The organism is Brevundimonas sp. Root1279, assembly GCF_001425945.1.
In the GTDB taxonomy this organism is placed as follows: Bacteria; Pseudomonadota; Alphaproteobacteria; order Caulobacterales; family Caulobacteraceae; genus Brevundimonas.
Window position 1 is genome coordinate 501,738 of the sequence record NZ_LMEB01000001.1, and the last position, 41,547, is coordinate 543,284.

Here is a 41,547-nt window from a genome sequence, read left to right on the forward strand (position 1 = left end):
GATGACGCCGAGGAACAGCCAGCTGCCCCGCGTCCGCGACAGCAGATTGGTATGCTTGCCCTGCCAGCCCACCCCGGCGCGCTGGGCCAGGGGCTTCTCCATCAGCGGGGCGGTGTCGACGAAGACCTTCACCTGCTCGCCGGTCTTGGCGGCGATCTGGCCCGCCAGGGTCTTCAGCCGGCCCTTGATCAGCTCGTGGTAGTCGTCGCCGCGGGCGTAGACCGAGATGTAGCCGGCCGAGCGGTCGTCCATCTCGGGCAGGGGGTCGTGGCCGGGACCGTAGTTCATGCCCAGCACCACGGCTGTGCGTGCGCCGTCCCACATGGCGGTCGGATGGGCGCGCCGTTCCAGCGTCGTCTCCATCCAGCCCATCTCGCCGTGCCGCCCAGCCTCGACGAAATGCGCCAGCCGCTCGCCGGCGCTCCACGGCGCCGCGGCCGAGGCGAAGCGGCAGACGTCGAAGCCGAGGGCGGCGGCGCTGTCGCGGATCAGGGCTTTGAGGTCAGCGGCCATGCAGGGCGCATATCACGGCGCGCGGATCGGGTCAGAAATCCAGATCGGCGTAGTGCGGCGCGGCGGCGACGCCGGGGAAGCGGTCGGTCAACAGCGGGCGGAAGCACGGACGCGACTTGAGCTTGGAGTACCAGGTCTTCAGGCCCGGATAGTTGGCCCAGGCGATCTCGCCGAAATAGTCCAGCACAGACAGATTGGCGGCGGCGACCATGTCGGCGCGGCTCAGGCGGCGCCCGGCCAGCCAGTCGCGTGACGCCAGCAGATACTCCAGCATGACCAGCTGCGCCTTCAGCGCCTCGCGGCCGGCGCGCAGGGCGCGGGCTTCGGGCGGGCCGAGGCGGAGCAGCGGCTTCTCCATCCGCTCGTGCAGCAGGACGGCGTTGACGTCGTCATTGAAGCGCCGCTCGAACCAGACGATCAGACGCCGCGTCTCGGCGCGCTCGGCGGGGTCGGCGGGCATCAGGAAGGACTCCTTGGAGCGGTCTTCCAGCCAGCCGAGGATCGAGGCCGGCTCGCACAGGGTCAGGGCGCGGCCGTTTTCGGTGACCTGCAGCACCGGCGGCATGCCCGACGGGTTCAGGGTCACCAGCGGGCAGTCGTCTTCCCACGGGCGGACCGGCGTTTCGGTGAACTCGATGCGCGCTTCGCCCAGCGCAAGCCGCGCCGCCCGGGAACCGGGGTCGAAGGGGAAATGATAGAGCACGCAAGCCGACATCGGACGTCCATGCGCCTCAGGGCGTTAAGCTCGCGTTATCCATCGCCGGAATCTCGGGCTCCGACGAGGCAAGGGCGGCCGGATGGTGGGTTCCGCCCCGCGGGTCGGGATGGATCAGGATGTCGGCGCGGGGGAAGGCGGCCAGCAGCCGGTTTTCCGCCTCGACGATGATGTCGTGGGCCTGCTGCAGGCTGAGCTTGGCGTCCAGGTCGATGTGCATCTGGATCATGGTCACCGCGCCGGACATGCGGCTGCGCAGCTGGTGCACGCCGGTGATGCGCGGGTCGGCCAGGACGGCGGTGGTGATGGCGATGCGGTCGGCGTCGGAGACGGCCCGGTCCAGCAGGTGGTCGGCGGCTCCGCGCAGCAGCCCCAGGGCACCCCAGAACAGCCAGACGCAGACGATCAGGCCGGCGGCGGCGTCGAGCCCCGGAGCGGCGAGGAAGGCGCCCGAGATCACCCCGATCAGCACCACGGCGTTGGAGGCCATGTCGGCGACGTAGTGGGCGCGGTCGGCCTGGACGGCCATCGAGCCGCTGCGCTTGATGGCCCGGTCCTGCATCCACACCAGCCAGCCGGTGAGGGCGATCGAGATCAGGACGACCAGCACGGTCCAGTAGCCCGAGCTCACCGGCCGCGGGTCGAACATTCGCTGCATGGCCTCCCAGCCGATGAACAGGGAGGAGGCGAAGATCAGCCCGGCCTGGACCAGGGCGGCCATGGCCTCGCCCTTGCCGTGGCCGTAGCGGTGCTCGGCGTCCGGCGGGGCGGCGGCCCAGCGCACGGCGAAGAAGGTGGCCAGCGAAGCGGCCAGATCGAGCGCCGAGTCCGCCAGCGAGGCGAGGATCGACACCGACCCCGAGGCGCCCAGGGCGAAGGCCTTCAGGACGATCAGCACCACGGCGACGCCGACGGACAGTCGGGTCACGTTGCGGGTCGCCAGCTGGGCGTCTTCATCCACGATCAGGGTCATCGCCAGCCTTGTCGCGGAAAGGCGGCGCGGCGCCAAGACTTGCCGCGTTAGGGACTTGGTGACCATAACGGCAGAGGTTGAGCGACCGGCGGTACCGCGCCGGTCTCGGAGGGGCTTCGTAGGCGACATGCAGGCGGTCCGCGCAATGACGGAGCCCGGACGCTGGATCGGTCGCGGCGAAGCTTTGCTGCGCCTGGGGGTCAAGGCCCAGACCCTCTACGCCTATGTCAGCCGGGGCCGCATCGCCGCCCGCCCCGATCCCGAAGATCCGCGCCGCAGCCTGTACGCCGTCACCGACATCCTGCGCCTGACCGGCGACGACGAGAGGGACGCCGACGACATCGGCCGCCTGCTGCCGCCTCCGCCCGAGCCCGACGGCGACGAGCTGGTGATCCGCGGCTCGGTCTCCGTCGCCGCCGACGGCCACCTGTTCTACCGCGGCATGGATGCGGTCCAGCTGGCGGAGATCGCCACCCTCGAGGACGTGGCTCGCCGTCTGTGGGAGGCCAAGGCCAGCAATCCGTTCGCCCAGGTTCGGCCGCGGGTCGGCTCGACCCCGGGGACCTCGGCCCGCGGCCGACTGTTTTCGGCCCTGGCCCGCCGCGCCGATGAGGACGCCGAACTCAAGGTCCGCACCCCCGACGCTCTGCGCCTGGAATGCGCCCGGGTGCTCGACGAGGCGGTCGACGCCGCCGCCGGTCCCGGCCCGCGGCTGTTCCTGCACCAGCGTCTGGCGCGCGCCTGGAAGGTGCAGGAGCGCGACGCCCATCTGATCCGCCGCGCCCTGGTGCTCAGCGCCGACAGCGGCGTCGACGCCGCCGTGGTCTCGGTTCGGGCCGCCGCCGACGGCGGGGCCTGCCCGGCCGGTTCCGCAATGGCGGGACTGACGACCCTCGCCGGTTCGCCGATCCTGCTCGACATGGCCCGCGCCTCGGCCTGGGTGGTGGCGGTGCGTCGCCAGGCCGCGGACGCCGCTCGGCGGGCGCACGAGGCGGGCGTGCTGTCCGGCTTCGGCGACGCCGCCTGGCCCGGCGGCGATCCGCGCGCCGCCGCCCTGCTGGCCGCCGCCGACCTGCCGCCGGACCTGGCCCGCGCCCTGCGCGAGGGGCATGAGCTGACCGGCCGCTTGCCGAGCCTCGGCCTGGCCCTGACCGCGATCGCCCGCCGCCTCGAACTGCCGCGGGACGCGGCCGTCGATCTACTGCTGATCGGCCGGCTCGCCGGATTGCTGGCCCACGCCATCGATCAGATGACGAACGGCTCGCCTATCCGGTCGCGCCTGCGCTATGTGGGACCCGAACCGGGCGCGAACTGACGGCCCGGCCTTTATTCGGGGGCGCGTATGGCGGACTGGCTGGCGGCGATCATTCTCGGCCTGGTCGAGGGACTGACCGAGTTCATCCCGGTGTCCTCCACCGGCCACCTGCTGCTGGCCAAACAGCTCCTGGGACTCGCCGACGAGCCCTGGAACACCTTCATCGTGATGATCCAGCTCGGCGCCATCCTGGCGGTCGTGGTGGTCTATTTCCAGCGCCTGTGGAAGGTCCTGCTGGGCCTTCCGGGCAAGGACCCGGCGGCGCGGCGCTTCGCCCTGTCAGTGCTTCTCGCCTTCTTCCCCTCGGCCGTGCTGGGCCTGCTGTTCCACGACTTCATCAAGGACGTGCTGTTCGATCCGATGATCGTCTGCGTGACCCTGATCGTCGGCGGCTTCGCCCTGATCGCGCTGGAGCGCTGGGCCCCGCCGGCCCGCATCGACGACTCCATGGGCTTCAGCTGGAAGACCGCCCTCGGTGTCGGCATTGCTCAGTGTCTGTCGATCATCCCCGGCGTGTCGCGCTCGGGCGCGACCATCGTCGGCGGCCTGCTGCTGGGCGTCGACAAGCGCGCCGCGGCCGAATTCTCGTTCTTCCTGGCCATCCCGACCATGGTCGGCGCCTTCGCCCTCGACTTCTGGGAGAGCCGCGAGCTTCTGACCGGCGACGTGGTCAGCCTCATCGCCATCGGCTTCGTGGTGTCGTTCTTCAGCGGCCTGTTCGTCGTGAAGACCCTGGTCGACTTCGTCGGCCGCTACGGCTTCGCGCCGTTCGCGGCCTGGCGGATCCTGGTCGGGACGATCGGCCTGCTGGTGATGTGGGCCTACGCCTGATCCCCGGGCCGACCGGCTGAGGCGTCAGGCCGTCGCCGGCGCGTCAGCGAACTGGCCGCCGCGGCGGTAGCGCCACAGGTAGGACGGGGCGATGGCCGCGATGCCGGTGGGCTCGACGCCCAGCGTCGCCAGCCCTTCGGCGTCGGCGGAGACGACGTTGTCGCTCTGCAGCAGCACAACCTGGTCGCGGGTCAGGACCGGCGGGATGCCGAACACGGCCGTCAGCTGGGCGAGGCCGCCGATCAGCTTGGCGGCGAAGAAGGGCAGGGGGATCAGGCCGCGGCCGCGATTGGTCTCGCGCGTCACCAGCTTGAGGATGTCCTCCATCGTCATCACCGCAGGCCCGCCCAGTTCGAAGGTGCGGCCGGCCGCTTCCGGCTGGCTGACGGTGCGGGCCACGGCCTCGGCGACATCGCCGACATAGACCGGCTGGAAGCGGGTCTTGCCGCCGCCGATCAGCGGCAGGACGGGGGCCATCACGGCCATCGAGGCGAAGCGGTTCAGCAGGCCGTCGCCCGCGCCGAACACAACCGACGGGCGGATCACCACCGCATCCGGCTTGACCTCGCGCACGGCCATCTCGGCCGCCGCCTTGGTGCGGGCGTAGTCCGACTCGCTCTCGGGATTGGCGCCCAGGGCGGAAACCTGCACCAGGCGGTCGACGCCGGCGGCGGCGCAGGCCTCGGCGATGGTCCGCGACGCGCCGGTGTGCAGCGCCTCGAACGTCTGCGACGGCGTTTCATAGAGGATGCCGATCAGGTTCACGGCCGCAGTCGCGCCGCTCAGGGCGTTGGCGACCTCGTCCGGCTTGGTCGCGTCGCAGCGCACCGCCTGGATCTGGCCGACGTGACCCGAGGTCTGGAGCTTCCAGGCCTTGCCCGGATTGCGCACCGCCACGCGGATGCGCCAGCCTCGCCGCGCCAATGCCTGGACGACCTGGCTGCCGACAAAACCGGAGCCGCCGAAAACGGTGACCAGGCCGGGCGAGAACTCGCTCATGACAGAACTCCGGAGGGGCGTTGCGGCCGGCGCGCAACCGGTCTCGGCGCGGGGATTAGACGATGGTCACAGCGGCTGCAACGCAAAGCGACGAAACTTCCGAAAAGGCTGTTGACCCGCCCGAGACGCTGCCTTAAGGGTCCGCGCCTTCCAGACGGAAACGCCCCTGACGCAAGACGGGGCGCGATGTTTGGGCCCAGATGGCGGAATTGGTAGACGCGCTGGCTTCAGGTGCCAGTGGCTTAACGGCCGTGGAGGTTCGAGTCCTCTTCTGGGCACCATATTTTCGGCGGCGCCGTGTCCTCGACACGGCGCCGTTCGTTTTTTCCCGCCCTATCGCCTCGCGCGCGCCGCCCGGCTACTAAAGGGCGATAAGCTTCGCCGATGAGTGTCCGCCGATGACCGTTTTCCTGCATGAAGGCGACCTGCCCGCCGGGCTCGACCTCGGCCCGGAGGTCGCGATCGACTCCGAAACCATGGGTCTGCGCTTCCGTCGCGATCCCCTCTGCGTCGTCCAGCTGTCGGCCGGCGACGGCGACGCGCACGTGGTGCGCCTGAACCGCCCGGCCTACGACTGCCCGAACCTGAAGCGTCTGCTGGCTGATCCGGCGGTGCTGAAGCTGTTCCACTTCGGCCGCTTCGACATCGGCATGTTCCAGCTGCACCTCGGCCTCGAGACGCGGCCGGTCTACTGCACCAAGATCGCCTCCAAGCTGGCGCGCACCTACACCGACCGCCACGGTCTCAAGGACGTGGTCCGCGAACTGGCGGGCGTCGACCTGTCCAAGGCCCAGCAGAGCTCGGACTGGGGCGCCGCCGAACTGACCCAGGCCCAGCTCGACTACGCCGCCTCGGACGTCCTGTATCTGCACGCCGTGAAGGCCCGTCTCGACGAGATGCTCGAGCGCGAGGGGCGAACCGAACTGGCTCGCAAATGTTTCGACTTCCTGCCGACCCGGTCCGCCCTGGACCTCGCCGGCTGGGACGAGATGGATATCTTCGCGCACGCCTGATGACAGAACCCGCCGACATTCGCGATCAGGCGGACGAGGCCCGCGTCCACGCGACGGCCCGGGCCTTCCGCGACCGCTCGCGACGGGTTCATCTGCTGCGTCGGGTCCTGCCGATCGCGATCGTCGTCCTGGCCGGCGGCACCATCAGCTGGGTGGTGCTGCGCAGCGTCATGTCGGACGTCGAGCGCAAGGCGGGCGCCAGCAACGAGATCCGCCTCGACAATCCCATGTTCCATGGTCAGGACGCCGAGGGCCGCAGCTTCGTCATCGGCGCCAAGGGCGCGGTGCGCGACCCGGCCACGGGCAAGTTCAAACTCGTCGGTCCGGCGCTGCGGCTGAACCTCGGCGGCCGCAAGGTCACGACCCTGACGGCGGACGGCGGCCTCTACGACCAGACGGCGCGGACGGTGACCATCGGACCGAACGTGCGCATCTCCGACGGCGGCTCCGGCTTCACCCTCGTGACGCCCCAGGCGGTGGTCGACACCAAGACGGGCGTGGTGACCGGGAACAAGGGTGTGGAGGGCACGGGTCCCCTTGGCACCATTTCCGCTTCGTCCTATGCGATTTATGAACAGGGCGAACGGGTTGTGTTCAGCGGCTCGGGCGATAACAAGGTCCGCGGGACGATCAACGCGGCAGGATCGAACGGATGAGCAAGACCAAACTTCTCGCGGCGACGCTCGGTCTGGCGCTGGTCGCCCTGCCGACGATGGGCGGGGCGCAGAGCTTCCAGGCGGGGCAGCCGATCATGTGGGGCGCCGATGAGGTGTCGCGCACGCCGACGGCTCTGTCCCTGCGCGGCCGCGCCGAACTGACCCAGGGCGACAGCCGCATCCGCGCCGACCGTGTCGAGGGGGCCATCACCAACGGCGACCTCAGCCGGGTCGAGGCCGTGGGCAACGTCTATTTCGTGACCCCGGAGCAGACCATCCGCGGCGACCGCGCGGTCTACACCCCGGCCAACGACACCATCGTCCTGACCGGCGACGTGATCCTGACCCAGGGCCAGAACGTCATGACCGGCGCCCGCCTGACCTTCAACACCCGGACCGAGGCCGCGCAGATGGACGGCGCCCAGGGCGGTCGCGTGCAGGGCGTCTTCTTCCCCGAACGCAGCGGGAACTGAGCCCCGGCTCGGAGACAGCGTGGCGCGCAAGGAACTCTCAGCCCTGAACGTCCATGACGCCGTCGACGAGACGGTGGTCGAGACGCCGCGCGCCACGGGACTTCACGTCGAGAACATCGCCCGCTCGTTCGGCCAGCGGCAGGTGGTCCGCGATGTCTCCCTGCAGGTCCAGCGCGGCCAGGTCGCCGGGCTGCTGGGCCCGAACGGCGCCGGCAAGACGACCTGCTTCTACATGATCACCGGCCTGATCGCCCCGGACGCCGGCCGCATCCTGCTGGATGGCGAGGACATCACCGCCCAGCCGATGTACCAGCGCGCCCGCATGGGCCTGGGCTATCTGGCGCAGGAGGCCTCGATCTTCCGCGGCATGACCGTCGAGCAGAACATCCGCGCCGTGGTCGAACTGCACCACCCGGGTCGCCAGGCCATCGCCGACGAGACCACCCGTCTGCTGGAAGAGCTCCGCATCGACCATCTGCGGCAGGCCCCGGCGTCGGGTCTGTCGGGCGGCGAGCGGCGGCGCTGCGAGATCGCCCGCGCCCTGGCCGGCAAACCCAGCTTCATGCTGCTCGACGAACCCTTCGCCGGCATCGACCCCCTGGCCATCGCCGACATCCGCCAGGTCATCCGCTACCTCGCCGGCGAGGGCATCGGCGTCCTGATCACCGACCACAACGTCCGCGAGACCCTCGAAATCATCGACCACGCCTCGATCATCTCGGGCGGCGAGGTCCTGTTCGAGGGCAAGGCGGAGGACGTCATCCGCGACCCGGAAGTCCGCCGGGTCTACCTGGGCGACATGTACGGCTGAGGCCGTCCCACCTCAGGCCGTGAAGTCGACGTAGAACGGGTGACCGCCGGTCGCTATGTGCCCAGGCGCGCCCCAGCCGCCGTCCGCCGACTTGGTCCGGAAGCTGGACCCGCCGGAGCAGGCGTTGGAGAAGATGCCGGTCGGGCATTCGAAGCGGAAAGTCTGCTGGCCGCGCGACGCGGACTGATAGGTCGCCGTCGCGTCCGTTCCGAACGGGCCTGGAAAGTCCTGCACCCACAGCATGGCGCTGCCGCCGGCCGGGATGGTCTGAGCCGGCGGCACGACCCAGTAGCCGCGGCTCGGGGTGGGGGCGGCGGTCAGGGTCATGTCATCCGGACCGCTGTTCTGGATGATCACATAGCTCGAGAAGTCGGCCCCGAACTCGACGATGGGCGTCGTCGGCGCATTATAGGTCTGAATGCTGGCCCCGCCGTCTGCCGCCACCATGACCTGGGTCGTGAAGGTGCTGGTGTCGATGACCACGAAATTGATCGCCTGCGGCGGCATGTCGGGCAGAGACGCGCATTCGAAGCCGCTGTTGGCGTACTGGATCAAAGTGGTGTCCAGCCCCGAGATCGGCATGTGCGTGTGGCCGAACACGATTACCTGCGCGCCGGATTCAAAGGCTTGGCGCTGGGCGAACCAGCCCATGTAGTAGGCCCGGGCGTCGGCCAGCGCCGATTTGGCGGCGACCAGATAGCCGATCGGCCCGCCCCCGCTCGCCGCGACCCAGTTTGAGAACAGATTATCGTAGGCTGGATGGACGTCGGCATCGAGCGCCACCACCCGCCCGCCGGGCAGGACGAAGGTCTGGTTCGACGGCGTATTGGTCTGGGCGGCCACGGAGTCGAGCAGCAGCTGGGTAATGCCGAAGCTGCCTGACTTGAGCGCCCCGGAGATGATGGCCCCGACATCCATGCCGTTGGGATTGCCCTGTCCCGCCAGGTCGGCGACGGTCTTGCCGGGCGGCAGGTTGGCGGCCCAGTAGCTGGCGATCATGCGGGTGATGAAATGCCCGACCGGCAGCGGCCCCCATGGGGTGCTCGGGTCCTCGGCGTTGAACATCGTATAGGCGTTGCCGTGGGCCAGGGCGACGCGTTGGTCGGGCCCCATCGGATAGTAGACGCTGTCGGCGAACCGCATCGCGTGGCCGCCCGCGCTGACGATCGTCGCGACCTCGGCGGCGGTGACGCCCATGTCGTGGTTGCCGGGCATATAGGTCACCGCTCCGTCCAGGGCGTCCATCACCTTGGCGAAGAAGCCCTGCGGCCCGAAGATCTCCGGCTGGGCCGCGACGATCTGGGCGAAGGTCGGCGGCTCGCTGTCGGCCGGGTGGGTCCAGAAGTCGACCACGTCGCCCAGCAGGACCATCTCCTTGATGGTTGCGGCGTTGGCGATGACCCAGTCGCAGATCCCCTCCAGGTAGGGGTTATGGACCTGCGACTGGTACCAATTGGTCTTCTCGTCGTCGGCGATGTGGATGTCGCTGAGGACCACGATCTGCGTCTTGGGCATGGGCCGTTCCTGAGTTTGGCGGCCGGCGCGGTCGGCGCGGCCTGGCTTACGCGAAGGAGGCTGAGGCGAGGGGAGACGTCAGGCGGGGGCGGGGCCGCCCGCCCAGACGTAGGCGACGTAGAGGGGGTGGCCGCCGCCGGGGATGGCGCCGTTCCCGCCCCAGCCTGTGCCCTCGCCGGACTTGCCGTAGACCGAGAAGACCGGCGGCGCGGCCGAGGCGTAGTTGTCGTTGAACCCGGTCGGGCAGCCGAAGGTGAAGGTCACCGTCTGTGTCACCGACTGGCCGTCGACATAGGTGTAGGTGGCCCAGCCCTCGCCTCCGAGCGGGCCGAGGTTGTCCTTCACATAGAAGCGTCCGACGGTGCCGGCGGGGATCATGGCCGGCGGATTGACCAGGAAATGCCCGGCGTCGACGCCGAAATGGGTCGTGATGCCCGAGGACTGGAAATAGAGGTTGCTCGGCGCCACGCCGCCGTAGGCGAGATTGTGCACCTCGACCGCGCTGGAGAAGTTCATGGTGAAGATCTGGGCGATGGCGGCGTAGACGGACTCGACCCAGCTGACGATGTCGTAGCCGGCTTCGGTCACCCAGGCCGCCACGCTGGCGAGGTCCGCGCCGAGCTGAGCGCCGAGGATGCCGGCGATGTCGCTGGCCGAGTGGCCGGCGTCGCGGAACAGGCTGGTGACCAGGTTGCCGATGAAGTCCGGCCCCATCTTGAGCAGCCAGTCCTCGATGTCCTGGGCGAGGTCGGCGGGGATCTGGTTGGGGTCGTTGTTGGGCAGGTTGAAGCCGCTATAGAGGGCGACGATGTCCTGCTGGGACTGGCGCACGGTGTCGAGAAGCGGATTTCCCTGCCAGGGCTGGGGCGCGACCGGCGTGGCGAACTCGAAGCTGACGTTGACGCCGTCGTCGCTGAATTTGTAGCCCATCGCCGTCAGGGCGGCGGTGAAGCCGGCGTGCATATCGGCCAGGGGGAGGGCGATGGCGATCTCCATCGTCAGCTGTTCGGGGGTCGAATAGACTCCCCATTTGAACCCCGTCAGCCACCAGTGCAGTTCGGGCCCGCGGGTGAAGAGCGGCACGCCGTCCCGCTTCAGGGTGAAGGTCATCAGAAGCCGGTCGGCGTCGTCCGCCGACTGATAGAAATACGAGTGCGCCGGGTCGTAGGGCCGCCCGCCCACCACGGCGTCGAGCAGGGGATAGTAGAAGGGCGGATCGACCGGGCGGTTGTAGACCCCGATCTCGCAACCGGTTTCGAGCCCGTACTGGCCCTTCCACAGCTCGATCATCCAGAGTTTGTTCTGCGCCTCGAAGAAGATCGGCTCGCAGTCGATGATCGCGTCCATGAGGATCGCGGCGTTGTCGTAGGCGTAGGCGTAGCCCAGCGGTCGCTGCAGGGCGTCCATGCGCGAATAGATGATGTCCTGGGCCGGGTCGTAGAGAAAGCCGGCCAGCTCGACGAGCTTGGCCAGCGGGCTCGTGGGGGTCCATTCGGCGACTAGGGCGTGCGTCACTGGCAACTCCTTCGCAGGGGAGCCGACGGGACGTCCGCTCCAATCGCCCAAGCGCCCTCGGACGAGTCCGAGAGTCGCCTCCTTCGTCGCCGGCGGCGTGGCTCGCCGGCGCGATCAGGTTCAGGTGGTCGGTGAGCGTCCTCGCCGAGCGGGAGGGTTTCGCTTCAGTGGGGAGTCAGATAACAGCGATATCTCTGTCGTGCAATCCATTCTCCGGCGCCCCGTTGCAGTAGTGCGAAGACGGCGAGGCGGCCGCGTGCCGTTCGGGCTCCCGTCCCCGGCGACCCCAGCCCAGCTTCGCGCGCATGCCCGAACCGCGATCGACCGTTCAACGGCCATCATCGACGCGGAGGTGGTCCGCCCGCGCAAAGGCGATCGGATGGCTTGCGGATACGAGGTCGGCGCGATGGTCCCGATCGCCCTGCCTCCGGCCAATAGGCGGCGGCCGCCCCCCTTACCCCTCGTTAACCAGTCCGGCGACATGGTCGCCCCAGCAAGTTTCGGGCCAGACGGCCCGGCGGGGGAAATATACCGGTGCTCGGACAAAGGCTGGAGATACGGCAGGGGCAGGGGCTCGTCATCACGCCCCAGCTGCAGCAGGCGATCAAGCTGCTGCAACTGTCGAATCTCGAGCTCGACGCCTTCGTCGAGGCCGAGCTGGAGCGCAATCCGCTTCTGCAGCGCGAGGACGGCGAGCCCGGCGGCGGCGAGGCCGAGGCGCCCGCGACGGCGGCCGAGAGCCATGACGCCGCCGAGATGACCTTTGACGAGGGCCGCGTCCACGATGCGGACCGCACCCTCGACGCCCGTTCGGACGACGTCTACGGCGACGCGAGCCCCGGCGAGCGCACCTCCGACCGGATGGAGGACGTCGGCGCCGGCGAGGCCCAGCCCGGGCTCAACGACTGGTCCCGCGCCGGCTCCGGCGGCGGCCTGCCCGACGGCGAGGGCCGCGAGCAGCCGGACACCCGCGACGCCACCCTGTGGGAGCATCTGCAGGCCCAGGCCTCGCAGGCCGGCTTCTCCGCCGCCGACCACGCCATCGCCCTGACCCTGATCGACATGGTCGACGAGGGCGGCTACCTGCGCGGCGAACTGGCCGAGGTCGCCGATCGGCTCGGCGTCTCGATGGAGCGCGTCGAGGCGGTCCTGGCGACCTGCCACGGCTTTGAGCCGACCGGGATCATGGCGCGCTCGGTGCCCGAGTGCCTGAAACTGCAACTGGTCGAGCGCAATCGCTTCGATCCGGCCATGGCATGCCTGCTCGACAACCTCGACCTGCTGGCCAAGCGCGACCTTTCGGCCCTGAAGAAGGCCTGCGGCGTCGACGGCGAGGACATGGCCGAGATGATCGCCGAGCTGAAGGCCCTGACGCCGCGCCCCGGCGCCGGCTTCGGCGGCGAGCCGGCCCAGACGGTGGTACCCGACGTCCATGTCCGCGCCGATCCGGCCGGCGGCTGGAAGGTCGAGCTCAACGCCGACACCCTGCCGCGCCTGATCATGGACAAGCGCTATCACGGGGTGGTGGCGTCCGGGGCCCGCACCGACGTCGAGAAGACCTTCGTCGCCGACTGCGCCGCCCAGGCCAGCTGGCTGGTCAAGTCGCTGGACCAGCGCGCCAAGACCATCCTCAAGGTGTCGTCCGAGATCGTGCGTCAGCAGGACGCCTTCCTCGCCTTCGGCGTCGAGTTCCTGCGCCCTCTGAACCTGAAGACCGTCGCCGACGCCATCGGCATGCACGAGTCGACCGTCAGCCGGGTGACCTCGAACAAATACGTCTCCACCCCGCGCGGCGTGTTCGAGCTGAAATTCTTCTTCACCGCGGCGATCCAGTCATCCGACGGCGGCGCGACCCATTCGGCCGAGGCCGTCCGACACCGGATCAAGTCGATGATCGAGGCCGAGGGCCGCGATGGCGACGTTTTGTCCGACGACCGTATTGTCGAGATCCTGAACGAGACCGGCATCGACATCGCGCGCCGCACCGTGGCCAAATATCGGGAGGCCCTGCGCATTCCCTCATCGGTCGAGCGAAAGCGCATGTTACGGGCCGGCTGACAGCGCCCGCCACAAAACCGTGATCGGCGTTGACACCAAACGCCAGCGGTCGCGTTCTATCGACATGCAAATCCAGGTCAGTGGCAAGCACGTGGATGTTGGCGAAGCGTTAGGCTCGCGCATCTCCCAGGAACTCCAAGACGGGATCGGCAAATACTTCGAACGCGGCGCACAGGACGCCGAGGTCGTGGTGTCGAAAGACGGCTACGGCTTCAAGGTGGACTGCTGGGTGCGTCTCGCTTCGGGGCAGAGCCTCGTGACAACCGGGCATGGCGGCGACGCCCATGCCGCCTTCACCGACAGCCTCGACAAGATCGAGAAGCGGGTTCGACGCTACAAGCGCCGGCTCAAGGACCACCACATCGGCCCCAAGGGCCTGTCCCCGGAGAAGACCGAGGACGCTGCGCGTGAAGTCGCCCGCAGTCTGGTCCTGCGCAGCCCGGACGAGGTCGAGGACACGGACTTCGGCGAGGCCGGAAAGCCCGACGAGCCGCCGCCTACGGGCATGGTCATCGCCGAGACCGAGCACGAAATCCGCACCCTGACCGTCGGTCGGGCGGTGATGGAGCTGGACATGACCGGCTATCCGGTCGTGCTGTTCCGCAACGCGGGCCATGGCGGCCTCTCGGTGGTCTATCGCCGCCCGGATGGCAACGTCGGTTGGATCGATCCCGAGCGCACCTCAAAAGCGCTCAACGGACACGGTTCGCTAAACGGTGTGTCGTCATAACGCTTCCCACAACCGGGCGGGTCGTCTACAGGGCGCCCGCCCAGCCGGATGAGCGGGTAGAGTCGGGGTAGCCTCATGGATATCGGTGATTTGCTTGCGGAGGGCGGCGTCGTCCTGCGCAGCGGGGCATCGTCGAAACGTCAGGCGCTGCACGTGGTCGCCGAGGCGGCCGCGCAGGCGCTGGGCCTGCCGGAAAATCGTGTCATGGAGGCCTTGCTCGAGCGCGAGGCCCTGGGCTCGACCGGCCTCGGCTCCGGCGTGGCCGTGCCGCATGCCCGTCTCGAGGGCGTGGAGCGGGTCATGGCTGTCTTCGTGCGTCTGGACACCCCTGTGGCCTACGGGGCCATGGACGACCGTCCCGTGGACCTGATGCTGGCTCTGTTCGCCCCGCCGCGCGACGGCGCCGAGCACCTGCGCGCCCTGGCCGCGGTCTCCCGCGCCCTGCGTTCGGCGGAAATGCGCGAGCAGCTGCGCCAGGCGCGCACCGTCGACGCCATCCGCGCGCTCTTCGTCAAGGATCAGGCGCCCGCCACCGCCGCCTGAGGGCGGGCCGGGCAAGCCGATTAGTGGACCGAGACCGGCTCCAGCTCGTGCGCCACCGCGGCGGCGAAGGCCGTCTCGCGATCCATCATGACCGCCAGCCGCTCGCCGTCCGCGCCATGCACGGCGTAGAGGGTGGTCTCGGGGTCGATGGACAGGCCCTTGGCCTCGGGGATCGGGGTGTCCGCCAGCACGTCCGCAGCGCGGATTTCGCGCACATAGACAAGGTCCGGGGCGCCCAGGCCCTGAAACGCTTCCTTGGTCATCGTCATCGGCGTCATGGCGACCGCCTCCTTGCTCTCAACTAACGCCTGGAAGGGCGCGGGGTTCGGTCCCGGAATCGGCGACCGAGGTCGGGGATGGGCTCGTCGAAGGGCTCTCAGCCCGTCGTGATAGGGATGCGCCGCAGGGTCGGCAGGTCTTCGGGGCGGCTCAGGGCCACGTGCAGCAGCCCATGCTCCAGCCGCGCCCCGTCCACCTCCAGCCCGTCGGCGAGGACGAAGCTGCGCACGAAGCCCCGGCCGGCGATGCCGCGATGCAGGAAGGCCTGCTCGGCCTTCTCGGAGGCCTCGCGCTTGCCGGCGATGGTCAGCTGACGACCTTCGATGGTCACCGCCAGGTCGTCGGGGCCGAAGCCCGCCACGGCCAGGGTGATGCGCACCGAACTCTCGGAGAGCTGCTCGACATTGTAGGGCGGATAGCTGTCCGCCGCCGCGCGCTGCGCCCGGTCGATCAGGGCCCGGGTATGGTCGAAGCCGAGCAGGAACGGACTGTCGAACAGGATGGTGCGCGTATTCATTCGTCTCGGCCCCCGAAGCAGGCGTTAGGCCGTCTCCGCCCCCCGCGATCGGCAGGGCGTCGGCCTGGCCTCCTAGATGGGGGCGAAGCCGGCGGGGATCAACGCCTGCGGCCAAGCCAGGCGTCGGCCGACCAGGTCCCCGCGCCGTGGGTCGCCAGAACCAGGCCGGCCAGGACGCACATCATCGGTCCGAACAGGTCGCGGGCGGCCGCTCCGGCCCCTCCGAGCAGGATGACCGCCACCAGGAAGTTGGCCGTCAGCAGCAGCCCCGCCCAGCGCGTCAGCAGCCCGGGGATCAGCAGCAGGCCGACGGCGAACTGGGCCCACACCGACAGCGGCGCGGCGATTTCCGGCAGCGGGCAGTCAAGGCCGGCCAGAAAGCCCGCGAACTCGGCCATGCGCGCCGCGGAGGTGATGTTGTCCCAGACGCCCCAGACCAGGAATCCGCCGAGATAGAGCCGCAGCAGGGCGAAGGCCGCATCCTCGAGCCGGGTCAATCCGCGCAATCCGATCCGGTCGTGCATGGCGTCCCTCCGCTCGAGGCGACGCTAGCGCGAGGGGAGGGCGGAGGCCAGATATGGAGAAGGCCCCGCAGTCTCCTGCGGGGCCTTCATGGTGGAGCTTAGCGGAGTCGAACCGCTGACCTCTTGCATGCCATGCAAGCGCTCTACCAACTGAGCTAAAGCCCCGAACCTTTCGGTCGGATCGCCGTGGACCTTGGTGATGGCCCCCGGCGAGGCGGCGGAACCTATGTCAGGGTCTGATCTCGATCAACCCCGGTTCCAACCTTTTTTTTCGCCATTTTCGAACGCTGTTCGAAGGGCGGCGTTCGGGCGGTCCGGCAAGGCCGAAACCGCCCGAATTTCGTCAGTCCTCGTCCTTGCCCGGGGTCAGGATTTCGTCCTCGAAGCCGTCGTCGTCCTCGTCCTCGATGAAGGGGACGGAGTCGTCGTCATCGTCGTCGGCCAGGACGTCGTCGTCATCGCCGGCCTCGCCCATGCCGGGCTCGTCCGTCGGGTCGACCGGGGTGTCGTCATCGTCGTCGGGCGTGAGGATGGGCTCGTGGCCTTCCTCGTCGATCTCCGGCGTGGCGACCGCTTCTTCTTCGTCCTCGTCGTCACCGGCGGTCTTCTTGTCGACCTGATCCTCGGTGTCCTCGTCGGTCGTGTCGTCAGCGGCGTAGCCGGCCGGGCGACCACGACGGTTGCGCAGCTTCAGCGCCTCCTCGGGATCGAAATCGGTCGCGCATTTGGGGCAGTGAGCCGGGCGACGGCCCAGATCGTAGAATTTGGCCTGGCAGTTCGGGCAGACCTGCTTCTGGCCCAGTTCGGGATTGGCCACGGGGGCGCCTCTCTCGGTGTGGGGAATTCGGGCGGCTCCCTTGCCACCCCTGAGGCCCGCTGTCAAAAGCCAACTCCGCGCGCCCGCGCCCGTCCAGACCATTCGGAGACCGCTGGGTGCCGACTTCCCCGACCCTGACCGCCCGCCAGAGCCCCTCGCTGAAGGGCGCCGTGCGCGCGCCGGGCGACAAGAGCATGTCGCATCGCTCGATGATCCTGGGGGCCATGGCGACGGGCGTCACCGAGGTCGACGGCCTCCTCGAGGGCGACGACGTCCTGGCCACCGCCCGCGCCGCCGAGGCCTTCGGCGCGACCGTCGAGCGGCTCGGCGAGGGCCGCTGGCGCATCACCGGCCGCGGCGGCTTCGCCGCGCCGAGCGAAGTCATCGACTGCGGCAACGCGGGCACCGGGGTGCGCCTGCTGATGGGCGCCGCCGCCGGCTATCCGATCTCCGTGACCTTCGACGGCGACGACTCGCTGCGGAAGCGGCCGATGAAGCGCGTCACCGGCCCGCTCGCCGACATGGGCGCCCGACTGGCCTGGCAGGGCGCCGAGGACCGGCTGCCGGTCACTATCCACGGCGGGACGCTGACGGCGATCGACTACGTCCAGACCGTCGCCTCGGCCCAGATCAAGTCGGCCATCCTGCTCGCCGGGCTCAACGCCGAGGGCGTCACCTCGGTCACCGAACCGGAGAAGAGCCGCGACCACACCGAGCGCATGCTGCGCGCCTTCGGGGCCGAGGTCGGAGTGGAAGAGCAGGGCGAGGGCTGGCGCGTGACGCTGCAGGGCGGCCAGCCGCTGACCGGGACCGTCGTTTCCGTCCCCGGCGATCCGTCGTCCGCCGCCTTCCCCCTGGCCGCCGGCCTGGTCGTGCCGGGCTCGGAGGTGACCGTCGAGGGCGTCATGCTCAACCCGCTGCGCACCGGCCTGTTCGAGACCTGGCGCGAGATGGGCGCTGACCTGACCATCACTAACCGCCGTATCGCCGGCGGCGAAGAGGTCGGCGACGTCACCGCCCGCCACTCGGCCCTCAAGGGCGTCGTGGTGCCCGAGAGCCGGGCCGCCTCGATGATCGACGAATATCCGATCCTCGCCGCCACGGCCGCCTTCGCCGAGGGCGTCACGGTCATGCGCGGCGTCGGCGAGATGCGGGTCAAGGAGAGCGACCGGATCGCCCTGATGGTCGCCGGCCTGCGCGCCTGCGGCGTGGCCGTCGAGGAGGAGCCGGAGGGCTTCCTCGTCACCGGGGGATCCGTGAAGGGCGGCGGGACCGTCCACACGGCCCACGATCACCGCATCGCCATGAGCCACCTGGTGCTCGGCCTCGCCGCCGACGAGCCGGTCACCGTCGACGAGCCCGGCATGATCGCCACCAGCTTCCCGGGCTTCGAACAGTTGATGCGCGGCCTCGGCGCCGATATCGCAGCGGCCGAATGACGAAATCCCTGATCATCGCCGTCGACGGTCCCGCCGCCTCGGGCAAGGGCACGGTCGCCAGTCAGCTCGCCGAGGCCTATGGCCTGCCGTACCTCGACACCGGCCTGCTGTACCGCGCGGTGGGCGTCGGCGTGCTCGACGCCGGCGGTTCGCTGGACGACGAGGCGGCCGCCGAGGTCGTCGCCCGGGCGCTGGACGCCAGCCACCTGCACGACACCGTCCGCCTGACCAGCCGCGACGCCGGCGAGGCCGCCAGCCGCATCGCCGGCTATCCGGGCGTCCGCGCCGCCCTGCTGGACTTCCAGAAGGCCTTCGCCGCCCAGCCCGGCGGCGCCGTCCTGGACGGCCGCGACATCGGCACGGTCATCGCCCCCGAGGCCCCGGCCAAGCTGTTCGTCACCGCCACCGCCGAGGTCCGCGCTGCCCGTCGCTGGAAGCAGCTGACCGGCCGCGGCGAGGTCATAGCCTTCGAGGACATGCTGGCCGACATCATCAAGCGCGACGAGCGCGACGCCGGCCGCGGCGCGGCCCCGATGGTCCAGGCCGACGACGCCGTCTTGCTGGACACGACCGATATGACTATAGAGACCGCCTTCGATGCGGCCCGCCGTATCGTCGAGGCGGCGCGCGCGCGGCACGGTCTTTAAGGCCGCCGGGCAAATCCAACGCTCCCATCCTCGGCTTCCGCGGGCGCTCTGGCTGTCCATCGCCTCGCGTCCCGACGACCTGACTCCTCTTTCGACCACCTTTGCGCGGGACCGTCCGGTCGCGCGCCAAAGCCCCTTTTCTCCAACCCCAGAGTTACATGACCGATACCCTCTCCCCCTCGCGTGACGATTTCGCCGCCCTGCTCGACGAGACCCTTCAGGGTCGTGACCTCGGCGAAGGCCAGGTCGTCCACGGCCGCGTCGTCGGCATGGAAAAAGACATCCTGATCATCGACGTCGGTCTGAAGACCGAAGGTCGTATCCCGGCCCGTGAATTCGGCATCGGCGAAGGCGCCGTGATCCCGAAGGTCGGCGACAACGTCGAAGTCTACCTCGAGCGCGTCGAAAACGCCCTGGGTGAAGCGGTCATCAGCCGCGACAAGGCTCGCCGCGAAGAAGCCTGGACCCGCCTGGAAGTCGTCTTCGCCGACGGCCAGCCGGTCAACGGCGTCATCGTCGGCCGCGTCAAGGGCGGCTTCACCGTCGACCTCGGCGGCGCCTCGGCCTTCCTGCCGGGCTCGCAGGTCGACATCCGTCCGGTGCGCGACGTCGCTCCGCTGATGGGCAAGGAACAGCCCTTCGCCATCCTCAAGATGGACCGTCCGCGCGGCAACATCGTCGTCTCGCGTCGCGCCATCCTGGAAGAAGCCCGCGCCGAACAGCGCACCGAGCTGGTCGGCCAGCTGCAAGAGGGTGAAGTCCGCGAAGGCGTCGTCAAGAACATCACCGACTACGGTGCGTTCGTCGACCTCGGCGGCATCGACGGCCTGCTGCACGTCACCGACATGTCGTGGAAGCGCGTCTCGCACCCGTCGCAGGTCCTCGCCGTTGGCGACACCGTCAAGGTCCAGATCGTCAAGATCAACCCGGACACCCAGCGTATCTCGCTGGGCATGAAGCAACTGCAGGCCGACCCCTGGGACGGCGTGGAAGCCAAGTACCCGGTCGGCGCCAAGATGTCGGGCCGCATCACCAACATCACCGACTACGGCGCGTTTGTTGAGCTGGAAGCCGGCGTTGAAGGCCTGGTCCACGTCTCGGAAATGTCCTGGACCAAGAAGAACGTCCACCCCGGCAAGATCGTCTCGACCTCGCAGGAAGTCGACGTGGTCGTGCTGGATGTCGACGCCTCCAAGCGCCGCATCTCGCTGGGCCTGAAGCAGGCCCAGGACAACCCGTGGGATGCCTTCGTGGCCGCTCACCCGATCGGCTCGACCGTCGAAGGCGAAGTCAAGAACGCCACCGAGTTCGGCCTGTTCATCGGCCTGGACAACGACATCGACGGCATGGTGCACCTGTCGGACCTGGACTGGAACGTCTCGGGCGAGGAAGCCATCCAGCGCTACCGCAAGGGCGAAACCGTCAAGGCCAAGGTCCTGGACGTCGACGTCGAGAAGGAACGCGTCTCGCTGGGCATCAAGCAGCTCGGCGGCGACCCGATGGAAGGCGACGTCTTCAAGAAGGGTCAGCAGATCACCGTCACCGTGACGGCGATCGAGACCGGCGGCATCGAGGTCAAGTTCGGTGAAGAGGACGCTCCGGCGACCGCCTTCGTCCGCAAGTCCGACCTGTCGCGCGACCGCAACGAGCAGCGCACCGAGCGCTTCTCGGTCGGCGACCGCGTCGACGCCATGATCACCGGCATCGACAAGGCCTCGCGCCGCGTCTCGGTGTCGATCAAGGCGCTGGAAATGAAGGACGAGGCCGAGGCCATCGAACAGTTCGGTTCGTCCGATTCGGGCGCGTCGCTGGGCGATATCCTGGGCGCCGCCCTGCGCGAGAAGGCCGGCTCCAAGGAGTAAGCCTTTCCGCACTGACGGAATGAAGGAGGCGGCCGGAGCGATCCGGCCGCCTTTTTTCTTGCGGCTTACGGTTACGCTTAACGTCCAGTAACCGACATTTCGCGTTTCAGGGCCTTTTGCGACGGGTTCGCGGAGTCTAGGGTGTCGGTTGCATTCGATCTTCGATGCACCCGTAACGGCCCATCGATGGGCTCAGGAGGGCGGGGGCCTGCCATGATCAAATCCGAGCTGATTGAGAAGCTCGCGGCCGAGAATACCCATCTGACGCACGCCGAGGTCGAGCGTGTGGTCAATATCGTGCTCGGTCGAATGGTTGAATCGCTGGGAGACGGCGGTCGCGTCGAATTGCGCGGCTTCGGCGCCTTCTCCGTGCGCAGCCGTCCGGCGCGCGCGGGCCGCAATCCCCGCACCGGCGAGACGGTCGACGTTCCCGCCAAGGCCGTGCCCTTCTTCAAGAGCGGCAAGGAACTGCGCGAGCGGCTCAACGCCGACGACTGAACCGGGGCTGTCGCCCCTCGGACCAGCAAGGGAGAGTCGGGCGGTGGGATTGTTCAGCGAGTTCAAGGAATTCATCGCCAAGGGCAACGTCATTGACCTGGCGGTCGGCGTCATCATCGGCGCCTCTTTCGGCCGGATCGTCACCAGCCTGGTCGACCAGGTCGTCATGCCGCCGATCGGCCTGCTGCTGGGCAGCGTCGACTTCTCCAACCTGAAGTGGGTGCTGAAGCCCGACGATCCCGCCACCCCGGTGGTGGAGACGGTCGCCATCCAGTACGGCGCCTTCATCAACACCATCATCCAGTTCCTGATCGTCGCCTTCGTGGTCTTCCTGCTGGTCAAGGCGGTGAACCGGATGCGGCGCGAACAGGCGGCGGCCGAGCCGACCGCGACCGAGGCCCTGCTGGCCGAGATCCGCGACGAGCTGAAGGCGCGGCCCAAGGTCTGAGATCCTTCCGAACCGGACGCTCCCTGCCTTTCGCGACCCGAGCGTCGTAACGTCTTTTTCCTGGCGCCCATCCGGGCCGTGGTAGACTGGCGGTTGGTGACGCTCGAACTGTCGCGCCCGCCGGACAGGTCTTTGACAATCGCATCGCATTTCGCCGGTCTGGAGCCGGAGGCCGAACCCGACCCGCGGTCCGATTCAGACGATTCAGACTATTCAGACTCTGTTTGTCGAAGCGGGCGGGCGGCCTCGCCCCCGATCCGGATTCCGGTCCCTATCCGCCGCAGTCCCGATTCAGACGATTCAGACTATTCAGACTCTGTTTTTCCAAACCGTCGGCGCGGCTCGGCGGTCGGGAAAATCCGCCCCGGATTCGTCATTTGACTCTCCCGGCTCTCAGGAACAAAAAGGGAACAGGTCTTTTTCAAAGCATCATGTTTCCCTCGCCCCTCGCCTCGTCCGACGCCTTCCCGGAGGTCGCCGCGCCTCTGGAAGAGACGTGCGCGCCGACGCCCCGGGACCTGGCCGCCACCCTGCTGTTCGCCCTCTCCCGGCGCGGGGCGCAGGACGCGCGGCCGGTCCTGCTCACCGCTTCGCGAGCCTGGTTCGGCGAAGTCGGACGCCCCTACGGCCCTGGGCTGGCCGGCCTGCCGCTCTTGCTGGTCCCGACGGCCACGGCGGCCGAGACCCTGTGGGTGCTGGAGCAGGCGCTGCGTTCCGGCGCGGTGTCGCTGGCGCTGGGCGCGGTCGACGGCGCCACCCTGGCCCAGACCCGGCGGCTGGAGTTCGCGGCCCGTCACGGCGAGGCCGTGGGCGTCCTCCTGCCGCGCACCCTCGACGCCCTCAGCGCCGCGCGTCGCCGCTGGCGCATCTCGACCGCCCCCTCGGCCCCGGACGCCGACGACCTCCGCGCTCCGGGCCGCGGCCGCCTTGTCGCCGAGCTGACGCGCGGCCGGGGCGGCGAGCGGCCGGGGGCCTGGCTACTGGAGCAGGATGATGAGACGCATCGTCTCCGTCTGGCTGATCGACTGGCCGATCTCGGTCCGCCGTCGATCGCTGGAACGGGCGCGCCGTCCGGCCTCGCCGCCTGAGCCCGCCCTCGACCCGGCGACCCCCTTCGCCCTGATCCTCAAGAACAGTCGGGGCGCGGCGGTGCTGCACGCCCTGAACCCGGCCGCCCGCGCCCTGGGGCTGAAGCGCGACCAGACCCAGGCCGACGCCCTGGCCATGGCCCCGCATCTGCTCTGCCAGCCCGCCGATCCGGCCGCCGACGCGCGGGCGCTCGAGGTCCTGGCGGCCTGGGCCGAGCGCTGGTCGCCCTCGGTCAGCGTCGACCCTTCGGGCGGGGGGCTGGAGGGCCTGTTCCTCGACGTCACCGGCGCGACCCACCTGTTCGGCGGCGAGGCGGCCTTGCTGGACCAGATCCGTCAGCGGTTGGCGACGGCCGGCTCTCGCTGCCGGGTCGCCCTGGCCCCGACCCCCGGCGCCGCCTGGGCCCTGGCCCGTTGGGGCGAGGGGGCGGCCCCGATCGCCACGGAGAACACCCTCTCCGCCGACCTCGCCGACCTGCCGGTCGAGGCCCTGCGCATCGACGACAAGACCCTGGCGGCGGCCCGCCGCTTCGGCCTGCGGACCATCGGCAGCCTGTACGCCATGCCTCGCGCGGGTCTGGCCCGCCGTTTCCGCGACGGCGACGCCGTCGGCCTGGTCAAGCGACTGGATCAGGCCCGCGGCTATGTCGCCGAGGCTCTGGTCCCCGTTCGTCCGCCCGCCCATTACCGCGCCTGGCAGGCCTACGCCGAACCGCTCGGCGACCTCGGGGGCGTCGAGGCCCGCCTGCCCGAACTGGCCGAGGATCTGGCCCGGGCGCTGGAGCGCGACGGCCAGGGGGCGCGGGCCCTGACCCTGACCGGCTTCCGCACCGACGGCCGCACCACCCGCCTGCCGGTGCGCATGGGCGCGCCTGGACGCGAGGCGAAGATCTGGCTGCGCCTGTTCCGCGAGGCCGGTCTGGGACGGCTGGAGCTCGGCTTCGGGCTCGACGCCCTGATGCTGACCGCCGACCTCGCCGAGCCGATGACTGCGCGGCAGGCCGCGCTCGGCGACGAGGCCGAGGCGAAACAGGCCGAGAGCCTGGCGGCCCTGGTCGACCGCCTCTCGGCCCGGCTGGGCGAGGATCGGGTGCTGGTCGGCGAGGCCGTCGACAGCTGGACCCCCGAACGGGCCGAGCGCCTGCGCCCGGCCCAGGATGCGCTTTCGGGCCGCCGACCCGCCGCGGCCGGCGATCCCGACGGGCGCCCGCGCCCGGTCCTGCTGCTCGACCCGCCTGAGCCGATCCAGGATCCGGTCTTCGACCTGCCCGAGGGCGCCCCGGCCCGCTTCACCTGGCGTCGGGTCAGCCGTCGGGTGGTCCGCGCCGAGGGTCCGGAACGTCTGTCGCCCGAGTGGTGGCGTCCCCGCCCCGACGGCCGGGACGTGCGCACCCGCGACTACTACCGGGTCGAGGACGGCGAGGGGGGGCGCTACTGGCTGTTCCGCGAGGGCCTGTACGGCTGGGACTACGCCGGTCCGGCCGACAAGCGGCCAGCGCCGTCGTGGTGGATGCACGGGGTGCTGGCGTGATGGGCTGGGACGGGCAGTACGCCGAGCTCGGGGCGATGACCAACTTCAGCTTCCTGGAGGGAGCCTCGCACCCGGCCGAGCTGATGCATCAGGCCAAGGCCCTGGGACTGGCGGCGGTGGGCGTGGCCGACCGCAACACCCTGGCCGGCATGGTCCGCGCCCTGATGGGAGCCGAGGACGTCGACCTCAAGCTGGTGATCGGGGCGCGGCTGGGCTTCACCGACGGGACCGAGCTGATCGTCTTCCCCCGCGACCGCGCCGCCTACGGCCGCCTGTGCCGCCTGCTGTCGCTGGGCAAGAGCGAAGCGGTGCCCCAGCCGGGCGCCGATCTCGAGGCCGAACGGATCCAGAAGGCCGAGACCCGGCTGAGCTTCGAACAGGCCCTCGGGCTGGGCGAGGGGATGATCGCCCTGGTCCCGGCCCCCGAGCGGTCTGACGCCGCCTTCGAAGCCCGGCTGGCGTCCTGGCGGCGGGCCTGGCCGGATGATCTCTATCTGGCCGCCTCGCCCTTGTGGCGTGGCGACGACCGGCGACGGATCAACCAGTTGGCGGCCATGGCGGCCCGGACCGGCGTCCCGATGATGGCCACCAACGCCGTCCTCTATCACCACCCTGACCGGCGCATGCTCCAGGACGTCCTGACCTGCATCCGCGAAGGGACGACCATCGACAAGGCCGGTCGCCGCCTTCAGGCCAACGCCGAGCGCTATCTGAAGCCCCCGACCCAGATGGCCCGCCTGTTCCGCGGCCACGAGGCGGCGCTGGCGCGGACCATGGATGTGGCGCGGGCCTGCCGCTTCTCGCTGCGGGAGCTGAAATACCAGTACCCGGCCGAGCCGGTGCCGGCGGGTTGGACGGCGCAGCGCCGCCTGATCCGCCTGGCCTTCAAGGGGGGCCGGGAGCGCTGGCCTGAGGGGGTTCCCCACAGGATCCGCGCCACGATCGTCAAGGAGCTGAAGCTCATCAAGCAGCTCCAATACCCGAACTACTTCCTGACCGTGCACGACATCGTCGCCTGGGCCCGGTCGCAGCCGGAGCCCATCCTCTGCCAGGGGCGCGGGTCGGCGGCCAACTCCGTGGTCTGCTACTGCCTGGGCGTCACCAATGTGAACCCGGCCGAGCAGGACGTGCTGATCGAGCGCTTCATGTCCGCGGACCGCGCCGAGCCGCCGGATATCGACGTCGACTTCGAGCACGAGCGGCGCGAGGAGGTGATGCAGTACGTCTACCGCCGCTACGGCCGGGACCGGGCGGCGATCGTGGCGACCATCATCCACTACCGACCGCGCTCGGCGATCCGCGACGTGGGCAAGGCGCTCGGCCTGACCGAGGACGTCACCGCCCGCATGGCCGATACGGTCTGGGGATCGTGGGGCTCCAAGGTGGAGGACGCCCACGTCGACCGCACGGGCCTGAGCCGTGACGACGCCCGCCTGTCCCTGGCTCTCGAGCTGACCGCCGAGCTGATCGAGTTCCCCCGCCACCTGAGCCAGCACGTCGGCGGCTATGTGCTGAGCCAGACGCCGCTCCTGGAGATCGTCCCCATCGGCAACGCCGCCATGGCCGACCGGACCTTCATCGAATGGGACAAGGACGACATCGACTTCCTCAAGCTGATGAAGGTCGATGTGCTGGCGCTGGGCATGCTGACCGCCCTCAAGCGCGGCTTCGACATGGTCGCTGACAGCTACGGCCGGCGGCTGGAGCTGCATACGGTCCCGCAGGGGGACGCGGCGGTCTACGGCATGCTGCAGCGGGCGGACTCGCTGGGCGTCTTCCAGGTCGAGAGCCGGGCGCAGATGGCGATGCTGCCGCGCCTGCGGCCGGAGACCTTCTATGACCTGGTGGTCGAGGTCGCGATCGTGCGGCCGGGGCCGATCCAGGGCGGCATGGTCCACCCCTATCTGAAGCGCCGCAAGGAGCGGCGCGAGGCGCATGAGCGGGGCGAGCCCTATGAGATCGCCTATCCCAGCCCGGGCGAGGCGCATGGCCCGGCCGACGAACTGAAGCAGGTGCTGCACAAGACCCTTGGCGTGCCCCTGTTCCAGGAGCAGGCCATGCGCATCGCCATGGAGGCGGCCAAATACTCGCCGGCCGAGGCCAACAGCCTGCGGCGGGCCATGGCCACCTTCCGGCACATGGGCACCATCGGCCAGCACGAGGCGCGGTTCGTCAGCCGGATGATCGAGCGCGGCTACGACCCCGAGTTCGCCCAGAGCTGCTTCGACCAGATCAAGGGCTTCGGGGAGTATGGCTTCCCTGAGAGCCACGCCTGCGCCTTCGCCCACCTGGTCTACATCTCGGCCTGGATGAAATGCCACTACCCGGAGGTCTTCACCGCCGCCCTGCTGAACAGCCAGCCGATGGGCTTCTACGCCCCGGCGCAGCTGGTGCGGGACGCCAGGGAGCACGAGGTCGAGGTGCGGCACCCGGACGTCAACGCCAGCGGCTGGGACGCGTCGATGGAGCCGCGCGGCGAAGGCCGGCGCTGCGCCCTGCGGCTGGGGCTGCGGTCCATCGACGGCTTCCGGAAGGACTGGGCGGAGCGGATCGCGGCGGTGCGGGGCGAGCGGGCGTTCGCGGACCTGGACGACCTGCGGCTCAGGGCCGGGCTGCCGACCCAGGCGCTGGACAAGCTGGCCGAGGCGGACGCCTTCGGCTCGCTGGACCTGACGCGCCGGCAGGGGCTGTGGGCCGCGCGGGGAGCGCCGCCGGCGTCATCGGCGCCGCTGTTCGAGGCCATGGGGCTGCGCGAGGCCGACGGCCGGCCGCCCGAGGCGCTGCCGGCGCTGAGCCCCTCGGAGGAGGTGGTCGGCGACTACCAGGCCATCCGGCTGTCGCTGAAGGGGCATCCCGTCAGCTTCCTGCGCGACCGGCTGGCCCAGGCCGGGGCGGTGACGGCGGCGGCGCACGCGACCCTGGCCAACGGCCGCCGGGCCGTGGTGGGCGGCGTGGTGCTGGTCCGCCAGCGGCCGGGCACGGCCAAGGGGGTCTGCTTCATCACGCTGGAGGACGAGACCGGGGTGGTGAACCTGGTGCTCTGGCCCGACGTCTTCGAGCGCTTCCGGCCCGTGGCCATGGGGGCCCGGATGGTGCTGGTCAGGGGCAAGGTCCAGACGGCCGAAGGGGTGACCCACCTGGTCGTCGAGACGATGGAGGATTGGACCCCCATGCTGGGTCATCTGAGCCAGGGAGAGACCCGCGGCTCGGGTCACGCCCCGGCCCGCGGACGGCACCCGCGGGACGTGCGGGTGCTGCCGGGGTCACGGGATTTCCATTAGGAAATCAGTAACTTACTCAGCCCTGCCGGTGGTGCCGCCACTTCCAGATGCGGTAGCCGACGATGGGGGCGAAGCCGCAGATCAGGGCGGCCCCGAACACGGTCCAGAAGCCGCCGCCGAGCCAGAACTCGCCCGCCAGCGCCCCGACCCCGGCCGCCAGCAGCGGCCCGAGCCAGGGGAGCCAGGCCGGCGGCCCGAAGCGAAACTCAGGCATCGACCTTGATGACGCCGCGGCGGATCTGGTCGAGTTCGATGGAGTCGAACAGGGCCTGGAAATTGCCTTCGCCGAACGCCTGGTTGCCCTTGCGCTGGATGATCTCGAAGAAGATCGGGCCGAAGGTGTCCTGGGTGAAGATCTGCAGCAGCAGGCCGTCCTCGTCCGAACCGTCGATCAGGATGCGGTTCAGGCGCATGCGGGCGACGTCGTGGCCGTGGCCCGGCAGGCGCTTGTCGATCAGGTCGAAATAGGTGTCGATGGTGTCCTGGAAGGGAATGCCGCGGCGCTTCATCTCCTCGACGGTCTCGAAGATGTCGTCGGTGGCGAGCGCGATGTGCTGGATGCCCTCGCCGTTGTAGCGGCGCAGGAACTCTTCGATCTGGGAGTTCTCGTCCTGGCTCTCGTTGAGCGGGATGCGGATGGCGCGGTCGGGCGCGATCATCGCCTGGGAGAGCAGGCCGGTCGCCTTGCCCTTGATGTTGAAGTATTTCTGCTCTTCGAAATTGAAGACGTCGCCGTAGAAGCCCGACCAGGTGCGCATCTCGCCGCGGCGGACGTTGTGGGTCAGGTGGTCGAGCATGAACAGGCCGACGGAGTTCTTGCGCTCGGCCTCTTCCCAGCCCTCGATCTCGTTCCAGCCGTCATAGAGCGAGCCCTGCTCGCCGTACTGGTCGATGATGTAGAGCAGGCTGCCGCCGATGCCCTGCAGGACATAGGGATAGTCGTTCGCCAGGGCGCCGCCGCCGTGGCCCTCGGCCGGCTTGGCGCCGCGGGCGACCGCGCCTTCGTAGGCGGCCTTGGCGTCGGTGACGCGGAAGGCCATGCCGTTGGCGGACGGGCCGTGCTCGGTGGCGAAGGCGCCGGCCTGGCCGTTGGGCGCGCGGTTGACCAGCAGGGTGATGTCGCCCTGCTTGAGGCGGACCACGTCATTGGCCGGGTTCACGTGCGTCTGGGTGAAGCCCATCAGCTCAAGCCGGGCGACCATGGCCGCCGGATCCGGGCCGGTGAACTCGACGAACTCGAAGCCGTCGACGCCGAGCGGGTTTTCCTTGTCCAGCCGGGCGGCGGCTTCGCTTTGCGGGGCGTCGTGCATGGGGGCGTCTCCTGAGCGGGCGTACGGCGTTGGCCGCCGATGTCGGCCGGAACCTAGTGATCCGCGACGGTGAAGCCAAGGCGGCCGCGGTCACATGAGGGCGAGGGGCCGCAGGATGGCCGCCGGGCCGGCTCAGTGGTGGGTGGCGGAGGCCGGTTCGGGCATCTGCGCCTGCATGGGGCGCTCGAGCCTGAGGACCAGGCGATCGTCCTCATAGACCTCGACCCCCTGGCAGCTGTCGTGCTGGTTCAGCTGGGCGAAGGCCCATCGGGCCGCCTCGCCGTCGTGCCGACAGTCCGCGAAATCAAGCACCGGCCTGCGGCCTTGATCAGCGAAGAAATGGAACTGGTAGATGCGCATCACGAACCCCCGTTCTTGGGAAAAACTCTGCGCCCGGTTTTGAAAATCGTCCACGGGGCTCACGCGGTTGTGTGAGGGGGGGCGGGCTGGTGGTGGGCCGCTGCTGACGGCCGGAGGCTGGAAGTGGCTAGTGGTTAGTGGCTAGTGGCTGGCCAGCAACGGCGGGGCCGTGCTGTCGGCGCTGCCCCCCGCTGACGGAGGAGGGCGCGGGGCGGCTGCCGGCGGAAGGGCGACGCGGACGGCCGCGGCTCCGCAGGCGGCAGCCAGCCACTAGCCACTAGCCACTTGGCGTCCGCCGACCCACATCCAGCGGAGCGCAACGCCGGAGCCCGCCATGACCACCCCCAAGACCCTCAAGATCGACTTCGTCTCGGACGTGGTCTGCCCGTGGTGCGTGGTGGGGCTGGGCGGGCTGGAGACGGCGCTGGATGCGCTGAAGGCGGAGGGGGTGACGGCCGACGTGACCTTCCGGCCGTTCGAGCTGAACCCGCAGATGGCGCCCGAGGGAGAGAACATCGTCGAGCACATCGGCCGCAAATACGGCTCCACCCCCGAACAGTCGGCGGCCAACCGGGCCATGATCACCGAGCGGGCGGGCGAGGCCATGCCGGGCTTCGAGATGCGCATGACCGACCAGAGCCGCATCTGGAACACCTTCGACGCCCACCGCCTGCTGCACTGGGCCGGGGAGGCGGCGCCCGACAAGCAGGCGGCGCTGAAGAAGGCCCTGTTCCAGATCCACTTCACCGAGGGCCGCAACCTGACCGACGCCGGCGAGCTGACCGCGGCCGCCGAAGCCGCCGGCCTGGACCGCGCCGAGGCCGCCGAGGTGCTGGCCTCGGACCGCTACGTCGAGGCGGTGCGCAGCGAGGAGCAGCTGTGGCGCAGCCGCGGCGTCAACGCGGTGCCGGCGGTGGTGGTCGACGGCAAATACCTGATCAGCGGCGGCCAGCCGGCCGCGGTGTTCGAGGACGCGCTGCGGCGGATCGCGGCGGAAAGCTGAGTGCAAGCGGCTGGGGTCAGAGCCCGGAAAGTGATTGGTGATTAGTGGTTAGTGGTTGGCCGGCAGGGGCGGACGCCGTCGGCGCCGAGCCGCCCCCCGCAGGCAATCCAGCAATCACTAATCACTAGCCACTAATCACTTGGCGGCCGCGGTCCTTCCGCCTGCGGCTCAGCGCCCGATCCCGCGTCCGAAAAAACAGAGTCTGAATCGTCTGAATCGTCTGAAATCAGCGCGGCCTCGAGGGCGGTGAGCTGGTCGCTGAGGGCGGCGAAGGCGGCCAGGGGGTCTGGCGCGGGCGCCGGTTCGGGCGGGGCCGCCTCCGCCTCTTTCGCCGCGTCTTCTTCCTCGCGCCAGGCGGTGAGGCGCCAGTTGTAGTCGGTGATCAGGCGGCTGAGGCGCTCGTGCATGCGCAGCCAGCGGGCCGCCTCGAGGTCGCGGCCGCCGCGGATGGCGCGGTCGGCGCGGACCAGGGCGGCGCGGGCCATGGCCGCGTAGTCGGGCAGGGCGGCGGCGGCGATGTCCTCGGCGTCGTCTCCGGATTCGGGGGCGTCCGCCTCGTCCCAGGCGCGCGGCTCCGGATCGGGCTGGTCGCTGCGGCGCCACTCTTCGCGGGCGGCGCGGCTCTTGAAGGTGCCGATCTTGAGATCGTAGCGGGCGCAGACCGCCTCGGCTGTGTAGCCGGACAGATAGTCGGCGCGGGCCTGCTCCCACACCGCGTCGGAGCGGCGGTTGTAGCCGCCGGCGCCGGCCGGAGGTTTGTTGCGGCCGTAGATGACGTCGTCCTCCCAGTCGTCGTCGCCCTGCCAGCCGTTGCGGAAGTCGGTGTCGTCGAACATGCCTGTCCCCTGCCCCTTGTGTGCGGGCGGGAGTCTAGGCGGGCCGGGAAGGGCGCCAGGTCGGAGGGGGGCGAAGGGGGCGCAAAGCCAGGCGGGGCGGGGAATCGGGGCGCCAACTAGACGCCGCTATTTGAGCCGCTCGATTCGCCCGATGCGCAGGGTCCCGACGCTGAGCTCGTCCACATGCAGCCGCCGCACGCGGGCCCGGCCGACCCGGAGCCGGCCGATGGCCAGGGCCCCGATGGCCACGGCCCCGATCGCCAGGGCGCCGACCATGAACGACCCGACGGCCAGGGCGCCGGTCGCGGTCGCCCCGCTGGCGGCGGCGCCTACGGCGGCGGCCTTGCGGAGGCGGGGCGGGGGGTAGGGCATGGGCCGCATACTGCCCCTTCTCCCCTTGCGGGAGAAGGTGGCGGCCGAAGGCCGACGGATGAGGGGTGGACGGGGCGGCGGCGGCGCGACCCCTCATCCGACCTCGCTCCGCTCGGCCACCTTCTCCCGCAAGGGGAGAAGGGAAGAGCCCTTCCTCTCATGGAGGATCATCGCCGGTCGGCTTCAGGAGGGCGTCAAGGACGCGCCTTGCAGGCGCGCCGCGCCGCGGCGGCCCGAAGGGCCGTCCTTGACCCCCTCCGGCCGACCGGCAGGATGGCCGGCATGAGGGATGGGGGCGTCAGTGACTTGGGTCTTTTGCTGATTCTAAGAATTGGGTCCGCATACGAGCAATCCGGGCGAGTGTGTCCTTTGCATTATCCGCAAAGAACTCCATTCCCAATTCTTCAAATGTCCTAATCGCCCCCATTAGGAGGTCTGTGGCCTTGTCGCACAGGTCTGTGTCTCTGTTTATTTCAGCAAGCGACATTATCACGTTCGCTTTGTTCTGCAGGCGTCCGGCAACATCGCTTGGAGATTCGCTATCGCTAGCCTCTGCAGCGAGTTCATCGTAGAGCAGCAAAGATTTCGTCAGACTGGCTGTGTCGTCGGTCAGGTAGCCAATTGCTCCGTAAATGCTTGCTAAATTAAGTGTCCCTGCGGCCCAATTCGTTGGAAGAAGCTTTTTTGTTGATTCTTGCAAAGCTTCTTCTTGCAATTTTGCGGCTAAACGAAGGGTTTCAACATCATTCTTTTGTTCGCCCAATGTAAACAACGCAATAGCCTTGTTGCATTGTGTTTCTGCCCATTGAATAGGCTGCTTTTCGCGGGTCCTTACAGTGAGGGCGTTATCTAGTGCAGTAAGCGCTTTTTCTAGTAGCGAGGTGTCTTTGCTGATGTCAGCCGCCTGCATCAGGGCAACGCCAATGCCGTCTTGGAGGCGCGCCCAAACGTTAGGGTGATCCTCTTTGTCAATTTCACCTAGTGCTGCCTCGTAGGCTTCAACCGCACTCATCAGTAGGGCGACATCAGCGTGCCCGGTCGCCGCCAGCCAAAGTGCATCGCCTAGGCGGGACTGGGCAACCGCCCAGTTAAATGTGCCTGTCTCCCATCTGGACGCCGATAGTCTTGATAGCCGGAGAGCTTCCGCAATCTCACTTGGATCCTGGGACGCCTGAGCCACCATGAATGCACTGTCAGCGGCGTCGTCGATTACGTTCGCATGAACGTTGGGGTCAGATAGCGCCTGGGTCAGGGTGTTCAGGGATGCCTTGAAGTCACCGCGGAGGCGCTGCTCCCTGGCGATATCGAGCATGGTCTGAGATTTATGGGTTTCCCGATTAGTCCGTTCAAATTCCTCAAGTTTTTCGAGCATCTCGCTGTGACGATCGATCTCCATAGAGATCTCATGCGTCGCGCTATGCTCGGATGGCTTCACGATGCGACTTGACTGCCGAGCGATGGCTCCAAGAGGGTCTCTTACGAACCGCGGAGAGCCGATCCCTAAATCTCTGCAAAGCTCGAAGAAGAACATATCTGCATCTTGATTTAGCAGGATGCGGGCGTTTGGATTGTCGTCGATTATTTCTCGTGCGGCTTCACCAATGCTGGAAGGGTTCCCTTCAAATGAACACCAGAAAATTTCCTTCTCGCTGAACTCTGTCAGGGCCTTCTTTAGTAGGCCCATAATAGCTTTCTCCCGACCGGCGTATCCGATGAAGACGATCGTGCTCGTGCTTCTGACCAGGTCGCGCACGCAGGCGGCCGCGACGTCATCCTTCGCGACCGCTTCGATTTCGTCTGGCTTATTGCGCAGCCGGTACGTGTGAATGCTGCCGTTAAGCTGAATCAGCTGTGGGTATATTGGATTTCCATCGATCCGGCCCAACGATTCCAGGCCGTCTGACACAACGGGAATTACGCCAGCTGCTGCTAGCCCTTCGAGCGCGAGAAGATCAAAATTTGTTGTGATAATTGTCGAGCAGTAACCTTGGGATACAAGCTCTCCTAAGCATAGGTGGGCCCAGTTGATTTTTCCGTTCGCGCTCGCGACCGCCCTTTGAAATATTGTGCGAGCGTGGTCCGGTGTCTTGTAATGTTCTTGAAAACAAGCGTCGTAGACGGAGTACCAGTCGATCTCATGACCTTTCGGCTTCTGAAAATGACCTTTGTGACTCAGGTTCTCTAGTGCCTGCTCTGGTGTAAGCCCGGAGCCCAGTCGATACGTCTCAGCCAAGCGCGTCACCAGGTCGCGCGCGATCTCGCCAGCAAGCGGTACACCCGCTGAGCGAGAGCATCCTGCCCCAATGAAGAACAGCACGCGGCCTAACGGCCTTTTGGCTTCTGAGGCTTCCGCCCGAGCCCTTTGAAGAGATTGAACTACGTCTGCTATTCTGCCGACTTGCATGCGGTCACAGCTCGGTGGGGTTGGGCGCGGTCTACGGCCACGCTTATCTTACGACTTGGCTAGGCCTTCAATGCTGGCGTTTGTGGCGGCGGCAAGAAGCCATGATTTCGGCGTTAGATCATCGGCCTCAGGAAGGCATGATTCACAGCTCATCCCGGCGCAGTCGGCGTGAACCGGCCCGCGGGTGAGCTCTGTCATCTGGATCCCGGCATTCGCCGGGATGAACGGTGAGGGGGGCGGGACCGGCAGCCCCCTCCACCGCTTCGCGGTCCCCCTTCCCCAAAGGGGGAGGAATGAGGGCCTAGACCTTCACCTCGATGGCTCCACCCCCAGCCCGGAACTTCGCCGACATCTCCGCCATCCCGGCTTCCGCCTCGGCCAGGCTCGCCCCGCTGTCGTTCTGCCCGCGCGCCGCGTCGCGGATGTCCTGGCTGATCTTCATCGAGCAGAATTTCGGGCCGCACATGCTGCAGAAGTGGGCGGTCTTGTGCGCCTCCTTGGGGAGGGTCTCGTCGTGGAACTTCCGCGCGGTTTCGGGGTCGAGGCCGAGGTTGAACTGGTCTTCCCAGCGGAACTCGAAGCGGGCGCGTGAGAGGGCGTCGTCGTGGGCGCGGGCGGCGGGGTGGCCCTTGGCGAGGTCGGCGGCGTGGGCGGCGATCTTGTAGGTGATGACGCCGTCCTTGACGTCCTGGCGGTCGGGCAGGCCGAGGTGCTCCTTAGGCGTGACGTAGCAGAGCATGGCGGTGCCGAACCAGCCGATCATGGCCGCGCCGATGGCGCTGGTGATGTGGTCGTAGCCGGGGGCGATGTCGGTGGTCAGCGGGCCCAAGGTGTAGAAGGGCGCCTCGTGGCAGTGCTTGAGCTGCTCATCCATATTGGCCTTGATCTTGTGCATCGGCACGTGGCCGGGGCCCTCGATCATGACCTGGCAGCCGTGGTCCCAGGCGATCTTGGTGAGTTCGCCCAGGGTGCGCAGCTCGGCGAACTGGGCCTCGTCATTGGCGTCGGCGATCGAGCCGGGACGCAGGCCGTCTCCCAGGGAGAAGGAGACGTCGTAGGCGCGCATGATCTCGCAGATGTCGGCGAAATGCTCGTAGAGGAAGCTCTCCTTGTGGTGGGCCAGGCACCACTTGGCCATGATCGAGCCGCCGCGGCTGACGATGCCGGTGACGCGGTTGGCGGTCAGGGGCACGAAGGGCAGGCGGACGCCGGCGTGGATGGTGAAATAGTCGACGCCCTGCTCGGCCTGTTCGATCAGGGTGTCGCGGTAGACCTCCCAGGTCAGGTCCTCGGCGACGCCGTTGACCTTCTCCAGGGCCTGGTAGATCGGCACCGTGCCGATGGGCACCGAGCTGTTGCGGATGATCCAGTCGCGGATGTTGTGGATGTTGCGGCCGGTCGACAGGTCCATGACGTTGTCGGCGCCCCAGCGGGTGGCCCAGACCAGCTTGTCGACCTCGTCGTCCACCGAGGAGAGGACCGCCGAGTTGCCGATGTTGGCGTTGATCTTCACCAGGAAGTTGCGGCCGATGATCATCGGCTCGACCTCGGGGTGGTTGATGTTGTGCGGGATGATGGCCCGGCCGCGAGCGATCTCCTGGCGCACGAACTCGGGGGTGACGAAGTCGGGGATGGCGGCGCCGAACGACTCCCCATCGCGGGTCGAGGGGCGAGGGTCGAGGGTCGAGGAAGGGAAGGCGATCGAGGACCCGTCGTGCAGGGTGATCTTGCCTTCACCCGACCCTCGACCCTCGACCCTCGCCTCTTCTCTCCGCAGGTTCTCGCGGATGGCGACGTATTCCATCTCGGGGGTGATGATGCCGGCCTTGGCGTATTCGTACTGGGTGACCGGGCGGCCGGGGACGCCCTTGAAGACCTGGTGGTTCGAGGTGTCGAAGCGCGGGGCCAGGTGCTTGCCGGAGGCGTGGCCGTTGTCTTCCGGCTTAACTTCGCGCGGGTTGGCGACCAGGGCGATGTCGCCGCGGTCGCGCTGCCACGACGACTTCACAGAGGGCAGGCCCTTCTTGATGTCGATGGTCACCGTCGGGTCGGTGTAGGGGCCGGAGCTGTCGTACATCGTCACCGGCGGCTCATTGGCGCTCGGGTGGACGGCGACCTCGCGGAAGGGGACGCGGATCTCGGGGTAGAGTTCGCCGGCCACATAGACCTTCACGCCGCCGGCGCGCGGGCCGGTGGGGATGCGGCCGGTCTCCTTCTCCACCGCCTTGCGGGCTTCGGCGAGCGGCAGCTCCACATTGGGCTCTTGCGGCTGGGCGGGCGGGGTGACGGCGATGTTCATGGCGGCCTCTCTTTGGAGGTCCGCCGACGTCGGCATGGTGGTCCTGTAGCGTCCGGACCTAAGCGTTTCCCATCCCTTCGCCGGCATGACCCGGATCAGGTTCGACGGGTCAGGCGCTCACGCCAATCTCAGCCGCTTAGGGACGGCCCCCCGGAGAACGGGCGGAAACTGCTCCCGCGGACTCCGATGGTCAAGGCTCGGTGAAGCCCTTGGTGTGGAGGGTCAGGCCGGAGCGGGGGTCGGCGTCGAAGCCCAGGGTCAGACGTTCGCGGCTCCTGGCCGGGACGTAGTCGAGGGTCGCCGAGGCGGTCTCGGCCCCGAGCCGGCCCTCGATCTCGACCTGGGCGGCGGTCTCGTCGCCGGCGTTCTCGACCTCGATCTCGGCCAGCCAGCCGGTGGGGGAGGGGCGGGCCTCGACCAGCCGGGCCTCGAGGGCGGCTGGGTCGCGCGGCCCGAAGGCCTCGGACAGGATGACGCCGAGGACGCCGAGGACGATCAGCAGGCCCAGGGCGCCCATGATCCATTCGAGCACGGGCGGCTTGTCTTCGGCCTTGGGCTTGGGGGCGGGCTTTTTCGCCATCAGACGAGCAGCCGGGCGGCGGCGGCGCCCAGGGCGCCGGGGAAGGACAGGACGACCATGGCGTCGGCGATCTCGCTCGCATGCATGCCGTCGATGCGGCCGAAGATCCAAAGGACGTAGAGGCTGGTCAGCAGCACCAGGGCGTAGCCGGGCAGGGTGTAGTGGAAGAAGGCCGCCACCGGGTGGCCCTGCTCCTCCTGGCCCGCGAAGCCGGCGAGGTAGACCACGGCGTGCATCAGGGCGAGCGAGACCAGCACCAGACCGACGGCGCGCCACGGCCCCATGCGGTAGGCGATCAGCACCGTCTCCTCGGTGGGGGCGATGTTGAGGGCCAGGAACAGGGCGCCGGCGACCATCAGGAACAGCTCGCCGGCGTAACGGGCGTCGTCCTCGTCGCCGTCGTCCTCGGGGCGGCCGGCGCTGAGCTGACGGCGGGCCAGCAGGGCGCCCATGGCTCCGCCGACCGACTGCAGGGCGACCTGTCCGACGGGCTGGCGGGGCGCGGCGCCCGGCTCGAGGACGGCGAGCAGGGCGAGCAGGGCGGCGGCGGTGATCGCCCCGACCGCGAGCGCCACGAACGCATCGAGCAGCGCCGGCTTCAGCCCCTGCAGCCGGCTGAAGCCGGCGTAGAGGGCCAGGCCCAGCAGCAGGGGCAGGGCGGTGAGGATGAAGACGGCGAGGCGGACCGGCTCGACGGTGAAGCCGAACGACCACATCTCCATGGTCATCAGCAGCGGCACGCTGAACAGCAGGGCGCCGCCGAAGGCGCGGACCAGATCGCGCGCGTAGGCGGCCTCGCGGTTGCGATCGAGGATGGAGGCGGTCATGGCGCAGCAACGCCCGAGGGCGCTTACGGCTCCGCTCAGTCCGGGAAGGCGACCAGCAGCCGGTCCAGCGCGGCCTCTATGCGGGCCCAGCCGTCGTCGTCGAGGGCGACGCCGCCGAGGCCGGGGCGGGCCGAGGCGCTGAGGGCCAGATGCTGGACGGCGGCGAGCAGGACGGCGTTGAGGGCCACAGCGTCGCCGCCGGGGGCGGTCTTCAGGCGGGGCCGGCGCTCGCGCATCCAGGCCTGGAGCACGGCCGAGCGGTCGGACTCGATACGATTGAGCAGGGGCGACGACTCGACCAGGGCCCAGGCCATCAGGCGCAGGGTCAGGGGACTGGCGCGAAGCGCGGCGACCCAGGCGGTCAGGCTCTCGCGGGCGAAGCCGCGCAGGCCCTCGTGCTCGACGCGCGGCACGGAATCGAGGCTGCGGACCAGCTCGGCGCAGGCGCGGGCGGCGATGCGCTCGACCACCCCGTCGACGCCGTCGAAATAGCGATAGACCAGCTTGCGGTCGCAGCCGGCCTGGGCGGCGAGGGTCTGGACGTTGAGGCCCGGAAAGCCGTCGCGCAGCAGGATGTGCTCGCCCGCCTCGACGATCGAGGCCTCGGTGGCGGAGCGGTCGCGCTGACGGGCGGGCGAATCGGCCATGCCCGGAGCATCACGCCGGATCGCCGACGCCACAAGGGCAGGCGCGCGGAAGCTGTGCATCGGGCCTGCTGAAACTGGACGGTGGATAAGGTGCGGCCCGGCCTGCGTCGGGGGGGCGTGGCAGAGGCCGGGCCGCTGGTTGGACTTGTCGAGCGCGCATCGCCGCAGGGTCCGAGCGATAAACCGGGTTATTCGTGTTCGGTTCCGAAAGATTTCCGACTTTTCTACGCGCGGAGCGGGTATTAGATATACCCATGTAATTTCATAGGCTTGTTGGAAGTCCCGGCAAAGCTGGCTAGCGTCCGGCTCAGCTTACGCGGAGGGGCGCATGCCGATCACGATCGACCGACTGGTGTACCGAAGCGAGGCGACTCGCCCGACGGAGTCGCTGCAATCCCTGGCCGAACTGCTCGGCGAAGCGCAGCACAACAACGCCCGCGACGGCCTGACCGGGGCCCTGGCGGTCCATGAGGGGCGCTTCCTGCAGGTGATCGAGGGGCCGTCGGGCACGATCGACAGCCTGGAGCGGCGCCTGTCCCGTGATCCGCGTCACCGCGACATGGTGGTGCTGGGACGGCACCCGGTCGAGACGCGCGCTTTCGGCGACTGGACCATGGCCAGCGCCCGCATTACCCCGGCCCTCGCGCCCGAGTTGAGCGCCCTGATGGCGGAGGAACGCCCGTCGCCGGCGCGCGTGGTCGGCCTGCTGCTGGAGGCGATCGGCGAGTAGGGCAGTCCCCGGTGGAGGGGGGAGGTCTGGTGCGCTAGGACTCGAGCCCCACACGGAGCTCCCGCCATGCACCTCGCCCGCTTTCCGCGCGTCCGCCTCGCCCACCTGCCGACGCCGCTGGAGCCGTTGCCGCGGCTGTCGGAGGAACTGGGGCATGATATCTGGATCAAGCGGGACGACTGCACGGGCCTGGCCGGCGGGGGCAACAAGACCCGCAAGCTGGAGTTCCTGCTCGGCGAGGCGTTCGAGCAGGAGGCCGACACCCTCGTGACCCAGGGCGCGGTGCAGTCGAACCATGTGCGCCAGACGGCGGCGGCGGCGGCGGCGCACGGGCTGAAGTGCGAGGTCATCCTGGAGGAGCGGACGAGGTCGAAGGCGGCGGACTATGTCGGCAACGGCAATGTGCTGCTCGACAAGCTGTTGGGCGCGCGGTTCCGGACCGTGCCGGGCGGAACCGACATGACGGCCGAGCTCGAGAGGACGGCGGCCGAGGTGCGGGCGCGGGGCGGGCGGCCCTACGTCATTCCCGGCGGCGGCTCGAACCCGGTCGGTGCGCTCGGCTACGTCGACTGCGCCCGCGAGATCGTGGTCCAGGCCGACGAGCTGGATCTGCGCGTCGATCGGATCGTCACCGCCACCGGCAGCGCCGGGACGCATGCCGGGCTGGTCGCCGGTCTGGCGGTGATGGGGGCGGACATCCCGGTGCTGGGCATCGGGGTGCGGGCGCCCAAGGCCAAGCAGGAGGAGAATGTTCTGAAGCTGGCCCGTGAGACGGCGGCCCTGCTGGGCCGGCCGGACGCGGTGACGCCCGAGATGGTGGTCGCCGACTGCGACTATGTCGGCGCGGGTTACGGCCTGGTCGACGACGGGGTCGTCGCGGCGCTGCAGGTCGCGGCGCGGACCGATGGGATTCTGTTGGACCCGGTCTACACCGGCAAGGCGATGAAAGGGCTGATCGCCCTAGCGATGACGGGGGCCTTCGCGGGGGAGACGGTGGTTTTCCTGCACACCGGCGGGGCGCAGGGGCTGTTCGGATACGAGAGCGAGATCGGTGCGGGGCTGTAGGGACGCGTCCTCGTCTCCTCCCGGCAGGTGAGCCCGAGGACAGGCTCCACGGGGGAAGGCGGAACGGCGTCTCGAAGGTGTAGTGGTTTCGCCCCTCCACCCCTTGCGCTGTCGCGCGAGCGGTCCTCCTCCCCATCGCTCCGCGACGGAGGGGAGGCGGTTCTGCCGACCCTTCAAGACTGTACGATCCCGTACAGGCTGTACGCCCGGGCTAGGACGTTCGGGTTATTGTGAATCCCGTCGGCGGCGGCAGTATCAACCGGGGCTGAAGTGCGCCCTCCTTCCCGTGATTGCTGGAATTGCGCCTGCTGAGATCGATGGTCTCGGCGTACTAATACTTTGCTCTCCGGACCCTCTACAGCAAAGCTTGTGACGCCTAAAGTATGCCGAAGTACATATGGCTTATGCATCGTGGTGCGTGGGCGAGTTGTGGGCGATGTTGTTCGCGGCTGTTCTTTGGAATTGCCGTGGGGGCTCCCTGGCCAGTCTTTGCCTGAGCTGGATCGCCTGCGGCGGTTCAGTTTTGTGCTGGGAGAGACTGAGATGCCGACCACGGCTGGCCGTGAGGCCTATGGAATTGAACGGCGGTCGTCCGTTCGCATCCGCTCCCTGCTGCTCAGCGGCTCCGTCCTCGCGGTCATGACGGCCATCGGCGGGGGCGCCTGGGCCGAAACGCGTCCTGGGGAGCCTGTCCTGCCCAGTAGCGCCGCGGCGCCGACGTGGGTCTTTGACCCAAGGGGCCTGTTGACGCCGGCGGCGGGGGCGCAGCAACGCGCCGGAGCAGTCCCTGAGATCGGCGCTTCCGCTTCGGCCGAAATCGTCACCGCGGGCGACTATCTGATCTTCCGCGGCGCTTCTGCGCCTGAGGCCAAGAGCGGCGACGCCCCGCTGGCGTCGGGCGATCATTTCCCGAGCTCGCCGCCGCCGCCGCCGTCGCACGACGACGACGACTACCCCGGCGGTCACGACGACGATGATGGCGACGGCCCCGAGTATCCGGGCGGCCATGACGACGATGACGACGACGGCCCCGACTATCCGGGCGGTCACGACGACGACGACGATGACGATGACGGCCCCGACTATCCGGGCGGTCACGACGACGACGACGATGACGATGACGGCCCCGACTATCCGGGCGGCCATGACGACGACGATGACGACGACCCCGACTATCCGGGCGGTCACGACGACGACGATGATGACGGCCCCGACTATCCGGGCGGCCATGACGACGATGACGACGACGACCCCGACTATCCGGGTGGTCACGATGACGACGACGATGACGACCCCGACTATCCGGGTGGTCACGACGATGACGACGACGACGACGACGACGATGATGACGATGATGACGATGATCATCATCCGCACTATCCGCCGTCGCCCCCGCCGCCGCCTCCGCCGCCGCCGCCTCCGCCGCCGCCGCCGCCGCCGCCGCCGCCTCCGCCGCCGCCGCCTCCGCCGCCGCCTCCGCCGCCGCCGCCGCCTCCGCCGCCGCCTCCGCCGCCGCCGCCTCC

The 41,547-nt window shown here is 68.9% G+C and carries 41 protein-coding genes, 2 tRNA genes and 1 riboswitch (1 of these 44 cut by a window edge); of the genes, 21 read left to right on the forward strand and 22 right to left on the reverse strand.

Annotation, left to right across the window (positions count from 1 at the left end; translation table 11 throughout):
• The 3 genes in view from queG to ASC65_RS02420 are tightly spaced (at most 31 nt apart) and all read right to left on the reverse strand, a layout consistent with a single transcriptional unit that may run on beyond the window.
• On the reverse strand, nt 1–513 hold the start of the coding sequence (gene queG, locus ASC65_RS02410; protein ID WP_056448963.1) for a tRNA epoxyqueuosine(34) reductase QueG. The gene continues 609 nt to the left of window position 1, outside the view; only the first 513 of its 1,122 coding nucleotides appear in the window; its start codon is at nt 511–513; its stop codon lies beyond the left edge, outside the window.
• A 31-nt stretch (nt 514–544) separates the two neighbouring features.
• Nucleotides 545–1,228, reverse strand: coding sequence for an FtsZ-binding protein FzlA (gene fzlA / locus ASC65_RS02415; protein WP_056448966.1), 684 nt, complete (start codon nt 1,226–1,228; stop codon nt 545–547).
• A 16-nt stretch (nt 1,229–1,244) separates the two neighbouring features.
• Complete coding sequence (locus ASC65_RS02420) at nt 1,245–2,201, reverse strand: cation diffusion facilitator family transporter (protein WP_056448969.1); 957 nt, start codon at nt 2,199–2,201, stop codon at nt 1,245–1,247.
• A gap of 145 nt (nt 2,202–2,346) precedes the next feature.
• Between ASC65_RS02420 and ASC65_RS02425 the strand changes: the two genes are divergently transcribed.
• Both ASC65_RS02425 and ASC65_RS02430 read left to right on the forward strand, forming a co-directional pair.
• Nucleotides 2,347–3,516: a citrate/2-methylcitrate synthase gene (locus ASC65_RS02425; RefSeq protein ID WP_235561369.1), complete on the forward strand. Its 1,170-nt coding sequence runs from the start codon at nt 2,347–2,349 to the stop codon at nt 3,514–3,516.
• Nucleotides 3,517–3,543: 27 nt separating this feature from the next.
• Nucleotides 3,544–4,347, forward strand: coding sequence for an undecaprenyl-diphosphate phosphatase (locus ASC65_RS02430; protein ID WP_056448974.1), 804 nt, complete (start codon nt 3,544–3,546; stop codon nt 4,345–4,347).
• A gap of 24 nt (nt 4,348–4,371) precedes the next feature.
• On the opposite strand, the gene ASC65_RS02435 is transcribed toward ASC65_RS02430, so the two are convergent.
• A complete protein-coding gene (locus tag ASC65_RS02435) occupies nt 4,372–5,346 on the reverse strand; it encodes a complex I NDUFA9 subunit family protein (protein WP_056448977.1) in 975 nt (324 codons plus the stop codon).
• Between the two features lie 194 nt (nt 5,347–5,540).
• Here ASC65_RS02435 and ASC65_RS02440 point away from each other — a divergent pair.
• From ASC65_RS02440 to lptB, 5 genes are all read left to right on the forward strand, one after another.
• Nucleotides 5,541–5,627, forward strand: a tRNA-Leu gene (locus ASC65_RS02440).
• A gap of 117 nt (nt 5,628–5,744) precedes the next feature.
• Complete coding sequence (locus ASC65_RS02445) at nt 5,745–6,359, forward strand: ribonuclease D (protein WP_056448980.1); 615 nt, start codon at nt 5,745–5,747, stop codon at nt 6,357–6,359.
• Entirely contained in the window at nt 6,359–7,015 is a 657-nt protein-coding gene (lptC, locus tag ASC65_RS02450) for an LPS export ABC transporter periplasmic protein LptC (RefSeq protein WP_056448983.1), read from the forward strand. The genes ASC65_RS02445 and lptC overlap by 1 nt, the downstream gene beginning before the upstream one ends.
• Nucleotides 7,012–7,488: an LptA/OstA family protein gene (locus ASC65_RS02455; protein WP_056448986.1), complete on the forward strand. Its 477-nt coding sequence runs from the start codon at nt 7,012–7,014 to the stop codon at nt 7,486–7,488. Before lptC ends, ASC65_RS02455 begins: the two co-directional genes overlap by 4 nt.
• Before the next feature lie 19 nt (nt 7,489–7,507).
• Complete coding sequence (lptB, locus tag ASC65_RS02460; protein WP_082525839.1) at nt 7,508–8,299, forward strand: LPS export ABC transporter ATP-binding protein; 792 nt, start codon at nt 7,508–7,510, stop codon at nt 8,297–8,299.
• Between the two features lie 12 nt (nt 8,300–8,311).
• On the opposite strand, the gene ASC65_RS02465 is transcribed toward lptB, so the two are convergent.
• A complete protein-coding gene (locus tag ASC65_RS02465) occupies nt 8,312–9,814 on the reverse strand; it encodes a metallophosphoesterase (protein ID WP_056448989.1) in 1,503 nt (500 codons plus the stop codon).
• Nucleotides 9,815–9,892: 78 nt separating this feature from the next.
• Nucleotides 9,893–11,329 (reverse strand): DUF4474 domain-containing protein, encoded by a 1,437-nt coding sequence (locus ASC65_RS02470; protein ID WP_056448992.1) that lies wholly within the window; start codon nt 11,327–11,329, stop codon nt 9,893–9,895.
• A 534-nt stretch (nt 11,330–11,863) separates the two neighbouring features.
• Between ASC65_RS02470 and rpoN the strand changes: the two genes are divergently transcribed.
• From rpoN to ASC65_RS02485, 3 genes are all read left to right on the forward strand, one after another.
• Nucleotides 11,864–13,387, forward strand: a complete 1,524-nt coding sequence (rpoN, locus tag ASC65_RS02475) for an RNA polymerase factor sigma-54 (protein WP_056448995.1) — start codon at nt 11,864–11,866, stop codon at nt 13,385–13,387.
• Nucleotides 13,388–13,451: 64 nt separating this feature from the next.
• Nucleotides 13,452–14,117, forward strand: coding sequence for a ribosome hibernation-promoting factor, HPF/YfiA family (gene hpf, locus ASC65_RS02480; protein ID WP_056448998.1), 666 nt, complete (start codon nt 13,452–13,454; stop codon nt 14,115–14,117).
• 75 nt (nt 14,118–14,192) lie between these two features.
• Nucleotides 14,193–14,660 (forward strand): PTS sugar transporter subunit IIA, encoded by a 468-nt coding sequence (locus ASC65_RS02485; RefSeq protein ID WP_056449001.1) that lies wholly within the window; start codon nt 14,193–14,195, stop codon nt 14,658–14,660.
• Between the two features lie 20 nt (nt 14,661–14,680).
• On the opposite strand, the gene ASC65_RS02490 is transcribed toward ASC65_RS02485, so the two are convergent.
• The 5 genes from ASC65_RS02490 to ASC65_RS02510 form a co-directional block, all read right to left on the reverse strand.
• Nucleotides 14,681–14,938: a DUF1150 family protein gene (locus tag ASC65_RS02490; RefSeq protein WP_056449002.1), complete on the reverse strand. Its 258-nt coding sequence runs from the start codon at nt 14,936–14,938 to the stop codon at nt 14,681–14,683.
• 98 nt (nt 14,939–15,036) lie between these two features.
• Entirely contained in the window at nt 15,037–15,456 is a 420-nt protein-coding gene (locus ASC65_RS02495) for an Hsp20 family protein (RefSeq protein ID WP_056449005.1), read from the reverse strand.
• 98 nt (nt 15,457–15,554) lie between these two features.
• Nucleotides 15,555–15,980 (reverse strand): DoxX family protein, encoded by a 426-nt coding sequence (locus ASC65_RS02500; protein ID WP_056449008.1) that lies wholly within the window; start codon nt 15,978–15,980, stop codon nt 15,555–15,557.
• Between the two features lie 89 nt (nt 15,981–16,069).
• Nucleotides 16,070–16,145 (reverse strand) — tRNA-Ala (locus ASC65_RS02505).
• Between the two features lie 178 nt (nt 16,146–16,323).
• Nucleotides 16,324–16,797, reverse strand: coding sequence for a TIGR02300 family protein (locus tag ASC65_RS02510; RefSeq protein ID WP_056449011.1), 474 nt, complete (start codon nt 16,795–16,797; stop codon nt 16,324–16,326).
• A 134-nt stretch (nt 16,798–16,931) separates the two neighbouring features.
• On the opposite strand from ASC65_RS02510, the gene aroA reads away from it, so the two are divergent.
• The 8 genes from aroA to ASC65_RS02550 all read left to right on the forward strand — a co-directional run bounded on the left by aroA (nt 16,932) and on the right by ASC65_RS02550 (nt 27,591).
• Complete coding sequence (gene aroA, locus ASC65_RS02515) at nt 16,932–18,236, forward strand: 3-phosphoshikimate 1-carboxyvinyltransferase (RefSeq protein ID WP_268750050.1); 1,305 nt, start codon at nt 16,932–16,934, stop codon at nt 18,234–18,236.
• Nucleotides 18,233–18,883, forward strand: a complete 651-nt coding sequence (gene cmk, locus ASC65_RS02520; protein ID WP_056449017.1) for a (d)CMP kinase — start codon at nt 18,233–18,235, stop codon at nt 18,881–18,883. The genes aroA and cmk overlap by 4 nt, the downstream gene beginning before the upstream one ends.
• Nucleotides 18,884–19,041: 158 nt before the next feature.
• Nucleotides 19,042–20,745 (forward strand): 30S ribosomal protein S1, encoded by a 1,704-nt coding sequence (gene rpsA / locus ASC65_RS02525; protein ID WP_056449020.1) that lies wholly within the window; start codon nt 19,042–19,044, stop codon nt 20,743–20,745.
• Nucleotides 20,746–20,958: 213 nt separating this feature from the next.
• Nucleotides 20,959–21,243, forward strand: a complete 285-nt coding sequence (locus tag ASC65_RS02530; protein ID WP_056449023.1) for an integration host factor subunit beta — start codon at nt 20,959–20,961, stop codon at nt 21,241–21,243.
• Nucleotides 21,244–21,286: 43 nt separating this feature from the next.
• Entirely contained in the window at nt 21,287–21,691 is a 405-nt protein-coding gene (mscL, locus tag ASC65_RS02535) for a large-conductance mechanosensitive channel protein MscL (protein ID WP_056449026.1), read from the forward strand.
• A gap of 431 nt (nt 21,692–22,122) precedes the next feature.
• A complete protein-coding gene (locus ASC65_RS02540; protein ID WP_056449029.1) occupies nt 22,123–22,779 on the forward strand; it encodes a hypothetical protein in 657 nt (218 codons plus the stop codon).
• Nucleotides 22,685–24,310, forward strand: a complete 1,626-nt coding sequence (locus tag ASC65_RS02545; RefSeq protein WP_056449031.1) for a Y-family DNA polymerase — start codon at nt 22,685–22,687, stop codon at nt 24,308–24,310. The genes ASC65_RS02540 and ASC65_RS02545 overlap by 95 nt, the downstream gene beginning before the upstream one ends.
• Nucleotides 24,310–27,591, forward strand: coding sequence for an error-prone DNA polymerase (locus ASC65_RS02550; protein ID WP_056449034.1), 3,282 nt, complete (start codon nt 24,310–24,312; stop codon nt 27,589–27,591). Before ASC65_RS02545 ends, ASC65_RS02550 begins: the two co-directional genes overlap by 1 nt.
• A 16-nt stretch (nt 27,592–27,607) precedes the next feature.
• On the opposite strand, the gene ASC65_RS02555 is transcribed toward ASC65_RS02550, so the two are convergent.
• From ASC65_RS02555 to ASC65_RS02565, 3 genes are all read right to left on the reverse strand, one after another.
• Nucleotides 27,608–27,805, reverse strand: a complete 198-nt coding sequence (locus tag ASC65_RS02555; protein WP_056449037.1) for a hypothetical protein — start codon at nt 27,803–27,805, stop codon at nt 27,608–27,610.
• The gene (gene hppD, locus ASC65_RS02560) at nt 27,798–28,901 is read right to left on the reverse strand and encodes a 4-hydroxyphenylpyruvate dioxygenase (protein WP_056449040.1); all 1,104 of its coding nucleotides are present in this window, start codon (nt 28,899–28,901) and stop codon (nt 27,798–27,800) included. Before hppD ends, ASC65_RS02555 begins: the two co-directional genes overlap by 8 nt.
• Before the next feature lie 132 nt (nt 28,902–29,033).
• A complete protein-coding gene (locus ASC65_RS02565) occupies nt 29,034–29,261 on the reverse strand; it encodes a hypothetical protein (protein WP_156459521.1) in 228 nt (75 codons plus the stop codon).
• Nucleotides 29,262–29,595: 334 nt separating this feature from the next.
• Between ASC65_RS02565 and ASC65_RS02570 the strand changes: the two genes are divergently transcribed.
• On the forward strand, nt 29,596–30,264 hold the full coding sequence (locus tag ASC65_RS02570) for a DsbA family oxidoreductase (RefSeq protein ID WP_056449047.1): 669 nt from the start codon (nt 29,596–29,598) through the stop codon (nt 30,262–30,264).
• A gap of 131 nt (nt 30,265–30,395) precedes the next feature.
• Here the strand turns inward: ASC65_RS02570 and ASC65_RS02575 are convergent, their stop codons facing one another.
• From ASC65_RS02575 to ASC65_RS02600, 7 genes are all read right to left on the reverse strand, one after another.
• Nucleotides 30,396–31,100, reverse strand: a complete 705-nt coding sequence (locus tag ASC65_RS02575) for a hypothetical protein (protein WP_056449050.1) — start codon at nt 31,098–31,100, stop codon at nt 30,396–30,398.
• 126 nt (nt 31,101–31,226) lie between these two features.
• Nucleotides 31,227–31,472 (reverse strand): hypothetical protein, encoded by a 246-nt coding sequence (locus tag ASC65_RS02580; protein ID WP_056449234.1) that lies wholly within the window; start codon nt 31,470–31,472, stop codon nt 31,227–31,229.
• 298 nt (nt 31,473–31,770) lie between these two features.
• Nucleotides 31,771–33,789: an SIR2 family protein gene (locus ASC65_RS16995; protein ID WP_162245653.1), complete on the reverse strand. Its 2,019-nt coding sequence runs from the start codon at nt 33,787–33,789 to the stop codon at nt 31,771–31,773.
• A 388-nt stretch (nt 33,790–34,177) separates the two neighbouring features.
• Nucleotides 34,178–36,175, reverse strand: a complete 1,998-nt coding sequence (thiC, locus tag ASC65_RS02585; protein WP_056449053.1) for a phosphomethylpyrimidine synthase ThiC — start codon at nt 36,173–36,175, stop codon at nt 34,178–34,180.
• 54 nt (nt 36,176–36,229) lie between these two features.
• Nucleotides 36,230–36,338, reverse strand: a riboswitch (TPP riboswitch).
• Nucleotides 36,339–36,365: 27 nt separating this feature from the next.
• A complete protein-coding gene (locus tag ASC65_RS02590) occupies nt 36,366–36,755 on the reverse strand; it encodes a hypothetical protein (protein ID WP_056449054.1) in 390 nt (129 codons plus the stop codon).
• Complete coding sequence (locus ASC65_RS02595) at nt 36,755–37,582, reverse strand: TIGR02587 family membrane protein (RefSeq protein WP_056449057.1); 828 nt, start codon at nt 37,580–37,582, stop codon at nt 36,755–36,757. The genes ASC65_RS02590 and ASC65_RS02595 overlap by 1 nt, the downstream gene beginning before the upstream one ends.
• Nucleotides 37,583–37,617: 35 nt before the next feature.
• Nucleotides 37,618–38,229, reverse strand: a complete 612-nt coding sequence (locus ASC65_RS02600) for a TetR/AcrR family transcriptional regulator (RefSeq protein ID WP_056449060.1) — start codon at nt 38,227–38,229, stop codon at nt 37,618–37,620.
• Between the two features lie 328 nt (nt 38,230–38,557).
• On the opposite strand from ASC65_RS02600, the gene ASC65_RS02605 reads away from it, so the two are divergent.
• Together ASC65_RS02605 and ASC65_RS02610 are read left to right on the forward strand one after the other, a co-directional pair.
• Nucleotides 38,558–38,959: a BLUF domain-containing protein gene (locus ASC65_RS02605; protein WP_056449064.1), complete on the forward strand. Its 402-nt coding sequence runs from the start codon at nt 38,558–38,560 to the stop codon at nt 38,957–38,959.
• Between the two features lie 66 nt (nt 38,960–39,025).
• Nucleotides 39,026–40,024, forward strand: coding sequence for a D-cysteine desulfhydrase (locus tag ASC65_RS02610; protein WP_056449067.1), 999 nt, complete (start codon nt 39,026–39,028; stop codon nt 40,022–40,024).
• A 402-nt stretch (nt 40,025–40,426) separates the two neighbouring features.
• On the opposite strand, the gene ASC65_RS17305 is transcribed toward ASC65_RS02610, so the two are convergent.
• Nucleotides 40,427–41,395, reverse strand: coding sequence for a hypothetical protein (locus ASC65_RS17305; protein WP_162245643.1), 969 nt, complete (start codon nt 41,393–41,395; stop codon nt 40,427–40,429).
• Between the last annotated feature and the right edge of the window lie 152 nt (nt 41,396–41,547).

Excerpts from the sequence above, each read along its gene's own strand:
- ASC65_RS02540 (WP_056449029.1), top strand. The coding sequence starts at position 22,123 with ATGTTTCCCTCGCCCCTCGCCTCGTCCGACGCCTTCCCGGAGGTCGCC.
- ASC65_RS17305 (WP_162245643.1), bottom strand. The coding sequence starts at position 41,395 with ATGATGATCATCGTCATCATCGTCATCATCGTCGTCGTCGTCGTCGTC.
- ASC65_RS02595 (WP_056449057.1), bottom strand. The coding sequence starts at position 37,582 with ATGACCGCCTCCATCCTCGATCGCAACCGCGAGGCCGCCTACGCGCGC.
- ASC65_RS02500 (WP_056449008.1), bottom strand. The coding sequence starts at position 15,980 with ATGCACGACCGGATCGGATTGCGCGGATTGACCCGGCTCGAGGATGCG.
- ASC65_RS02495 (WP_056449005.1), bottom strand. The coding sequence starts at position 15,456 with ATGAATACGCGCACCATCCTGTTCGACAGTCCGTTCCTGCTCGGCTTC.
- cmk (WP_056449017.1), top strand. The coding sequence starts at position 18,233 with ATGACGAAATCCCTGATCATCGCCGTCGACGGTCCCGCCGCCTCGGGC.
- fzlA (WP_056448966.1), bottom strand. The coding sequence starts at position 1,228 with ATGTCGGCTTGCGTGCTCTATCATTTCCCCTTCGACCCCGGTTCCCGG.
- ASC65_RS02580 (WP_056449234.1), bottom strand. The coding sequence starts at position 31,472 with ATGCCCTACCCCCCGCCCCGCCTCCGCAAGGCCGCCGCCGTAGGCGCC.
- ASC65_RS02565 (WP_156459521.1), bottom strand. The coding sequence starts at position 29,261 with ATGCGCATCTACCAGTTCCATTTCTTCGCTGATCAAGGCCGCAGGCCG.
- ASC65_RS02575 (WP_056449050.1), bottom strand. The coding sequence starts at position 31,100 with ATGTTCGACGACACCGACTTCCGCAACGGCTGGCAGGGCGACGACGAC.
- ASC65_RS02430 (WP_056448974.1), top strand. The coding sequence starts at position 3,544 with ATGGCGGACTGGCTGGCGGCGATCATTCTCGGCCTGGTCGAGGGACTG.
- ASC65_RS02465 (WP_056448989.1), bottom strand. The coding sequence starts at position 9,814 with ATGCCCAAGACGCAGATCGTGGTCCTCAGCGACATCCACATCGCCGAC.
- ASC65_RS02445 (WP_056448980.1), top strand. The coding sequence starts at position 5,745 with ATGACCGTTTTCCTGCATGAAGGCGACCTGCCCGCCGGGCTCGACCTC.
- ASC65_RS02490 (WP_056449002.1), bottom strand. The coding sequence starts at position 14,938 with ATGACGCCGATGACGATGACCAAGGAAGCGTTTCAGGGCCTGGGCGCC.
- ASC65_RS02610 (WP_056449067.1), top strand. The coding sequence starts at position 39,026 with ATGCACCTCGCCCGCTTTCCGCGCGTCCGCCTCGCCCACCTGCCGACG.
- ASC65_RS02570 (WP_056449047.1), top strand. The coding sequence starts at position 29,596 with ATGACCACCCCCAAGACCCTCAAGATCGACTTCGTCTCGGACGTGGTC.
- ASC65_RS02485 (WP_056449001.1), top strand. The coding sequence starts at position 14,193 with ATGGATATCGGTGATTTGCTTGCGGAGGGCGGCGTCGTCCTGCGCAGC.
- ASC65_RS02530 (WP_056449023.1), top strand. The coding sequence starts at position 20,959 with ATGATCAAATCCGAGCTGATTGAGAAGCTCGCGGCCGAGAATACCCAT.
- ASC65_RS02455 (WP_056448986.1), top strand. The coding sequence starts at position 7,012 with ATGAGCAAGACCAAACTTCTCGCGGCGACGCTCGGTCTGGCGCTGGTC.
- rpsA (WP_056449020.1), top strand. The coding sequence starts at position 19,042 with ATGACCGATACCCTCTCCCCCTCGCGTGACGATTTCGCCGCCCTGCTC.
- ASC65_RS02605 (WP_056449064.1), top strand. The coding sequence starts at position 38,558 with ATGCCGATCACGATCGACCGACTGGTGTACCGAAGCGAGGCGACTCGC.
- ASC65_RS02545 (WP_056449031.1), top strand. The coding sequence starts at position 22,685 with ATGAGACGCATCGTCTCCGTCTGGCTGATCGACTGGCCGATCTCGGTC.
- hpf (WP_056448998.1), top strand. The coding sequence starts at position 13,452 with ATGCAAATCCAGGTCAGTGGCAAGCACGTGGATGTTGGCGAAGCGTTA.
- ASC65_RS02425 (WP_235561369.1), top strand. The coding sequence starts at position 2,347 with ATGACGGAGCCCGGACGCTGGATCGGTCGCGGCGAAGCTTTGCTGCGC.
- thiC (WP_056449053.1), bottom strand. The coding sequence starts at position 36,175 with ATGAACATCGCCGTCACCCCGCCCGCCCAGCCGCAAGAGCCCAATGTG.
- ASC65_RS02555 (WP_056449037.1), bottom strand. The coding sequence starts at position 27,805 with ATGCCTGAGTTTCGCTTCGGGCCGCCGGCCTGGCTCCCCTGGCTCGGG.
- ASC65_RS02550 (WP_056449034.1), top strand. The coding sequence starts at position 24,310 with ATGGGCTGGGACGGGCAGTACGCCGAGCTCGGGGCGATGACCAACTTC.
- hppD (WP_056449040.1), bottom strand. The coding sequence starts at position 28,901 with ATGCACGACGCCCCGCAAAGCGAAGCCGCCGCCCGGCTGGACAAGGAA.
- ASC65_RS02600 (WP_056449060.1), bottom strand. The coding sequence starts at position 38,229 with ATGGCCGATTCGCCCGCCCGTCAGCGCGACCGCTCCGCCACCGAGGCC.
- lptC (WP_056448983.1), top strand. The coding sequence starts at position 6,359 with ATGACAGAACCCGCCGACATTCGCGATCAGGCGGACGAGGCCCGCGTC.
- ASC65_RS02590 (WP_056449054.1), bottom strand. The coding sequence starts at position 36,755 with ATGGCGAAAAAGCCCGCCCCCAAGCCCAAGGCCGAAGACAAGCCGCCC.
- ASC65_RS02435 (WP_056448977.1), bottom strand. The coding sequence starts at position 5,346 with ATGAGCGAGTTCTCGCCCGGCCTGGTCACCGTTTTCGGCGGCTCCGGT.
- ASC65_RS02420 (WP_056448969.1), bottom strand. The coding sequence starts at position 2,201 with ATGACCCTGATCGTGGATGAAGACGCCCAGCTGGCGACCCGCAACGTG.